The following is a 56017-nucleotide window of genomic DNA, read 5'->3' as shown; positions in this document are numbered from 1 at the left end:
CGCACGCCTGCCGCGGGCGCCGCGCCGGCCAATGCCGGCGTGACGCGCAGGTGTGGGCACGCAGGAAGCGTGCCCACGATCACATTCACGCAGCGAGTTTCGACGCCGCGTCGTTCACCTGATCACGCGAAATCGCGAGTTCCTCGAGGTGTGGATCGGCATAGACGGCACCGGTTTCGCGCTCGAGGCGGGCGATCGTCAGCGCACAGCGCGCGGCGTCTTTCGGCATCGCGATGAAGCGCTTGACCGACTCGCCGGACGTGAACGCGTCGAACAGTGCGCCGCGCACGTCGTCCGGAAGCGTCTTGGTCCACTGGTACGGCTTGCCGTTGAACGTGATCGACGGCGGCAGCGTGCGTTCCTTCTTGGTCGCCGTGATGAGCCCGTAGGTGCGCGCCGCGTCGCCGATCTGCTCGGGCGAGAAGAGTTCGTCAGGCGTGATGTCGAACTGCTCGATGTAGTTCTCGATCGCCTGCATTGCGGCGGCACGATCGTCGCGCTTCTTCTGCGCGCGCGCGACGATATCGCGCAGTTCGTCCGCTTCCTCGGGCGTGATCGTGAAGCTTGCCTGCTTCTGCTGAAGTTCGGAGAAACGCTGGAATTCTTGATCGTTCAGAAGTTTGGCCATGACATCCATCGGACACGACGGCCGCGACAACCGGCCGCCGTAGTTTTTGAGAGGGCCGCTATTCTAGCGTAGCGCCGCGGCTGCCCGATGCGACATCGCGCATCGGGCACCGCGCGGGCGTCGTGCGCAATCGCACCCGGCGCCGCTGCGCGATGCCCGGTGCGCGTTGGCGGCGAACCCGCGCGTCAGCAGGTCTCGGTGCGGCACATCGACAGATGGGCGGCCGTGTCGCGCAGTGCGTCGACGACCACGTCGACGGTCGGCGCCATGTGCGCATCGATCCGTCGCATGTACGGACACGTCAGCACGGCCATCGCATGGCCGGCCGGCCCGAGGATCGGCACGGTCAGGTCGGTCACGCCGTAGGCCTGGCGGCTGTCCTGGCGCAGGTAGCCGGACTGCCGGATCGACTGGCATGCATTCGCGAGCTCCTGCTCGTTCAGCGGCGTTTCGCCCTTGACCTTGCGGTGCTCGGCCAGCATGTGCGCGCGTTGCTCGGGGCCCTGGAACGCCAGCAGCGTGCGTCCCGACGCGGTATCGGCGAGCCCGACGCGCGAGCCGAGCCGGACCGACACGCCCCACGGGCCAGGCCCGTCCACCTGCGCGATCACGAGCAGGTTGCCGCGATCGTAGACGGACAGGTGGCACGATTGCTCGGCGGCATCGGCGAAGCGCTGCATCGGCGGCAGCGCTTCGGCGATCAGCCGGTTCATCGGTGGATGCCGGTGCGCAAGCGCGAACAACTTGAGGCTGAGCGTATAGCGGTCGCCGCCGGTCGAACGCATCACGTAGCGGCGTGCGACGAGGCGTTCGAGCATCCGGTAGATCTCGCTCGCGTTACGGCCGAGTTCCTTCGTGATTTCGGTGCGGGTGAGTCCTTCCTTCTGCTCGGACAGGAGTTCGAGAATATCGAGGCCCTTGTCGAGCGCGGGTGCGCGATAGCGGTCGATAGCGGCCATCGATTCCCGTGCGTCGCTGCCGGGAAGCGGGTCGTTGGTTGTCTGCATTGTCGGTGTGAGGTTGGGGGATTACCGTCGATCGGTTGGCGACGCACGCTGGCCGGTTCTGCACGCGTATAGGGCGGGCCCGCGGATGGCAATGAAAGCCATCCGTATGAGCTTAGCAATAAACATACAGTGTGCAATGCAGCGTCTTTTTACCGATCATTACCGGACAAGAACGGATGGGCAAACGTTTCCGATGACAGGGGCACCCCGAATAGCCAGTATTCATGCACCGATGGCAGGCGCCACTGCGAACGATGGTCGTTCCACCGACGCCGGTGCGGCGCGTGCTGCGCCGCAGCGTCGGCAGGCGCACCAATAGTCGGTATCCGTCGCGCGTCATTTCACGGCGCGCGGCCGATGGTACAAAGGCTTGCGGGCCAGCGACGGCGCGGCCGCGCGTGCAGCCGGCCGGCATGGACCGGCACGCGTCGCGGATGCCGGGCCGTCGTCGCCGATGCGCAGACCGGCGGCCGCCCGTTCGATGCGCGCCGTACTTCCGTACGGCGCCGCGATCGCTGCGCCCGCGCGACCCTCGCGCGTCGACGGCATCCCGCATGCGGCGCCGACGCGTGCAATCGACGATCGACAATCAGTCCGGCGCGCGGCTGCGAAAGGCCGCGTCGGCCGGTATCCTGTCCCATTCGACAACAGAGGTTAAGCACGATGAAACTGCTTCGCTACGGCCCGTCCGGCCAGGAAAAGCCCGGCATCCTCGACGCGGCCGGCCGGATTCGCGACCTGTCCGCGCATGTGCCGGATCTTGCCGGCGAGGTGCTGTCCGACGCGGGTCTCGCGCGGCTGCGCGCGATCGATCCGGCCACGCTGCCGCTCGTGTCGGGCGAGCCGCGCATCGGCGCGTGCGTCGGCCACGTCGGCAAGTTCATCGGCATCGGCCTGAACTATGCCGACCATGCAGCCGAAGCCGGCATGCCGGTGCCGAAGGAGCCGGTCGTATTCGGCAAGTGGACGAGCTCGATCTGCGGCCCGAACGACGGCATCGACATCCCGAAGGGGTCGGTCAAGACCGACTGGGAAGTCGAACTGGGCGTCGTGATCGGCGCGAAGTGCAAGGACGTCGACGAAGCGCGCGCGCTCGATTACGTCGCGGGCTACTGCGTCGTCAACGACGTGTCCGAGCGCGAATGGCAGATCGAGCGCGGCGGCCAATGGGACAAGGGCAAGGGTTTCGATACGTTCGGCCCGATCGGCCCGTGGCTCGTCACGCGCGACGAGGTGCCCGATCCGCAGCGTCTCGACCTGTGGCTCGAAATCGACGGCCACCGTTATCAGAACGGCAACACGCGCACGATGGTGTTCACCGTCGCGCAGCTGATCGCGTATCTGTCGACCTGCATGACGCTGCAGCCGGGCGACGTAATCACGACCGGTACGCCACCGGGCGTCGGCATGGGGATCAAGCCGTCGCCGGTATTCCTGAAGGCCGGCCAGATGGTGCGCCTCGGGATCGACGGGCTCGGCGAGCAGTTGCAGAGCACGCGCCACGCGCAATGAGCGCGTGAGCGACGCGGGCCGGCTGGAGGACGCAGCCACCCGCGCTGGCCATGCTGCCCGCCACGTCGGCATGAATGCCGGCGGCGAGCGGCGCGCCCCGAACGACGAGGCAGCTCGAACCAGGGGCCCGATTCCGCGCGATGCGGAATCGGGCCCTTGTCGTATGTCCGCGGCGGTGCGAAGCGGATCAGACCACGTTGTCCAGTTCGCAATGCGCTTCGAGCCGATATCCGTCGGGGTCGACGACGAACGCCGCGTAGTAGCCCGGGCCGTAGTGCTCGCGCTTGCCGGGGCCGCCGTTGTCCTTGCCGCCGTGCTCGAGCGCGGCGCGGTAGAACGCATCGACCTCGACCGGCGACGCGGCCTTGAACGACAGGTGCAACCCCGAATCGGGATCGGCGGCGACCGGGCGAGCCGCGTGCTGCAACCAGAGCTCGGGCTCGGTCGTGCCGTACCCGATCGCGTTGTCGTCGCTATACAGACGCTTGTAGCCGAGTGCGCCGAGCGTGCTGTCGTAGAAGGTGCGGCTGCGGCCAACGTGTGCAACGCCGAATGAAAGGTGATCGATCATCTGTGGTTCTCCTTGAACTGAGGGGGACGTCAGAACGGCAAACCTGCCTGGAGGCACCATGCCAGCCGCTTGCAGCGAAGCGCGCCGAGCGTACTCGCCTCGTACGTGCGGCCGGCGACGGTGTGGATAACGCTGAACGAAAAGCGATCGATCATCTGTGTCTCCTTGGATTGAAGGGAGCGTCGGTGCAGCAACCTGTTTTTAACCACCATGCCGGTTATGTTAGAAATCGCTCCGGCGCTTGTCAACCGGCATGGTGGTTAGATACGATCGCGTCATGAGAAAAACGCAACCTTCCGTCGCGATCGACTGCCTGATCCCGGCGCCGCCCGAGACGTTGAGCCTCGATTTCGCGAACACGCTGTACTGGCGCGGCAGCGATCCGCCGACGGAAACCTTCGGCGCGCTGGACGACCTGCTCGCGTGGTGCCGCGAGCAGGCCGGCGTACCGGCCGGGCTGGTCGACGCGTGTCGTGAGCAATATCTGAACCCGAAGAAGAATGACGAGCCTCCGATGCTCGCGCAGGCGCTCGCATTGCGCGAGGCGCTCTACCGGCTCTTTCACGCGCAAGCGGAGCAGCGCGAGCCACAGCCCGACGATCTCGCGCTGCTCGGCGGCTTTCTGGCGGAAGCGTCGCCGCGCGTTGCGCTGGCGCGCGTCGACGGCCGCTACGCGTGGCGGATCGATGCGTCAGGTGCGACGCTCGCGGGGCTGCTGAGTCCGGTGCTGTGGTCGGCGATCGACCTGCTCGGCGGCGCGCGGCTCGCGAAGGTCAAGCGCTGCGCGAACGATGCATGCCAGTGGCTGTTCATCGACGACAGCAAGAACGGCAGCCGACGCTGGTGCTCGATGTCGTCGTGCGGCAATCGCGCGAAGGCGTATCGCCACTATCACAAGGCCGAATGACGGGGCGGCCCGAACCTATTTCGCCGACAGCTTGCGCCACAGCGTCGTCTTGCTGATGCCGAGCATCGCGCAGGCGCGATCGCGGTCGCCGCCGCACGCGTCGAGTACCGCGCGGATCTCGTCGGCTTCCGCGCGACGGCGGCGTGCGTGGAGCGTTTGTCCATCGTCGTCGGCGCCCCCACCGACGTCGGGCGGCGCGGCGAACAGCTCGGGCGCGATCACCTGCAGCGCGCCGGGGGCGAGCGCCGCACACGCGGCGTCCGGATCGCTCTCGTCGACGTCCTCGGCCAGCTCCACCGCGATCCGCTCGACCACGTTCTGCAACTCGCGCACGTTGCCCGGCCAGCGGTAGCGCGCGAGCGTCGCTTGCGTCGCGCCGAGCACGCGCAGCGCGTCGTCGGTGTCGCGCACGCGTTCGGCGAGACGCGGCTCGCGCCGCGCGGCCTGCACGAGCAGTGTCGCCGCGAGCGCGGGAATGTCGGCCGCGCGTTCGCGCAGCGGCGGCAGGCCGACGTTCAGGATGTTGAGCCGGTAATAGAGATCCGCGCGGAACGTGCCGGCCTCGACGGCCGCGAGCAACGGCCGGTGCGTCGCGGCGATCACGCGCACGTCGATGCGGATCGGCTCGGTCGAGCCGAGGCGGATCACCTCGCGTTCCTGCAGCACGCGCAGCAGCCGGCTCTGCAGCGACGGCGGCATCTCACCGATTTCGTCGAGAAACAGCGTGCCGCGATGCGCGGCCTCGAACAGGCCGGTCTTGCCACCGCGCCGCGCGCCGGTGAATGCGCCTTCCTCATAGCCGAACAGTTCGCTCTCGAGCAGCGCTTCCGGAAACGCGCCGCAGTTGACCGCGACGAACGGATAGCTGCGCCGCGCGGACAGCGCATGCAGGCTCTGCGCAATCATTTCCTTGCCGGTGCCGCTTTCGCCGAGCACGAGCACGGTCGCGTCGGATTTCGCATAGCGGCGCACGAGCTCGCGTACGCGCGTCATCGGCGCCGAGGCGCCGACCACGTCGTCGAGCGCATAGCGGGCCGCGAACTGCTGCGTGGTCGGTTGCGAACGCAGCGCGCGATCGAGCCGTTCGACCGCGCGCGATTCCTGGAACGTCAGCACGCTGCCCGACGTGACGCCGCGATCGACCAGCGGCCCGCGATGCACGACGTAGCGCACGCCGCGCACGGTCGCGAGCGCGTCGCCGTCCTCGCCGCGCAGTGTGCGCAGTTCGGGCCGCAGGTCGACGAGCGCGCGGCCGACGGCCGCCGCGGGTTCGACCCCGAGCGCCGACGCGAGCCGTTCGTTGATCGCCTCGACGCGGCCGTGCGCGTCCAGCGCGACCACACCGTCACGCAGATGCTGCAGCAGCGTGTCGAGCCGCTGGCGGCGGAATGCCTCGGCGTGCGTCGCATACGCGACTTCGAGCGCCGTCTCGACGGCCTTGCGCACCGACGCGTGCGAATACAGGAACACCGCACCCATGCCGGCGCTGGCCGCGAGATCGGTGACGAGGCCGGGGCCGACGATCGTCTCGATGCCGCGATCGCGCAGGTCGTGCACGCAGGCTTCCGCTTCCTGCGCGGACTGATATGACGCAAACTGCACGTCGAGGCCGTACGCGGCGACGAAGCGACGCACTTCGGGCGGCGTTTCGCCGGCGCTGACGAGCGCGATCCGCGTCGCGTCGCGTCGCGCGCGCGCGAGCGCCTGCATCACGTCGAAGCCGGTCGGCGACACGACCACCACCGGCACCTGCGCACGCGTTTTCAGGAAGCCGCCGTTCGAGCCGGCCGCGACGATCACGTCGGGCCGCGCGGTGCCAGCCTCGGCGATCGCGCCGAGCGCATCCTCATAGGCGCGCGTCACGATGCGCACGTCGGCGCGTTCGTCGAACTCGCCGGCGATCTCGCGAAACAGGTCGCGCAGGCGGCTGATGCCCATTGCCCAGATGCGCGGACGCACCGTGCGGTCGGCCGGGCCGACGGGCTTGGTCGAAGAGAGGTCCATGACCGCCGATTATGCGCGCGCGATTTCATTTTTGAAACACGAAATTGCCGAATTGAAATATTCCGGCGCCGCCTCGCCCGGGGCGGGTGCTTAAGAATCAGTGGGTTAGCGACGTTTCGCAAGCTGGCCCGGTCCTTGCTGTTATCGGGCATTCCATCAGGAGGCCGTTCATGAGCAATACGCATCTTCAGAGCGCCGGCGCGAAGTTCCGCGCGGCAGTCGCGGCCGAGCAGCCGCTGCAGGTGGTCGGCGCGATCACCGCGTACGCGGCCAAGATGGCGCAGGCCGTCGGCTTCAAGGCCGTGTACCTGTCGGGCGGCGGCGTCGCCGCGAACTCGCTCGGCATCCCCGACCTCGGCATCAGCACGATGGAAGACGTGCTGATCGACGCGAACCGGATCACCAACGCGACCGACCTGCCGCTGCTGGTCGACATCGACACGGGCTGGGGCGGTGCATTCAACATCGCGCGCACGGTCCGCTCGTTCATCAACGCCGGCGTCGCGGCCGTGCACCTCGAGGACCAGGTCGGCCAGAAGCGTTGCGGCCACCGTCCTGGCAAGGAAGTCGTGCCGATCGACGAAATGGTCGATCGCGTGAAGGCCGCGGTCGATGCGCGTACCGACGACCAGTTCGTGATCATGGCGCGCACCGACGCGGCCGCCGCGGAAGGGATCGACTCGGCGATCGAGCGCGCGGTCGCGTACGTCGAAGCCGGCGCGGACATGATCTTCCCGGAAGCGATGAAGACGCTCGACGACTACCGCCGCTTCAAGGCCGCCGTGAAGGTGCCGATCCTCGCGAACCTGACCGAATTCGGCTCGACGCCGCTGTTCACCGTCGACGAACTGCGCGAGGCGAACGTCGACATCGCGCTGTACTGCTGCGGCGCGTATCGCGCGATGAACAAGGCCGCGCTGAACTTCTACGAAACGCTGCGCCGCGACGGCACGCAGAAGGCGGCCGTGCCGACGATGCAGACGCGCGCCGAGCTGTACGACTTCCTCGGCTATCACGAATACGAGCGCAAGCTCGACGAACTGTTCGCGCAGGGCAAGAAGTAACGCGGCCCGCATCCCCCGATACCCATTGGAGAAACAAAACATGAGCGAGACGAAAGACGCAGCAGCACCGGCCGCCGCAGGCGCATTCAAGCCGAAGAAGTCGGTGGCGCTGTCGGGCGTGACGGCCGGCAACACCGCGCTGTGCACGGTCGGCAAGACCGGCAACGACCTGCACTATCGCGGCTACGACATTCTCGACGTCGCCGAATCGTGCGAATTCGAGGAAATCGCGCACCTGCTGGTGCACGGCACGCTGCCGAACCTGACCGAACTGGCTGCGTACAAGACCAAGCTGCGCGCGCTGCGCGGCCTGCCGAGCGCGCTGAAGGCCGCGCTCGAGCAGATTCCGGCGTCGGCGCATCCGATGGACGTGATGCGCACCGGCGTGTCGGTGCTCGGCACCGTGCTGCCGGAAAAGGACGACCACAACCTGCCGGGAGCGCGCGACATCGCCGACCGCCTGATGGCGTCGCTCGGCTCGATGCTGCTGTACTGGTATCACTTCTCGCACAACGGCAAGCGCATCGAGACGGAAACCGACGACGACTCGATCGGCGGCCACTTCCTGCACCTGCTGCACGGCAAGACGCCGTCGAAGTCGTGGGTCGAGGCGATGCACACGTCGCTGATCCTGTACGCGGAGCACGAATTCAACGCATCGACGTTCACGGGGCGCGTGATCGCGGGCACGGGCTCGGACATCTACTCGGCGATCACCGGCGCGATCGGCGCGCTGCGCGGGCCGAAGCACGGCGGCGCGAACGAAGTCGCGTACGAAATCCAGAGCCGCTACAGCTCGCCTGACGACGCCGAAGCCGACATCCGCCGCCGCGTCGAGAACAAGGAAGTGGTGATCGGCTTCGGTCACCCGGTCTATACGATCTCCGATCCGCGCAACAAGGTGATCAAGGGCGTCGCGCACAAGCTGTCGAAGGAAGCGGGCGACCTGAAGCTGTACGACATCGCCGAGCGCCTCGAATCGGTGATGTGGGACGCGAAAAAGATGTTCCCGAACCTCGACTGGTTCAGCGCCGTGTCGTATCACATGATGGGCGTGCCGACCGCGATGTTCACGCCGCTGTTCGTGATCTCGCGTACGTCCGGCTGGAGCGCGCACATCATCGAGCAACGCATCGACAACAAGATCATCCGCCCGAGCGCGAACTACACGGGCCCGGAAGACCTGCAGTTCGTGCCGATCGAGAAGCGCTGAAACGCCCGCCGCGCGTGCCGGCGCCCGTGAGGATGCGGGCCGCCGGCGCGCGCGGAACGTCATACCCAGATTTCCGCCCCACATCATGAATACCGCCAACCGCAAACCCCTGCCCGGCACGTCGCTGGACTATTTCGACGCGCGTGCCGCGGTCGACGCGATCGCGCCCGGCGCGTACGACACGCTGCCGTACACGTCGCGCGTGCTTGCCGAAAACCTCGTGCGCCGCTGCGATCCGGCGATCCTCGCCGATTCGCTGAAGCAGATCATCGAGCGCAAGCGTGAACGCGATTTCCCGTGGTTCCCGGCGCGCGTGGTGTGCCACGACATCCTCGGGCAGACGGCGCTCGTCGATCTCGCCGGCCTGCGCGACGCGATCGCGGACGGCGGCGGCGACCCGGCGAAGGTGAACCCGGTCGTGCCGGTGCAGCTGATCGTCGACCACTCGCTCGCCGTCGAATGCGGCGGCTTCGATCCGGACGCGTTCGCGAAGAACCGCGCGATCGAGGATCGCCGCAACGAGGATCGCTTCCACTTCATCGAGTGGACGAAGAAGGCGTTCGAGAACGTCGACGTGATCCCGCCGGGCAACGGCATCATGCACCAGATCAACCTCGAGAAGATGTCGCCGGTGATCCAGGCGCAGGATGGCGTCGCGTTCCCGGACACCTGCGTCGGCACCGACAGCCACACGCCGCACGTCGACGCGCTCGGCGTGATTGCGATCGGCGTCGGCGGGCTCGAAGCCGAGAACGTGATGCTCGGCCGCGCGTCGTGGATGCGCCTGCCCGACATCGTCGGCGTCGAGCTGACCGGCAAGCGTCAGCCCGGCATCACCGCGACCGACGTGGTGCTCGCGCTGACCGAGTTCCTGCGCAAGGAAAAAGTGGTCGGCGCGTACCTGGAATTCCGCGGCGAAGGCGCGGCGAGCCTCACGCTCGGCGATCGCGCGACGATCTCGAACATGGCGCCCGAATATGGAGCTACGGCCGCGATGTTCTTCATCGATGGCCAGACGATCGACTACCTGCGCCTCACCGGCCGCAGCGACGAGCAGGTGAAGCTGGTCGAGACCTACGCGAAGGCAGCGGGCCTGTGGGCCGATACGCTCGCGAACGCGCAGTACGAGCGCACGCTGACGTTCGACCTGTCGAGCGTCGTGCGCAACATGGCCGGCCCGTCGAACCCGCACAAGCGGCTGCCGACGTCGGATCTCGCCGCGCGCGGCATCGCCGGCCAGTGGGAAGAGAAGCCGGGCGAGATGCCCGACGGCGCGGTGATCATCGCCGCGATCACGAGCTGCACGAACACCAGCAACCCGCGCAACGTGATCGCCGCCGCCTTGCTCGCACGCAACGCGAACGCGAAGGGCCTCACGCGCAAGCCGTGGGTGAAGAGCTCGCTCGCGCCCGGCTCGAAGGCGGTCGAGCTGTATCTGGAAGAGGCGAACCTGCTGCCCGAACTCGAGAAGCTCGGCTTCGGCATCGTCGCGTTCGCGTGCACGACCTGCAACGGGATGTCGGGCGCGCTCGATCCGAAGATCCAGCAGGAGATCGTCGATCGCGACCTGTACGCGACGGCCGTGCTGTCCGGCAACCGCAACTTCGACGGCCGCATTCACCCGTATGCGAAGCAGGCGTTCCTCGCATCGCCGCCGCTCGTGGTCGCGTATGCGATCGCCGGTACGATCCGCTTCGACATCGAGCGTGACGTGCTCGGCCACGATCCGGACGGCCAGCCCGTCACGCTGAAGGACATCTGGCCGACCGACGAGGAGATCGACGCGATCGTCGCGTCGAGCGTGAAGCCCGAGCAGTTCCGCAAGGTCTACGAGCCGATGTTCGCGCGCAGCGCCGATGCGGGCGAGCGCGCGGCGCCGCTGTACGACTGGCGCGCGCAGAGCACGTACATCCGCCGTCCGCCGTACTGGGAAGGCGCGCTGGCCGGCGAGCGCACGCTGAAGGGCATGCGCCCGCTGGCGGTGCTCGGCGACAACATCACGACCGACCACCTGTCGCCGTCGAACGCGATCCTGCCGAACAGCGCGGCCGGCGAGTACCTCGCGAAGATGGGCCTGCCGGAAGAAGACTTCAACTCGTACGCGACGCACCGGGGAGACCACCTGACCGCGCAGCGCGCGACCTTCGCGAACCCGACGCTCGTCAACGAGATGGCGGTCGTCGACGGCGCGGTGAAGAAGGGCTCGCTCGCTCGCGTCGAGCCGGAAGGCAAGGTCATGCGGATGTGGGAAGCGATCGAGACGTACATGAATCGCAAGCAGCCGCTGATCGTCGTGGCCGGCGCCGACTACGGCCAGGGCTCGTCGCGCGACTGGGCCGCGAAGGGCGTGCGGCTCGCGGGCGTCGAGGCGATCGCCGCCGAAGGCTTCGAGCGCATCCACCGCACGAACCTGATCGGGATGGGCGTGCTGCCGCTCGAGTTCAAGCCGGGCACCAACCGGACGACGCTCGGCATCGACGGCACCGAGACCTTCGACGTGATCGGCGAGCGCACGCCGCGCGCCGATCTCACGCTCGTGATTCATCGCAGGAACGGCGAACGCGTCGAGGTGCCGATGACGTGCCGGCTCGATACGGCCGAGGAAGTGTCGATCTACGAAGCGGGCGGCGTGCTGCAGCGGTTCGCGCAGGACTTCCTCGAATCGTCGCAGGCAGCCTGACCGGCGCACATTGAGAACACAGACATGGCTCATATTCCTCAAATCAGGATTCCCGCGACCTACATGCGCGGCGGCACCAGCAAGGGCGTGTTCTTCCGGCTGCAAGATCTGCCGGACGCCGCGCAGACGCCGGGCGCCGCGCGCGACGCGCTGCTGCTGCGCGTGATCGGCAGCCCCGATCCGTACGGCAAGCAGATCGACGGGATGGGCGGCGCGACGTCGTCCACCAGCAAGACGGTGATCGTGTCGAAGAGCACGCGGCCGGGGCACGACGTCGACTACCTGTTCGGTCAGGTCGCGATCGACCGCGCGTTCGTCGACTGGACCGGCAACTGCGGCAACCTGTCGGCGGCGGTCGGCCCGTTCGCGATCAGCGGCGGGCTGGTGGATCCGGCGCGCGTGCCGCGCGATGGCGTCGCGACCGTGCGGATCTGGCAGGCGAACATCGGCAAGACGATCATCGCCCATGTGCCGATCACGAACGGCGCGGTGCAGGAGACGGGCGACTTCGAGCTGGACGGCGTCACGTTCCCGGCCGCCGAGGTGCAGCTCGAATTCATGGACCCGGCCGCCGAGGAAGAAGGCGCGGGCGGCGCGATGTTCCCGACCGGCAACCTCGTCGACGATCTCGCGGTGCCGGGCATCGGCACGCTGAAGGCGACGATGATCAACGCAGGCATCCCGACGATCTTCGTCGACGCGGAAGCGATCGGCTACACGGGCACGGAGCTGCAGGACGCGATCAACGGCGACCCGAAGGCTCTCGACAAATTCGAGACGATCCGTGCGCACGGCGCATTGCGGATGGGCCTGATCGACACGCTCGACGAAATCGCGACGCGGCAGCACACGCCGAAGATCGCGTTCGTCGCGAAGCCGGCCGACTACGTCGCGTCGAGCGGCAAGCGCGTGAACGCGGGCGATGTCGACCTGCTGGTGCGCGCGATGTCGATGGGCAAGCTGCACCACGCGATGATGGGCACGGCGGCGGTCGCGATCGGCACGGCCGCGGCGATCCCCGGCACGCTCGTCAATCTCGCGGCGGGCGGCGGCGAACGCCACGCGGTGCGCTTCGGCCATCCGTCGGGCACGCTGCGCGTCGGCGCGGAAGCGCGGCGCGAGAACGGCGAGTGGACCGTCACGAAGGCGATCATGAGCCGCAGCGCGCGCGTGTTGATGGAAGGCTGGGTGCGGGTGCCGGGGGATGCGTTCTGATGCTCGGCGGGTAGCGCGTGCAAACCGGCGCCGCCGACCCTTGAGCGATCCCTGCGCGGCGGACCTGCTGCGCAGGGATTTTTTGTTTCGCGTATGCGTGACGGAGGCAATCCGGCACGCAAGGCGCCGGACCTGAGTCCGTCACGAAGCGCGGACGGCGGCCGATAGCGCAGCATGGAATTGGCGTCAGCGCCAACGCGCCAACGCGCCAACGCGCCAACGCTGGCCGACCGCGAAGCATGGGGTCGGCGTAAGCGCTAAAGCGCTAGCGCTGATCGACAGGAGAATCGCATGTCACTCGCCGCGCCGCTTGCCGGCATCCACATCGTCGAATTCGAAGGGCTCGGCCCCGGCCCGCTCGCGGGCTGGATGCTCGCCGGCATGGGCGCGCGCATCACGCTGATCGCGCGCCCGTCCGGCCGAACCAGCGCGCCGGACGCGCTGCGGGCTCGCGACGGCGATCTGCTGCGCGAAGGCAAGACGATCGTCGAACTCGACCTGAAGGCGCCGGCCGGGCGTGACGCCGCGCTCGATCTGATCGCGCAAGCCGATGCGCTCATCGAGGGCTTGCGGCCCGGCGTGATGGAGCGGCTGGGCCTCGGGCCCGACGTTTGCGCGCGCCGCAATCCGACGCTGGTCTACGGGCGCATGACCGGCTGGGGCCAGGATGGACCGCTGGCAGCCGCGGCCGGGCACGACCTGAACTACGTCGCGCTGACCGGGCTGCTGTCGCTGTCCGCGCCGCGCGACGGTCGGCCCGGCGTGCCGCCGACGGTCGTCGGCGATGCGGGCGGCGCGCTCGGGCTCGCGTTCGGCATCGTCTGCGCATTGCTCGACGTGCGCGGCGGCGGCCCGGGGCGGGTGGTCGACGGCGCGATCGTCGACATCGTGTCGATGCTCGGTTCGCTCGCGCTGTGGGCGCGCGCGAACGGCCAGCTCGACGGCGCGCAGCCGAGCCTGTTCCACGACGCGCCGTTCTACGACGTGTATCGCTGCGCGGACGGCGAATGCGTGACGATCGGCGCGCTCGAACCGCCGTTCTATGCGCTGCTGGTCGAACGGCTCGGGCTGACCGACGTCGATCCCGCGTCGCAGTACGACCGGGCGCGCTGGCCCGCGCTGAAGGCGCGTTTCGCGGACGTGTTCGCGCGGCAGCCGTCCGCGCACTGGCGCGCGCTGCTCGAAGGCACCGATGCGTGTTTCGCGCCGGTGCTGAGCGTGGCCGACGCGGCCGTGCACCCGCACAACGCGGCGCGCGGGATCTATCGGACGGATGAGCACGGGAACGTGCGGGCGCGGGTGGCGCCGCGGTTTTTGCCGCTGGTGGGGGACGACGCGGCCTAGCGGCGCGACTTGGGCGCCAGGCGGCCGCGATATTGGGCGCCGGCCGTTCAGGCCGTTCTCACGCCGTTTCCACCGGCGCATCCGGCATCTTGCCGTCGCCGACGCGGTTGATCGTGCCTTGCGCGATCGCGACGAGCCGCTCGTGATCGCCGTCGATGACGAACACATGGCACTGGCAGGTCGCCTGGTGCCGGCCAGCGTAGACGAGCTTCGCGCGGGCGACGAGCGTGCCGTTCACGGCCGGCCGCAGATAGTTGATCTTGTATTCGGCGGTGATCACGCGCGGGCCGAGCACGAGCGCGCCGGCGAACGTCAGCGCGTTGTCCGCGAGATAGCTGATGACGCCGCCGTGCACGAAACCGTGCTGCTGCCGCAATTCCTCGCGCACGGGCAGGCACAGCGACACTTCGTTGTCGCCGATGTGCATCAGCTCCGTGCCCAGCAGCATGCTGAACGGCTGCGCGCGCAATGCGCCGCGCGCGTGGTCCGTGATGTCGGTCATCGAACTTTCCTTCGAAATGAGTGCCCGCTTGCGCTGAACTCTAGGAAGGGGGCTCCGGATAAGCAAGGAAATTCGTCCGCGTTTCGTGCAAATCCCGGCGCGATGCAACGCGATTATTGCGTCGAATACACAAGATCTCCGCGTTTGCGGGCGATTCGACGCGAATGCGCGAGCGAAGCGCGCACTTGACCTGCGTTGCCGCTGATTCCGCCTAAAGTCCGACGAAGAAATGCCGCTAATGCCGGGGCATCGCCTCATCGTCCGCTCTCCAGGAATCCCCCATGTTCGGAAAAATCAAGCTCGCGTCGGGTCTGCTCGGCGTGTTGACCGTGTTCTGTCTCTTCCTGTTCGCGATCGAAGCGCTCGGCTTCTGGGCGCTCACGTCGACGCGCAGCGGCGTCGACGATCTGTCGAATGTCGCGATCGCGCAGGTCGACGCGGCCAGCCGGGCGACCGAGCAACTGCTCGACGCGCGCATCAACCTGTCGCGTGCCGGCACGCGGATGGTGCGCGGCGGGCCGAAGCCCGAAGACATCATCCGCCACGCGGGCACGTCGCTCGCGCAAGCGGACAAGGCGTTCGCCGTACTGACGGCCGCGCAGGCGGTCGACGACACCAACCGCGCGCGCGTCGCGGCGCTCACCGAGCGCTATCGCGCGCTGCGCGGCGCGCTGGGCGAACTCGTGCAGTTCCTCGACGCCGACAACATCCAGGCGTTCCTCGACCAGCCGACCCAGGGCTTCCAGGACGCGTACATCGCCGAGCTGCATCGCTTCACCGACTATGGCGGCACGTCGAGCCGCGCGGCGCTCGACACCATCGACGGCGGCATGCTGTGGTTCAAGTCGGTCGGCATCGTGCTGCTGGTGGCGATGCTCGCGGCGAGCGCGGCGATCTACGCGGCCGCGCGGCGCGCGGTCGTCGCGCCGCTGGAGCAGGCCGGCCGCCATTTCGAGCGGATCGCGCAAGGCCGTCTCGACGAAGCCGTGCAGGCGGGCGGCGTGTTCGAGATCGACCGGATGCTGCGCGGCCTCGCCGCGATGCAGACGAGCATCGCGGGCACCGTGCGCACGGTGCGCCAGGCGTCCGACGCGATTCACCTCGGCGCGGGCGAGATCGCGGGCGGCAACGCCGACCTGTCGGCGCGCACGGGCACACAGGCCGCGTCGCTCGAGGAAACCGCCGCGAGCATGGAGGAACTGACCGCGACGGTCCGGCAGAACACCGACAGCGCCCGCGCGGCGAGCGCGCTGGCCGACGCGGCGCTCGAAGCGACGAGCCACGGCGGCGGCGTGGTCGACAGCGTGATCGACCGGATGCGCGGCATCGCGCAGAGTTCGGGGCGGATCGCGGAGATCATCTCGGTGATCGACGGCATCGCGTTCCAGACCAACATCCTCGCGCTGAACGCGGCGGTCGAGGCCGCGCGGGCCGGCGAACAGGGGCGCGGCTTCGCGGTGGTCGCGGGCGAAGTGCGTTCGCTCGCGCAGCGCAGCGCGCAATCGGCGAAGGAGATCAAGGCGTTGATCGAGGATTCGGTCGCGCAGATCAACGGCGGTGCGGCGCTCGTCGAGCGCGCCGGCGACGCGATGCGCACGGTGTCGGCGTCGATCACGCGGGTCGTGCAGACGATGTCGGAGATAACCGCGGCGTCGGTCGAGCAGAGCGTCGGGATCGAGCAGGTGAACCAGGCCGTCACGCAGATGGATCAGCTCACGCAGCAGAACGCGGCGCTGGTCGAGGAAGTCGCGGCGGCCGCCGCGTCGCTGAACGACCAGACCGCGCACCTGATGCAGGCGGTGTCGGTGTTCGAACTGGGCGACGGGCGCGCCGCGCATGGCGAGCGCGCGGCGCCGTCGTTCGCCGCGGCGGGTTACGCGCCGGTCGGCAGCGCCGCGTAGGCGGTCGCGAGGTGGTAGGGCGTCGTCGACGGCATGTCGGCGCGCGACACCTGCCCGTCCGCCGTCTTGCACTCGAACCAGCCGCGCGGATGCAGGAAGCGCGCGGCGAACCGCTCGATCTGCCGCGCGAGCGGCGCGGAGGCCGGCGTGCCGCCGTGCGTCGCCAGCGCGCGCAGGTATTCGGTCTGCGCCCAGATCCGCTGCGTGCCGTCGATGCATGCGCCGTGCGCGTCGAGCGCCGCGCACACGCCGCCCGTCCGCGGATCGACGCCGTACTGCTCGGCGAACGCGAACGCGCGCGACAGCGCGGCGGGCAGCCCGGTCCGCGCGAGCCGCGCACCGGCCGCATCCACCAGATAGAACCACTCGAACTGATGGCCGGGCTCGAAACGGTTGTCGGCCGCGCCGAGCGGCAGCTCGGCCACGCAGCCGGTCGCCGCATCGACGAACGTGCGCTCGACGGCCTGCGCGGTGCGCGCGAGCGCATCGTCGAACGCGGTATCGCCGAACGCATCGGCGGCCGCGAGCCACGCTTCGGTCAGATGCATCAGCGGATTCTGCAGCGCGCCGCTGCCGGACGACGAGAAATCGGCGTGGCGCGCGGCATCGAGCAGCGCGTCGCCGGGGCGCGGCGCGAAGCGGTCCTGGATCAGCGCGGCGGTTGCTTCGGCCACCGTGCGCGCGGCGGCGTCGCCCGACGCCGCATGCCACGCGGCGCATGCGAACACGATGAACGCATGCGTATAGAGATCCTTGGTCGTATCGAGCGGCGCGCCCTGCGCGTCGACGCTGTAGATCCAGCCGCCGTGGCGCGGGTCGCGAAAGTGCCGGCACAGCGCGTCGAACAGCGTGGCCGCGTGCGCGGTGTCGCCGGCCTGCGCGAACACGAACAGTTGCCTTGCGCACGCCATTGCGCGATAACGGGTCACGGGCAGCGGCGCATGGGTGGCCGGATCGACGGCCTCGAACGGCAGTTGCAATGCTGGGTCGAACCCTGAACCCCGCCAGATCGGCAAGACGACGTGCGCGAAATGGTGGCGCAGCTGGGCGGCCTGGGCGGAAGCGGAGTCGGAAACGGACATGGCGGGGTTGAGCGCTTGGATCGAAACGTGTCGGCGCGGCCCGGAGAATCGGCGCGGCCGGGGCCAAGGATAAAACATTCCGCGCGGCCGGCACCAAAAAAAGGAGAGAAATAGGATGCTCAGCAACCTGGAACTCGTGATGCGGCTCGTTCTCGCGGCGGCGCTCGGCAGCGTCATCGGCTTCGAGCGCGAGCGCCTGTCGTGGGCGGCCGGCCTGCGCACGCACATGCTGGTGTGCGTCGGCTCGACCCTGATCATGATCGTGTCGGCGTTCGGTTTCGCCGACGTGCTCGGCACCAGCGACCACGTCGTGCTCGATCCGTCGCGGATCGCCGCGCAGGTCGTGTCGGGCATCGGTTTCCTCGGCGCGGGCTCGATCCTGCTGCGCGGCGAGATCGTGCGCGGGCTGACGACGGCCGCGAGCCTGTGGTCGGTCGCCGCGATCGGCCTGGCGGTGGGCGGCGGGCTCTATGTCGCGTCCATTTCGGCGACCATCATCATCCTGATCATCCTGGCCGGCATCAAGCCGCTGGAGCGGCGCTATTTCACGGTGCGCCAGCGGCGCCAGCTCGCGTTGACGGTGGCCGGCGGCACGCTGACGTTCGATTCGCTGCATGCGGCGCTCGGCCCCGACAGTGCGCGCGTGAAGCAGTTCATCGTGCAGCGCGCGGACGACACGGGCGAGCAGGACGAGGTGCGCATCGCGCTGGCGCGCGTGTCGGAACTCGAATACAAGGCGATCTGCGACAAGCTGCGCGCGCTGCCGGGCGTCACGCGTTTCGACGGCGGGAACGGGCTGTCGGGCGACGAATAGCGTGAATCGGTTGCGGGGCGTGCGACAATGGCCGATCACCGATTCCGTTCGACATCCGGGTCCGCGCTTGCGGGCCCCGCCATCCGATTTCCATGACCGAATCCGTTTCCACGCCTCGCTCCCGCTCCCGTTCCACCCGTTCGTCGGCCCGTTCGCGCCAGCGCTCGGCCGCTGCCGCAGGCAGCACGTCCGCCCGGGCGACGGCACGATCCGGCAGCGCGCCGGCCGGCGACGCGCCGCGCGACGAACGGACGCTCGACCTGTTCGGCGATCCGGTGCTCGAGCCGGGCGAGCGCATGCCGGTGGCGGCGCACGATGAAGCGAGCGTGGAGGGCGATGCGGCAGCCGGTGTCGACGACGGTCGACAGGCCATGCTGGACGGGTTCAGTCCGCCAGCGGATGCGGCCGTGGCAACGCGTGCGGAAGCGGAGAGTGCGGCGGCGACGGTTGCGGCGGTCGAGGCCGTTTCGACGCCTGAAGGCGGGACGGCCGCGAACGTCTACAGCGCATCCGCAGAGCGTCTTGCAGCGCAGGCCGCCGATTTGCCCGCGGGCGCTGGCGCCGCCACGAAGATCGATGGTCCCGTGATCGACGGTGCCGCGAAGGCGGCGACGAAGCTGCAAGCCGCCGATGGCGTTGCGGCGCGGACGGTCGAATCGCAAGCAGCAGACGCCGAAGCCGCGCAGCCTGCAGTCGAGGCGGCGGTCGTCAAATCCCGCGAAGGGAAATCTTCCGGTGATGCCGCGAAGGAACGCCGCGCGTCGTCGGGCGGCAAACGCCGGGCGGCTGCCGGTGCCAACGAAGCGGCGGCGACGCCGGCCGTGCCGGTTGCGCCGAGCGTCGATTCGAAGCCGGAAGCGGTCGATTCGAACCCGCCGTCGGTCCCGGCTGCGCCGGCCGAGCCGCAGACGCAGGCACCGTCCGCACAGCCGCCCGAACCGGTCATCGCCACGCCATTCGCGAAGCCTCGCGACGCAGCGGCGCAGCCCGACGCTTCGCCGTCGCCGGTTGCACAGCCGGTGGCATCCGTCGCGTCGTTCGTGACCAGGCCATCGTCCGAGCGTACGCAACCGGCCGCGCCGGCCTTCGATCCGGACACCCACCTGCGCCCGCTGACCGACCGGCTCGCCGCGCTGCAGGCCGACGTCGACGGCCTGACCCGCGCGGCCGATCGCGAGATGCGCCGCGTCAACCGCTTGCTGCTCGCGCTGGCCGTCGTCGTGCTGGCGGGGCTCGTCGCGCTGGTGCTGCAAACGCGGCAGATCGCGCATCTGAAGCAGGACGTCGCCACCAAGCAGCAACGGATCGATCGTCTCGCGGCCGACCTGTCGACGCAGCAGGCCACGCTGATGACGCTCGAGGAGCACCACGAAGCGCTGCTGTCGCAAGTCGACCGGCTGCAACGCAACGCGAACCGCGAGGCGGCCGTCGCAAAGCGGGTCCGCCGCACGCGTTAATCGTTTCGACCCTATCCCGGAAGCCCGGCGCAGCAAGGATCGCCGTTTCGCACCGACGCGCGGCTGTCGCGTGCGTGCGGCAAACCGATGCAGCGCACTGGCAGAGTTAAGGGAAAACCCTTAGAATGGAGGTCATCTAAGGGAAAACCCTAGTCACATCTGTCAGGAGTCTCACATGAGCTTCATCCTCGCCCTGCTGCAAAAGATCGACGACCTGTTCGTGTCCCCGCACCTGCCGCTCGACGCCGAATACTCGTACGCCGCGCGTCGTGCCGAAGCCGAGCGCGTGCGTCGTGCGCACCTCGTGCCGATCGTCCTGTACCGTCGCTGATTCGCTGATTCGCTGATTCGCTGATTCGCTGATTCGCTGATTCGCTGATTCGCTGATTCGGCGCGGCGTCCGCCGCACCTGCCTGCCCGTGTCCACCGCCGCATCGCGCGCCGGTGCGAGTGTCCCGCTACACTGGAAGTCCGATTCCGTTCACGGCGACCGGGCCATGTTGCAGATGCGGCCGATGACGGCCGGCGAATTCCACGCGTACCGCACGCGAGCCATCGACGGCTACGCGCGCGACCTCGTTTCCTCCGGACAAAATGCTGTCGAAGACGCGCCCGACCGTGCGCGCGCCTGTTTCGACACGCTGCTGCCGGACGGCCTGCTGACCGCCGGCCAGACCCTCGTCACACTCATCGATGGCGCCAGCGGCGACACGGTGGGCGACCTCTGGTACGCGATCGTCCCCGAAGGGCCGAACCGCACGCTGTTCATCTACGACCTCGACATCGTCCCGTCCCGGCGCCGCCAGGGCTGGGCCACGCGCGCGCTCGATGCGCTCGATGCCGAGGCGCGCCGGTACGGCGTCACCGAGATCGGGCTGTCGGTCTTCAATCACAACGCGGCGGCGCGTGCGCTGTATCGTGCATGCGGCTTCGCGCCGATCACGACGACGTTGATCAAACCGGTCGTGTCGAACTGAATCCGCCGGCATCGCGATGCATCGTCACGTGCTGTCGGTTCGGCGCACTGCGTAGCCGGCTGTCTTCCCGATCCTTCCTGCCGATCGAACGCCGAACGGCCCGTTCGGCCGTCCGCCATTCACCGCTTGCCGCCTCAACGCGCGCGGCCTTTCCATCTCCGCAGCAGCAGCGCGTTGGTTACGACGCTGACGCTGGAAAACGCCATCGCCGCGCCCGCGATCACCGGGTTCAACAAGCCGAGCGCCGCGAGCGGCACGCCGACGAGGTTGTACACGAACGCCCAGAACAGGTTCTGCTGGATCTTGCGGTACGTGCGCTTCGAGATGTCGATCGCGTCGGCGACGAGCGCCGGGTCGCCGCGCATCAGCGTGATGCCGGCCGTGTGCATCGCGACGTCGGTGCCGGTCGCCATCGCGATGCCGACGTCCGCCGCGGCGAGCGCGGGCGCATCGTTGATCCCGTCGCCGACCATCGCGACGACGCCGCCGTGCGTGCGCTTCAGCTCGGCGACGACGCGTGCCTTGTCGTCGGGCAGCACCTGCGCGTGCACTTCGCCGATGCCGAGCGCCGCCGCGACGGCCGCCGCGCTGCCACGGTTGTCGCCCGTCACGAGTGCGCTCGCGACGCCGCGCGCCGACAGCGCCGCGATCGCGTCGCGGGCGCCCGGCTTCACGGTGTCGCCGAATGCGATCAGCGCGAGCACCGCGCGCGGCGCATCGGCGCGCATCAACCACGAGATCGTGTTGCCGGCGCGTTCGAGTTCCGCCGCGCGCGCGTCGAGCGCCGGCGGTACCGCGATGCCGAGTTCGTCGCGCCAGCGCGTACTGCCGAGCGCAAGTTGTTGCCCGCCGACGTGCGCTTCCACGCCGCGCCCGGCCACCGCGCGCGCATCGGTCGCGACGACCGGCGCGGCTGCGCCGCCCTGTGCGGCCACGTCGGCGTCATGCGCGGCGACCACCGCGCGCGCGAGCGGATGGTCGCTCTGCCGCTGCACGGCCGCCGCGAGCGCGAGCGCTTCGTCGCGCGGCACGCCGACGGCGTCGAACGCCGTCACGGACGGTTTGCCTTCGGTCAGCGTACCGGTCTTGTCGAACGCGATCACGGTCGTGCGCTGCGCGAGTTCGAGCGCCTGCGCGTCCTTGATCAGCACGCCGTGCCGGGCCGCGACGCCGGTGCCGGCCATGATCGCGGCCGGCGTCGCGAGACCGAGCGCGCACGGGCAGGCGATCACGAGCACCGCGACCGCGTTGAGGATCGCGGTTTCCATCCCGGCGCCGGCGATCAGCCAGCCGACCAGCGTCAGCACGGCGATGCCGAGGATCGCCGGCACGAACACCTCGCTGACGCGATCGACGAGCCGCTGGATCGGCGCCTTCTCGGCCTGCGCGGATTCGACGAGGCGGATGATGCGCGCGAGCGTCGTCTCCGCGCCGATCGCGGTGGTTGCGACGACGAGCGCGCCTTCGCCGTTGATCGAGCCGGCCGTGACGGCGTCGCCGTCGTCCTTCGGCACGGGCAGGCTTTCGCCGGTGATCAGCGATTCGTCGATGTGCGAGCGGCCCGACACGATCCGCCCGTCGACCGGCACGCGCTCGCCGGGCCGGATGCTGACGTGCGTGCCGACACGCACCTGCGACAGCGGCACGTCGCGTTCGACGCCGTGCTCGACGACCCGCGCGCGGTCGGGGCGCAGCGCGTTCAGCGCACGGATCGCTTCGGTGGTCTGGCGCTTCGCGCGCGATTCGAGCCACTTGCCGAAGCGCACGAGCGTGACGATGACGGCCGACGCTTCGAAATACAGATGGCCCGGATGCGCGGGATCGCGCAGCAGCATCCACAGGCTCAGCCCGTACGCGGCCGACGTGCCGAGCGCGACGAGCAGGTCCATGTTGCCGGTGCGCGCCTTCACCGCATGCCAGGCCGCGCGATAGAAGCGTGCGCCGAAGCCGAACTGCACGATCGACGCGAGCACGAGCTGGAGCCAGCCGGGCAGCATCAGGTCGAGGCCGAACGGCGCGGCGAGCATCGGCGCGACGAGCGGCGCGCTCAGCACGGCGGCGCCGATCACGAGGTTGCGTTCGCGGATGGCCTCGCGGCGCTTGCGTGCGTCGGCGTCCGGCGCGGGGCCGGCCGGTTGCGCGTCGGCGCCGGCCGTTGCGCCGGCGGGTGACGCGGCGGGAAGCGATGCATGGTAGCCGGCCGCGGTGACTGCGGCGATCAGCGCGGCGGCGTCGAGTGCGCCGGCGCCGTGCACCGACGCGCGCTCGGTCGCGAGATTGACCGTCGCGCGCGCGACGCCCGGCACGGCGGCCAGCGCTTTTTCGACGCGGCCGGCGCAGGACGCGCAGGTCATGCCGCCGATGTCGAGTTCGACGTCGGCGGCCGCGGAAGTGGCGGGGGCCGCAGGCGTGGCGACGGCCGCCGGTGTCGCGCCGTAGCCGGCCTGTTTCACCGCTTCGGCAAGCTGGGCGGCGGATACGTCGGCCGACGCGTCGACCGTCGCGCGTTCAGTTGCCAGGTTGACCGAGGCGCGCGTGACGCCCGGCACTTTCGCGAGCGCCTTCTCGACACGCGACACGCACGACGCGCAGGTCATCCCGTCGATGTCGAGTTCGATGCTCGCGGGCGTAGCGGGGCGGGTCGGGGCGGCGGCCGGGGCATTGGTATCCGACGCTGTCGGCGTCGCGCCATAGCCGGCCTGTTTCACGGCATCTGCCAATTGCGCGGCGGAAACCCCGGCCGACGCGTCGACCGTCGCGCGTTCGGTCGCCAAGTTGACCGAGGCGCGCGTGACGCCCGGCACCTTCGCGAGCGCCTTTTCGACGCGCGACACACATGACGCGCAGGTCATGCCATCGATATCGAGTTCGATCGTCGCGGCGGCGGCCGGCGCAGGCGACGTTGCTTCGCGCGCCGCCGGCGTGGCCACACCGGCTTCGACGGCCGCTTCGCGCACCGCTGCGTGGTAGCCGGCCTCACGGATCGCGTCGACGAGCCGGTCGGGCTCGACCGTGTCCTGAGCGGTGACCGTCGCCGCCTGTGCATCGAGATCGACCGCCGCATCGACGACGCCCGGCACGGCGGCCAGCGCGCGCTGCACGCGGCCCGTGCAGCCGCCGCAATGCATGCCGTCGACGCTCAGCGCGATCGTTTGCCGTGCCGCGGAGGCAAGTGGTTCAGTCATGTCGGATTCCCCAAAAGCGCGGTTTGTGCCGCGAATGGTTCCAGTATCAACATTCCCATGATGGTAAGGTCAAGCGCCGGCGACGATGCGACGCAGGTCGATGCACACAGGTTGTCACAACGCGGAAAAAGCGATCGCCCGGCTTCCGGACGGACGACCGGGCGACCGAGCGTGCCGGGGTGTGTGCGCTCAGGCGCAGAGCTTGGCGCTTGCGAGGCGATTGAGGCTGACGCCTTGCTCGGCGGCCTGGATGACCAGCGCGCGGTGCGCCTGCGGCGGGATGCGGACCTTGAATTCGCCGCTGTAGGTTCGGTCGGCGATCGGTTCGGGCACGGTCTCGCCGTTCGCGGTCATCTCGCTCACGACGTCGGCGACGAGCCGGCGAATGCCGACCAGTGCGCCCTCCGGTGTTGCGTCGAGCCACGAAAGAGACGGGAATTCCGCGCAGAGGCCGACGTGCTCCCCGTCCTCCGGGGACCACGTTACGCGGTACGTAAAGTGGTCTTGGGTCATGATTTCTGTTCCTTCAGTCGATCGATCGCGTCGAGAACCTGCGAGATCTCGAACAGATCGATGAAGCGCACCTTCGCGGGCTTGCGCGTCATTTGGTCGAGGATTCTTCCATTCGCTTGGCGTAGCCTGTGGTGCCAATAGTGACACCATTGGTCGATCATCGTCGACGGCCCTCGTCCAGCCATCATTCCGGCGCGATGGCGCCGTTTCAGATTTTTGTCGAATCCTGTGCAATATTTCAGATTCGTTGATAGTTCGACTACCGTTTTACCCGTTATTCGGCATATTGGGGGATGCCCTTAGGCGCTATGATACCGGCCTGACATCAGCGCCCACCGTTACGAAACGTAGCGAAACGGTCATCCGGGTACGCTGGGGTGCCCTGTTTTAGCCGTTCGCGAGACGAACAGGGCGTTGACTGAAAAGAACGATATTCGGCCAGTAATCGATGATTGAAAACCAGCGAGAATCAGTTTCTCTGCGACGCGCGTGCGCGTCGCTGGCCATTGCGGCGTTGCTTGCAGGATGCGCGTCGCAACCGGACGCGATCCAGCGGAAAACCGGCTGGATGCGGGCGGAAGTTGCCGACTCCTATATCTATGCGTATCCGCTCGTGCTGATGGACGTCGCGAAGGAAGCCGCGACGGGCGGCGACGGCGCGCAACCGGGGCAGGCGCCGCTCAACACGCTGCGCCACGCGCAGGCGCTGCCGCCCGTCGGCGCGGTCAACCCGCCGCTGCCGGGCGTCGACACGCTCGACTCGACCGGCTGGCTCGACGTCGCCGCCGAACCCGTGATCGTCACGCTGCCCGACACGCGCGGCCGCTACTGGGACGCGCGTGCGCTCGACATGTGGACCAACGTGCTGTGGTCGTCGTCGAGCGTCGCCGCACGCGGCCCCCGTGGTGCCGGCCGATCGCAAACGATTGCCTTCGCCGCGAAGGACTGGCAAGGCACGTTGCCGAAGGGCGTGCTGCGTGTCGACGTGCCGTCCGCCAATGCGTGGCTCGAAGTGCGGTTGCAGACGAGCGGCGGGCGCGACCTGACGAACGTGAAGAAGCTGCAGCGCGCGATCCGCGTGGTGCCGCTGTCGGTGTACACCGGCGCCGAGCGTGGTGCGTCGGTCGCGGTCCATGCGGGCAGCGCGCCGTCCGAGGCGGTGGGGGGCGGCACGCCGGCCGAGCAGGTCGCCGCGCTCGATCCGAAGGCGTTCTTCACGCGCTTCGCGCGGGCGCTGCAGGACAATCCGGCGCCGGCCGACGACGCGCACGCGCAGGAATCGCTCGCCGACATCGGCGTGACGGCCGGCTACCCGGTGCTGTGGACGGGCGACCGTCTGACGGCCGCGACGGCCGGCGTCGCCGAGGCGCGCGCGCGGCTCGCGGCGGCGCCGTCGAACCTGCTGAACGCGAACGGCTGGAGCTGGATCGGCGATACGGCTGGCAAGTACGGCCAGGACTACGCACTGCGCGCGTACGCGGCCTACACGCAGTTCGGCACCGCGACGCGCGACGACGAGACGCTCGCGGTCGCCCGCGTCGACAGCGATGGCCATCCGCTGAACGGCGCGAACCGCTACGTATTGCATTTCGCGCCGGGCGCGCTGCCGCCGGTGCGCGCATTCTGGACACTCACGCCGTACACGACCAACGGCGCGCTGCCCGACGTCGGGTCGGCGCGCCGCTCGCTCGGCGATCGCGACCGGCTGCGCCGCAACCATGACGGCTCGATCGACATCGTCGTGTCGGCGTCGCCGGGCGGCACGCATGCGGCCAACTGGCTGCCGGCGCCGCGTACCGATTTCGCGCTCGCGTTGCGCCTGTACGCGCCGAAGCCGCAGGCGAGCGACGGGTCCTGGATGCCGCCCGTCATCGTCCGGAAATGAACGGTTGACCGCCGCCGTTGTCCGACCGGCGGGCGCTGCGGCGGCGCCCGACCTCCGTACCGTCACCTCCTGAGCCTATACTTTCGGGATAGCGTGCGCGGCCGCCCGGTTATCCGGTGCGGCCCGGCATCCATTCCCGAGGCATTCAAGCATGGCAAGCGCAGACAAAGAAACCGTACCCTCGACCCTCCATGCCCTCGGCGGCGTTGCACGCTCGCGCCGCACCCGGCGTATCGGCATCGGCGTGCTGATCTTCATCGTTTTATTCGGACTGCTCGGCTTCTTCGCGGCGCCGCCGCTGATCCGCCATGTCGCCGAACAGCAGTTGAGCAAGCAGCTCGACCGGCCGGCCACGATCCAGCGCATCGCGCTGAACCCGTACACGCTGAACCTCGAAGCCGACGGCATCCACCTCGGCGAGCGCGGCGGCCAGGGCGATTTCATCGACATCGGCAAGCTGGTCGTGCGGCCGTCGTGGTCGTCGCTGTTCCGCGGCGCGCCGATCGTCAACGAGGTCCGACTCGACTCGCCGCGCTTTCACATCGTCCGCTACGATGCGCAGCGCTTCAATTTCACCGACCTGATCGAGAAGTTCTCGTCGCCGACGCCGAAGCCCGACAGCAAGCCGACGCAATTCTCGGTGTCGAACATCCAGGTCAACGACGGCCGGATCGATTTCGACGATCGCCTGCTGAACGAAAAGCACGTGGTCGACAACTGGACGCTCGGCATCCCGTACATCGCGACGCTCGCCTCGAAGACCGACATCTTCGTCGAGCCGAAGCTGCGCGCGCGCTTCGACGGCAGCCCGATCTCGATCGACGGCAAGACCAAGCCGTTCGCGCAGTCGCGCGAATCGGAGATCGCGCTGAAGTTCGACCGCCTCGACGTGCCGAAGCTGATCTCGTACGTGCCGGCGAAGCTGCCGGTGGCCGTGACGAGCGGCCTGCTCAGCAGCAACCTCACGGTCAATTTCGTGATGAGCGGCGAGACGCCGGCGCTGCGCGTGTCGGGCACTGTCGACCTGAACGACGCGAAGGTGACCGACCGCGCGTCGGCGCCGCTGTTCGCCGCGCGCGGCGTGCACGTCGCGGCGGCCGGCCTCGAGCCGCTGCGCAACGCGATGCACTTCGACGAGATCCGGATCGACCGGCCGGTGGTCGACCTGTCGCGCGACAAGCAGGGCGTGCTGAACGTCGAGAAGCTCGTCGCGCAACCGGCCGCCGCGCCGAAGGTCGAGGCCGAGGCTGGCAAGCCGGCCGCGTCGGCCGTCGCCGCCGCAGCCGGTGCGTCCAGTGCGTCCGGCGCCGTCGCCGCCGCCAGCGGCGCGAAGGCCGAACGTAGCGCCGCCGCGAAGGAAGCGCCGCCGCTCGATCTGACGATCCGTCATGTCGCGATCGACGGCGGCACGATCAACGTCGACGACCGCGTGCCGGCGACGCCGACCGCGATGTCGCTGACGAAGCTCGCCGCGACGCTCGACGGTTTCTCGCTGCAGGGCAAGACGCCCGCGAAATACACGCTGTCGACGTCGCTGTCGCGCGGCGGCGACGTGACGGCCGAAGGCGCGTTCAATCTCGCCGCGAAGCAGGCCGACACGAAGCTGACGGTCGCCGCGCTCGCGCTGCCGGCGCTGCAGCCGTACCTCGGCGAGGCGACGCGCGCACGCGTGCTCGACGGCACGCTCGGCGCGACCGTCAACGCGAAGACCGACTGGGGCAAGACGCCGCTCGCCGCGGAAGTCGCCGACAGCACGGTCAGCCTGAAATCGCTGAAGATCGCCGCGCCGGACAACAAGGCGCCCGCGATCGTGCTGCCCGACGCGAGCGCGAAGATCGCGAAGGTCGACGTCGCGGCGCGCACCGCGGAGATCGCGAGCGTCGACGCAAGCGGGCTCGCGCTCGACGTGAAGCGCCTGAAGGACGGCAAGATCGATCTCGCGGCGCTCGCCGAACCCGCGCAGGCGGCGGTGCCGAAGCGCACGGTCGCGCGCAAGGCGCAGGCCGCCGCGCCGTCGTGGCACTACCGGATCGACGCGCTGAACGTGAAGGAGGCGTCCGCGAACTTCACCGACCTGTCGACGCCGCGTCCGGTGAAGCTGGCGATCAAGCCGCTGGAGCTGTCGGTGCAGAAGGTGAGCGACGACCTGACGAAGCCGCTGCCCGTGCAACTGAAAGCGACGCTGAACCGCAAGGGCTCGCTGAACGTGACGGGTGACGTGACCGCGCAGCCGCTGAAGCTCGGCCTGAAGATCAACGGCAACCGCCTCGACGCGGCCGCGTTCGAGCCGTACTTCGGCAGCGCGCTGAACGCGACGATCGCCAGCGCGCTGCTCAACGCGCAGGGCAACCTGACGTTCGCGCAGGTGAAGGACACGCCGCGCGCGACCTATCGCGGCGACGTCGCGCTGGTCGACGTGCGGATGCTCGACAAGGCGACGTCCGACCCGTTCGCCGGCTGGCGCTCGCTCGCGCTGTCGAACCTGAAGGCAAACTACGACGAGAAGGGCACCGACGTCGACGCCGCGCGCGTGACGTTCTCGAACTTCTACGGCCGCGTGCTGCTCGATGCGCAGGGGCGGCTGAACCTGAAGGACGTGGTCGCGAAGGAGACGGGCCCTGCGCAGTCGCTCACGCGCGACGCGAGCAAGGGCGAGCCCGTGCCGCTGTCGCCGGGCGTGACGCCGCCGGCCGCCGCGCAGGCCGCATCGGCCGCGGCCGCGCAGCAGGCGTCCGTGCCGGCCGCCGCGTCGGCGACGGTGGTCGTGAAGGCCGCGCCGCAGCCGCAGAACCCGGTGCGGATGCACTTCGGCGAACTGGTGCTGCAGAACGGCCGCGTCACGTACACGGACAACTTCATCAAGCCGAACTACACGGCGAACCTCGTCGCGATCAAGGGCACGGTCGGCGCGTTCGGCACGGATTCGACGACGTCCGCGCCGGTCGACGTCGCCGCGAACCTCGCGGGCAACGGGCCGATCTCGATCAAGGGCTCGGTGAACCCGCTGATCGAGAAGCCGGCCCTCGACCTCACGGCGACCGCGCACGACATCGAGCTGACCAACCTCACGCCGTATTCGGCGAAGTATGCGGGCTATCCGATCACGAAGGGCAAGCTCAACGTCGACCTGCACTACCAGCTCGCGAACGACCAGCTGTCGGCGAACAACCACATCTTCATCGATCAGCTGACGTTCGGCGATCGGGTCGAGAACGACACGGCGACGAAGCTGCCGGTGAAGCTCGCGATCTCGCTCTTGAAAAACACGCGCGGCCAGATCGACGTGAACCTGCCGGTGTCGGGCTCGCTGTCGAATCCGGAGTTCAGCGTCGGCGGGCTGATCTGGCATGCGGTGCTGAACCTGATCGCGAAGGCCGTCACGTCGCCGTTCACGCTGCTCGCGAATGCGTTCGGCGGAGGCGGCGAGGATCTCGGCTACGTCGAGTTCGCGCCGGGCTCGTATGCGCTGACCGACACGCAGCAGAAGAAGCTCGACACGGTCGTGAAGATGCTGACCGAGAAGCCGTCGATCCGCCTCGACCTGATCGGCCGCGTCGATCCGGCGCAGGACACGCCGGGGCTGCGCGACGCGTACGTCGAGCGGCTGGTGCGCCAGCAGAAGCTGAAGGACGTGGTCGGGCAGGGCGAGAGCGTCGATCCGATGTCGGTGAAGGTCGACAAGGCCGAATACTCGAAGTACCTGACGCGCGCGTACAAGGCCGCCGACTTCAAGAAGCCGCGCAACCTGGTGGGCCTGCAGAAGACGCTGCCCGATGCGGACATGAAGCAGGCGCTCGCCGATCATGCGCCGGCCGACGACAACGCGCTGCGTGCGCTCGCGCAGCAGCGCGCGCAGGCCGTGCGCCAGTACCTCGACGGCAAGATCGATTCGAGCCGCATGTTCGTCGTCGCGCCGAAGCTCGATGCGAAGGGCATCTCGGACAAGGGCGCGACGACCCGCGTCGACTTCGGGCTGCAGTAAGCGTTACCGCCGTCCGTCATCCCGCATCCGCCGCCGCGCCCGTACTCGTCGGGCGCGGCGGCTTTTTTTCAGCGGCCGGCGATCGCCGGTTCGCGCTTGTCCAGTTCCTTCCTCGCGGCCAGCGGCAGACGCGCGTCGTCCCACTGCGTCAGCCATTCAACTTCCTTCGCGGTGAACACCGGTCCGTAGTTGCGCAACGCGTACTGCAGCGCGTCGACGACGTGATGACGGATGATTTCAGGGGTACGTGCATCGTCCAGCACGAACCGGAGAGCTTCCAGGGTCGACATACTCGTGCTCCGGGTCAGGGAAAACCCTTTATCACACGCCAATAGTCGCGGGCCAACCCGAAAAAAAATCCCGCCGCACGGGCCGGCGCACGCGAGGGCCGCGGATTGCGACCGCGTGATGTCATTTGCGATTGGTTACGTTTGACAGAGAACAGAAAGCCCCGCTTCATCCGAGCGCCGCACGATCCGGCGATATTTTGCGCGCCTGAAGGCAGGTCACGTGGTTCAACATCAATCGGTGAGGTGGGGTGATGATTTCCAGGTTCATCAAGCAACGGAAAATGGCGGCGATGGTGGCGGGTGCGCTGGCGCTCGCCAGCGCGGGCGTGCATGCGGCGCAACAGGACGGCAACGCTCAGGGCGGGGACAACGGCCGGGCGAGCCGCGTCGTGAAGCACGTGCTGCTGCTGAGCATCGACGGCCTGCACGAACAGGATCTCGCGCGCTGCATCGGCGCGAATACGTGTCCGAACATCGCGGTGCTCGCGAAGAGCGGTGTGACGTATGCGAATGCGTATACGCCGGGCCTGTCGGATTCGTTCCCGGGCCTCGCCGCGCTCGTGACGGGCGGCTCGCCGAAGACGGCCGGCCTGTTCTACGACGTGTCGTACGACCGCAACCTGTACGCGCCGAGTGACACCACGTGCTCGGGCAAGCAGGGCTGGAACGTCGTGTTCGACGAGACGACCGGCATCGATGCGCAGAACGGCGGCGCGCTCGTGCACCTCGACGGCGGCGGCGCGTTCAATCCGCAGGCGATCCCGCATGCGAAGGTCAACGGTCAGTGCGTGCCGGTCTACCCGCACAACTACGTGAAGACCAACACGGTGTTCGAGGCGGTGAAGGCCGGCGTGCCGAATGCGCGCACCGCGTGGGCCGACAAGCACGCGTGGGGCTACGACTGGCTGAACGGCCCGTCGGGCACCGGCGTCGACGACCTGATGCGCACCGAGATCAATTCGATCGACCCGGCGACCAACACCGCGTACACCGACGTCTATTCGCACACCGCGCGCTTCGACAACCTGCACGTGCAGGCGCTGATCAACCAGATCGGCGGCCGCGATTCGACCGGCACGAAGATCGCACCGGTGCCGACGCTGTTCGGCGCGAACTTCCAGACGCTGAGCGTCGCGCAGAAGGCGCCGGTCGCGAAGGGCGGCGGCTATCTCGACGCCGATTTCACGCCGAACGGGCAGGTCGCGAACGCGATCACGTATGTCGACGACGCGATCGGGCATGTCGTCGCGGCGCTGAAGCAGGCGAACCTGTATTCGTCGACGGCCGTGATCGTCACGTCGAAGCACGGCCAGTCGCCGAGCGATCACACGAGGCTCGTGAAGAACGGCGACACGCTGACGAAGCTGCTCGAAGCGAACAACTTCCTCGACCCGAACGGCAACTTCGGCCAGAACAACACGACGACGGGCAACCTGAACGACGGTTCGGGCCTGGTCGGCACGGGCTTCGTGCAGACTGACGACGTCGGGCTGATCTGGCTGCGCGACCGCAGCCAGCGCACGGCCGTCGTGCAGACGCTGAAGGCGAACCTCGGCTGCAACGCGCCGGGGATCTGCGCGGACGGCCCGCAGGCGTACGTGCTGTACGGCGCGGCGCTCGCCGAGCGCTTCGGCGATCCGGCCAACGGCCGCACGCCGGACATCGTCGTCCAGCCGAATCCGGGCGTGATCTACACGTCGAGCACGAAGAAGGACGAGGAGCACGGCGGCAACGCGCCGGACGACAGCCACCTCGGCCTGCTCGTGTCGTATCCGGGCATTCATCGTGCGCGCACGGTGAACGACCTCGTCGGCACGAAGCAGGTCGCGCCGACGATCCTCGCGCTGCTCGGCGCCGACCCGCGCCTGCTGCAGGCGGTCGTGGCCGAGAACACGCGCGTGCTGCCGGGGCTCGGTATCGGGCGTTGAGCGTGGGGAAGGGCGGTGCGTCCGCGGCATGACGCGGGCGTTTCGGAAGTTGAGTGGGGTGAACGCGGCGCCGGGCGGATCACGGCGCCGCGATGCCGGTGCATGGCTTGAATTCAGGCGCGTGCACCGGCATATTCGTCGCGCATCACCCGTTCAACGACGTACCGAGAGGACCGCTCATGCGCCTGCTGCTTGCCCTGCTGCTTCCGTGGTTCCAGTTCTTCACGATCGGCCGCCCGATCGCCGGGATTATCTGCCTGCTCCTGCAACTCACGGTCATCGGCTGGTTGCCGGCCGCGATCTGGTCGGTGTATGCGCTGAGCCAGTACAAGACCGATCGCAAGATCGACGCGGCGCTGCGCGGGCGGCCGTAGACGCGCAATGCGCGGTGGGGTGATTCAGCCGCGTGGTTCGTATTTCGGTAAAAATCTATATTTCTTATTCACATCGACGATGTGATTTATATAGATTTCTGCCTAAATGGCGGATGCCCGACGCATCTGGCCGAAGCTGCGGCCCAATGACAAAGCGGCCGCCCGGTCCATCGTTCGACCGGGCGGCCGCTTTACCTACTTCACCGCAAACAGCGTCAGGTTCATGAAGATCTTGAACGCATAGCCGAGCGTGACCGCGCCGATCACGCCGCCCGCCCACAGGACGACGAACCACATCCAGCCGCGCATCCGCGGCCGCGGCGCCTCGGGTGGGCGATCGGCGGAATCAGTGGTGGTAGTAATGCTGGTCTTCATGGCGCACCTTGCCTCGGAATACCCAGTAACCCATCGTCGTGTAGGCGATGATGATCGGGAGGATAACCGCTGCGCCGACCAGCGTGAAGGTCTGGCTCGAACGCGGCGCCGCCGCTTCCCAGATCGTCATCGTCTGCGGAATCGCATACGGGAACAGCGTGACGAGCAGGCCGACGTAGCCGAGCAGCACCAGCGCCAGCGCGAGCACGAACGGCGTCATGTCGTGCCGGTCGCGCACCGCGCGACGCATCCACGCCGCGCACGCGGCGACCAGGAACGGCACCGGCAGCAGGCGCCAGAACAACCCCGAATCGAACCAGCGCTGCGCGATGGCCGGGTCCTGCAGCGGCGTCCACAGGCTGACGATCGCGATGAAGCCGAGCAGCACGACGGTCAGCGGCCACACGACGCGATGCAGGCGGCGCTGCAGGTCGCCTTCGGTCTTCGCGACGAGCCAGCAGCAGCCGAGCAGCGCATAGGTCACGATCAGGCCGAGGCCGGTCAGCAGGCTGAACGGCGTGAGCCAGTCGAACGCGCCGCCGGCATACACGCCGTCCTTCACGTCGATGCCCTGCAGGAACGCGCCGAGCGCGATGCCCTGGAACAGCGTCGCGCCGGCCGAGCCGCCGATGAACGCGAGATCCCACAGCTGTTTCGTGCGGCGCGCCTTCGCGCGGATCTCGAACGACACGCCGCGGAAGATCAGGCACACCAGCATGAAGATCAGCGGCAGGTACAGCGCCGACAGCACGGTCGAATAGACGACCGGGAACACCGCGAACAGCCCGGCGCCGCCGAGCACGAGCCACGTTTCGTTGCCGTCCCACACGGGCGCGACCGTGTTCATCATCAGGTCGCGTTCCTTCTCGTCCGGGAAGAACGGGAAGACGATGCCGATGCCGAGGTCGAAGCCGTCGAGCACGACGTACATGAAAAGCCCCAATGCGATGATCGCGGCCCAGATTACGGTGACGTCCATAGGTTTTCTCGTAAGCGAAAGGAATGGGCTCAGACGGTCTCGATCAGCTCGTCGACGGCCGACATCGGGCGGCGCGCGGTGTGATCGGGGCGCGTATCGGGTTCGTCGTCGTGCTTGACGTCGGGCAGCGCGGGGCCGGCCTTCATCAGCTTCAGCATGTAGTACACGCCGGTGCCGAACACGAGGAAGTACACGATCACGAACGTCATCATCGACAGGCTGACCTGCTGCACCGACAGCGGCGACACGGCTTCCGCAGTGCGCTTCACGCCATACACGACCCACGGCTGGCGGCCGGCTTCGGTCGTCACCCAGCCCGCGAGCAGCGACACGAAACCGGTCGGGCCCATCGCGAGCGCGAAGCGCTGGAACCCCTTCGATTCATACAGGCGGCCGCGGCGGCGCAGCAGCCAGGCGAGCGCGGCGAGGCCGATCATCGCGAAGCCGAGGCCGACCATGATCCGGAAGCTCCAGAACACGACCGTCGAATTCGGGCGGTCTTCCGGCGGAAAGTCCTTCAGACCGCGGATCTCGCCGTCCCAGCTGTGCGTGAGGATCAGGCTGCCGAGGTGCGGCACCTTCACCGCGTAGCGGGTCGTTTCCGCCTGCATGTCCGGAATGCCGAACAGGTTCAGCGCGGTACCGCCCTTTTCGGTTTCCCACAGCCCTTCGATCGCGGCGATCTTCGCGGGCTGGTGCTTCAGCGTGTTGATGCCGTGCTGGTCGCCGATCACGGCCTGCAGCGGCGCGAGCACGAGCAGCAGCCACAGCGCCATCGAGAACATCTTTTTCACGCCCTTGTCGCGGCGACCCTTCAGCAGGTGCCACGCACCCGTCGCGGCCACCACCAGCGCGGCGACGATGAACGCGGCGATCGCCATGTGGAACAGGCGGTACGGGAACGACGGGTTGAAGATGATCGCGAACCAGTCGGTCGGCACGACGCGGCCGTCGACGATCTCGAAGCCCTGCGGCGTCTGCATCCAGCTGTTCGATGCGAGGATCCAGAACGTCGAGATTAGCGTGCCGATCGCGACCATCAGCGTCGCGCCGAAGTGCGCGCGCGGGCTCACGCGGTTCCAGCCGAACAGCATGATGCCGAGGAAGCCGGCTTCGAGGAAGAACGCGGTCATGACCTCGTACATCAGCAGCGGGCCGGTGACGGCGCCGGCGAAGCTCGAGAAGCCCGACCAGTTGGTGCCGAACTGATAGCTCATCACGACGCCGGAGACGACGCCCATCCCGAACGCGACCGCGAAGATCTTCGACCAGAACAGGCAGAGCGTTTTGTAGTACTGCTTGCCGGTCTTGAGCCAGCGATATTCGAGCACGGCGATGAAGCTGGCGAGGCCGATGCTCAGCGCCGGAAAGACGATGTGAAAGGAGACGGTGAACGCGAATTGCAGGCGGGCCAGATCGAGGGCCGAAAGTGCGGTGTCCATACCAGATGACCGAGGCTGACGATACCCGCCGGCGGGTGCCGGCGGACCCCGGCGGACAGGCGTCGGGGTTGGCTGGAGTATGTGCCGCGATGTTGCACCGCGAAATGCGCCAACTCGTCGCAGATGTCCAGTCCGTCGCGCGCGATTTCGGGATAAATCGTTGATTCGTATCAAGAACGTCGTTCGCGGCGCGCGCGGTCGCGGCGTGGCGGTCTGACGCACGTGCGTCAATATGGCGCGTCGCGTCATCGGAACGGTTTTGCGCAGACGAAAACCGTGTGCCGGGACGGCGATCGGTTTCGATGCGTTAAACGCGTAACGCGAGCGTTCGAACGGGCGGGGCGTCTGTCACACGGGTAACGTCGCGCAACATTCGCGCGCCGGCCCGTAATGGATCCCCGAGCGCGTGCGGCGTAGCGTTCGGGATGCCTGGTTCGGATCGCCGAACCGGCCTGCCGGAGAACGTGACGTGAATGGATTGAAGCTCGCGCTGGGCGCGGCGGCCGCGCTCGCGGTCGCGACGGGCGGCGTGGCGCATGCCGCCCGGGTCGGGGTCTATATCGGCCCCGGCTACCCGTATTACGCCCCGGTCGTCCCTGCGCCGTACTACTACCCGCCGCCCGTCGTCGCGGTGCCGGTCGCTCCGCCGCCGCCCGAGTATGTCGAGAAGGGGCAGCCGCAGGACGACGGCGACGCGGACCTCTGGTACTACTGCGACGCGTCGAAGCATTACTACCCGCATGTGAAGACCTGCAAGTCGGGCTGGCGCGCGGTGCCGGCGCGGCCGCAATGACGGAGGCGCGACGATGAACACCGTATTTCGACCGCTGCGCGTGCCGGCCGTTCTGGCGCTGGCCGCGCTGCTCGGCGCGTGCGCCTACCTGCCGAGCGGGCCGAGCGTGATGGCGCTGCCGGGCACCGGCAAGTCGTTCGACCAGTTCCGCGCGGATGACGGCAGTTGCCGGCAGTATGCGTTCCAGCAATCGGGCAGCGCGAGCGCCGGGCAGGCGTCGACCGCGAGCGCGGTCGGCAGCGCGGCCGTCGGCACCGCGCTCGGCGCGGCGGCCGGCGCCGCGTTCAACGGCGGCACCGGCGCGGCGGTCGGCGCGGGCGCGGGGCTGCTCGCGGGCAGCGTCGTCGGTGCGGGCGCCGCGCAGGGTTCGGCCTACGACGTTCAGCGCCGCTACGACTATGCGTATCTGCAGTGCATGTATGCGACCGGCAACCGTGTGCCGGTGCCGGGCGGCATGAGCGGGGGGAGCGGCGGCGGGTATGGCGGTAGCGGATACGGCACGGCGCCGCGCGCGGCGCCGCCGATGCCGCCGGCGGGCGTCCAGCCGCCGCCGCCGCGATACTGATCCGCGCGATCGCGTGCCTCCATCGGCACGCGCTGCGTGAATTGCGTACACTCTGAGTCTCGTTTTCGGCAGGGCCGGACGCAGGGATGCCGGCTCGCGTTTTCTCAGGGCACAGCGATGATCGATTTACGCAGCGATACCGTGACACGTCCGAGCCAGGCGATGCTGGCTGCAATGACCGCCGCCGAAACCGGCGACGACGTCTGGGGCGACGACCCGACCGTCCTGCGCCTGCAGGCGGTGACGGCCGAGCGGGCCGGCAAGGAAGCCGGCCTGTTTTTCCCGAGCGGCACGCAGAGCAACCTGGCCGCGCTGATGTCGCATTGCGAGCGCGGCGACGAGTACATCGTCGGCCAACTCGCGCACACCTACAAGTACGAAGGCGGCGGCGCGGCCGTGCTCGGCAGCATCCAGCCGCAACCGATCGAGAACGCGCCGGACGGCACGCTGCCGCTTGCGAAGATCGCTGCGGCGATCAAGCCGCTCGACAATCACTTTGCCCGCACGCGCCTGCTCGCGCTCGAAAACACGATCGGCGGCCAGGTCTTGCCGGAAGGCTATGTGCAGGAAGCCGTCGCGTTCGCGCGCAGCCGCGGGCTGTCCACGCATCTCGACGGCGCGCGCGTCTGCAATGCGGCGGTTGCATCGGGTCGCCCGATCGCCGCGTTGTGCGCGCCGTTCGACACCGTGTCGATCTGCTTCTCGAAAGGGCTCGGTGCGCCGGTCGGCTCGGTGCTGGTCGGCAGCCGTGCGCTGATCGAGCGCGCGCAGCGCTGGCGCAAGGTGCTGGGCGGCGGGATGCGGCAGTCGGGCATTCTCGCGGCGGCGTGCCTGTATGCGCTCGATCACAACGTCGAGCGGCTCGCGGACGATCACGCGAATGCCGCGCATCTCGCCGAAGGGCTCGCGCGCATCGACTCGGTGAAGGTGCTGTCGCATGCGACGAACATGGTGTTCGCGCAATTCCCCGAAGCCGATTGCGCGCCGCTCGAGGCATGGCTCAAGGAACGCGGGATTCTCACGCAGATGCTGTATGCGTCGCGCTTCGTCACCCACTGCGACGTGTCGCGCGCGGACATCGACACGTTCCTCGGCGCGGTCGGCGAGTACTTCTCGCAGCGGCGCGCGTGAAGCGGAGTGCGTCGGCCGGCGACGGGCCGGCGCGACGTGGCATGACGCAGGACGCGGAGGGTTGACGCGGCGCGTCGTCGGTCGATCGTTGCCGTGCCGGCGGATTACGCCTGCCGCGGCGTGTCGGCGGGCGGCGTGCCGTCGTGGAACAGCGATTTCAGCTGCGTGCGCAGTTCGGCGCTGTCGGTGTGCTGGTGGACCGAGACCGCGTGTTGCACGGCGGCCTCCAGCAGTTCGTTGTCGGAGTCGGCGGAAATCGCGACCGAGCAATGCATCGCGCTGGGAAACTCGCGGCAATCGATATAGCGGCGGGACATGATGTTCTCCTCACATGAAAGGGAACGGCCGGACCTGGACGATCGGCCGCGCGGCGCGTTCGCGAGGCCGATGGAAAAAGTATAGGCGGCGCGGCCGACTTTCTCGTCGGAGTGCGTATCGCGCCGGCCGACCGTATCGATCGCCGGCGCGGCTGCCGGCGCGTTACGGCAGCGGCGCGAGCAACCGGCGCGCCGCTTCGACGACCCGCTCCGACAGCGACGCCATCGTCGGCGACTGCACGGTCCACGCGTGCCAGTACAGCGTGACGTCGGTCGGATGCGCGGGCGCGAGATCGACGAGCCCCTGCGTATCGAGCGGTGCGGTGCCGATCAGCGGCTCCGGCACCATCGCGTAGCCGAGCGCGTGCCGCACGGCCGCGAAGTGCGCATGAGTGCCCGGCACGTAATGGCACGGGTAGGCGCCGTCCGGCAGCCCGAACTTCTCCTTCAGAAACGACGATTGCAGCGTGTCGCGCCGCGAATACGCGACGACGGGGGCCTTGCGTGCGCTCGTGCGGTTCAGCCCGCGCGGAAACCAGCGCACCGCGAACGCGGCGGCCGCGAGCAGCCGGTAGCGCATCGTGCCGAGCGGCGTCGCGATGCAGCCGCGCATCGGCTTCGGCTCGGTCGTCACGCAGCCGACCGCCATTCCGCTTTCCAGCAGCGCGAACGTGTGATCCTGATCCTCGACGATCAGCTCGAACAGGATCCGCTCGCCGGCGAGCACGGACGTCAGCGCGGGCAGGAACCAGGTGCCGAGGCTGTCGGCGTTCAGCGCGATCGTCACGGAGATCGGCGATTCGCGTTCGGTCGCGAGCGTGCTCTGCAGGTCGGCCTGCAGCAGCGCGACGCGGCGCAGGTGCTGCAGCACGCGCTGTCCGGCCACCGTCGGGCGGCACGGCCGCGTGCGCAGCACGAGCGGCGTGCCGAGGCTCGCTTCCAGCGCGCGGACCCGCTGCGTGACGGCGGACGCGGTCACGTGCAGGCGCACGGCCGCCTGCTCGAAGCTGCCGGTGTCGGCGACGGCCAGCAGCGCGGCGGCCTGCTTCGGATCGATCGTCATCGACATGTCGGGGGCATTCCTGTGAGCGGAGACGAGAACAGGCCGTAGTGTAAGGCAGCGTGGGCCGCCGTCCCGGCGCGGCGAATCGTCCCGCCGTGGGATTCGTCGTCGGAATCGGTTGCCGCGAATGGGGGCGCGGCGGCGCGGGCATTTTGATCTACGCTGTATGCATGCGCGAAACGCGGCGGCGATGTCGTCATGCCGATGCCGGTGCCCGACGACGACAGGCGGCACACGAGCCCGGCTACACTCCACTGAAGAACAAGCGACGGAGCAACCGAGCCATGATCTTCCGGCAACTTTTCGACCCGCAATCGTCGACGTACACGTATCTGCTCGCCGATAGCGCATCGCGCGAGGCGCTGTTGATCGATCCGGTGTTCGAGCAGGTACGCCGCGACGCGGCGCTGCTCGACGAACTCGGGCTGCGGCTCGTCGCGACCGTCGACACGCACGTGCATGCCGATCACGTGACGGGCGCCTGGCTGCTGAAGCAGCGCACCGGCAGCGCGATCGCGATCTCGGCCGCGAGCGGCGCGCAAGGCGCCGACCGCTACCTGAACGACGGCGACCGCTGTGCGTTCGGTTCACGCTACCTGACCGTGCGCGCGACGCCCGGCCACACGAGCGGCTGCATCAGCCTCGTGCTCGACGACGAATCGATGGCGTTCACCGGCGATTGCCTGCTGATCCGCGGCACCGGCCGCACCGACTTCCAGCAGGGCGACCCGCGCGCGCTGTATCGCGCGGTGCACGGCCGGCTCTTCACGCTGCCGGCCGCGTGCCTGCTGTACCCGGCGCACGACTATCGCGGGCTCACGGTGACGAGCGTCGGCGAGGAGCGGCGCTTCAACCCGCGCCTCGGCGGCGATCTCAGCGAGGACGATTTCGCGGGCTACATGCGCAACCTCGGGCTCGCGCATCCGCGTCAGATCGACGTCGCGGTGCCGGCGAACCTGCAGTGCGGGGTCGCCGCGAACGCGCCCGATGCGCAGGCGGCAGCCGACTGGGCGCCGCTCGTCTATACGTTCGCCGGCTTCTGGGAAATCGATCCGCAATGGCTCGAGGATCATCTGCCGGCCGTGCAGGTCGTCGACGTGCGCGAGCCGGACGAATTCACCGGTCCGCTCGGCCATCTGCCGGGCGCGACGCCGATCCCGCTCGGCGAACTGGCCGCGCGCACCGGCGAGATCGCGCGCGACCGGCCGGTCGTGACCGTATGCCGGGCCGGCGGGCGCTCCGCGCAGGCGACCGTGATCCTCAGGAAGGCCGGCTTCGACGCGGTCGCGAATCTCGGCGGCGGGATGCTGCGCTGGCGCGCGGAAGGGCGTGTCGTGATGGACGGCCGATCGTAGCGGCCCAGGCAGTCCTTCGAAAAAATGTCGGACCGATGTCGAAACGGCCGGGCGCCGTTCGTCGTCAAGGTATCCGATCACGTGGCGCCGCACGACGCGGCGCCGAAACCCAGAGAGACCCCACGATGATGCCGACGCTTTACGCCCATCCCTTTTCGTCCTACTGCCAGAAGGTGCTGACCGCGCTATACGAGAACGGCACGCCGTTCGACTATCGCGTGCTCGCGCAAGACGACCCGAAGCCGATGCAGGAACTGGCCGCGCTGTGGCCGCTGAAGCGCTTCCCGGTGCTCGTCGACGCGGGCCGCACGGTGATCGAGGCGTCGATCATCATCGAATATCTCGGCCTGAACCATCCGGGCCCGGTGCGCCTGCTGCCCGACGATCCGCGCGCCGCGCTCGAGGTGCGGACGATGGACCGCTTCTTCGACAACTACGTGGCGACGCCGCAGCAGAAGGTCGTGTTCGATGCGCTGCGGCCGGAAGCCGAGCGCGATGCGCGCGGGGTGGCCGATGCGCGCGCGATGCTCGAGACGTCGTATGCGTGGCTCGACAGGACGATGGCCGAGCGCGAATGGGCGGCCGGCGACCATTTCAGCCTCGCCGATTGCGGCGCGGCGCCGTTCCTGTTCTACGCGGACTGGACGCACCGGATCGATCCGGCGTTCGCGAACGTGATCGCGTACCGCCAGCGTCTGCTCGCGCGGCCGTCGTTTGCGCGGGCGGTCGACGAGGCGCGGCCGTATCGTTCGTTCTTTCCGCTCGGTGCACCTGATCGCGACTGACGGGTGCGGCCGTCGCACGGCGCGCGGCCGCCGCGCATGGCCGGCAGCGCGCGCCGGGGCGACGGAACGACAGCAGCAGCACCATTGCGCGGCGGCCTGTCACATCGTGCGCGTGGCCGACTGCGCGAGCGTCAGCAGTTCGTCGAACTGCGTGATCAACTCGAAGCACAGCAGGAACGCGAGCGTATAGGCGGGCGCGGGGAAGCGCCGGATCATCTCCAGCACCTGCGGCGCGAAGCGCGAGCGGATTGCGTCGCGCGTCAGCAGCCACGCGATCGCGATGCCGATCGCCGCGCCCGCGATCAGGTCGGTCGGATAGTGAAAGCCGAGATACGCGCGCGGCAGGCAGATGAACACGACCGAATACAGCAGCGCGACGATGCCGACGCGGCGCGCGATGATGAAGATGCCGGTCGCGATCGCCATCCACAGCATCGCGTGATCGCTCGGAAACGAACTCCATGTCTGCAGCGTCGCCGCGCGCAGTCCGGCCGACGGAAAGTGCAGGTGCAGGTCGGGGTTGTAGATCGGCCGTACGCGGAACGGCAGCACCTGGGCGAGCACGCGGCCGACGGCGAGCGCGACGAGCCCGCTCGCGACGGTGGCGACGACCCGTTCGCGTTGCCGTTCGCGGTTAGGGCCGGGCTGGAACCACAGCCAGCACAGCACGGGAATGAGCACGAAGCCCTTGAACGTGTAGAGGCCCGCGATCACGCGGATCGCGTGATTCATCAACGGGCCGAACGTCACGTGGGTGAGGAAGATCTGGATCGTGGTGTCGAAATCGTTCATGTCCTGTGCGACCCGGGCGGACGCGCAGCGCATGACAGGCGGCCGGCTGGATCGGAAAGCGCGCTCGCACGGAGCGCAACGGGGGGCAAGTATGTCACCCGTTATTTCGAAGAAAATGCGAAAAAATACCGGGAATCCCCTGATGCACCGGGCTCGGTGGTGGGGCCGGATGGCAACGCGCCGTACGGTGCGGCAGGGTCGAATCATCCGATGTTTGCGTGCGGACCTGCACGAACGCCGGAAAAATATTTGGGTGAACTGGACAATTCGACCGGCCGGTGCGGACCTTGCGCCGGATGAACGATTGCCGTGCCGGAATGGTGCGAAGCTGCCGGGCGGCGCGGCGTCATGCGCGCGTCGATCAAAAATATAAAAAAAGCGGGCAAGCCTCGTGGGCTTGCCCGCCGGTGCTACGCGACGCCCGATCTCAGTTGCGCCACATCCGCACGACGAGCGCGGCCAGCGACGTCGCGACGGCCAGCGCGGTCACCGCATTCCAGCCCAGTTGCGCGAGCAACGAACTGGCGAGCGCGGCGCCGGCCGCCATCCCGATGAACATGCCGACGAACAGCACCGCGTTGAGGCGGCTGCGCGACGCGGGATCGATCCGGTAGACGATCGACTGGTGCGCGATCAGCGTCGCCTGCACGCCGAGATCGAAGCCGATCGTCGCGACCGCGAGCAGGCCGAGCTGCGCATGCGGCGACATCAGCGGCGCGGCGGCCATCGACGCGAACGACGCCGTCGCGATGCCGATCCCGATGCGCGTGACGCGCTCGGGGCCGTGATGGTCGGCCAGGCGTCCGGCAATCGGCGCGGCCAGCGCGCCGGCGGCGCCCGCAAGGCCGAACGCACCGGCGGCCGCGCTGCCGAGATGGAACGGCGCACCGTGCAGCATCACCGCGAGCGTCGACCAGAACGCGCTGAAGCCGACGGCCAGCAGCCCCTGCGCGAGGGCGGCGCGGCGCAGGGCCGAATGCTCGCGCCACAACGCGCCGAGCGAGCCGATCAGCGCGCGATACGGCAGCTGCGTGGTCGGCGCGAAACGCGGCAACCCGCGTGCGGCCACGGCGCCGATCGCGGCGACGCTGACCGCCGCGAGCGCGAACATCGCGCGCCAGCCGGCCGTCTCGGCGATGAACCCGGCCACGACGCGCGACAGCAGGATGCCGAGCAGCAACCCGGTCATCACCGTGCCGACGATGCGGCCGCGATGCGCGTCGTGCGCGAGCGTCGCGGCGGCCGGCACGACGTCCTGCGCCATCGTCGCGGCGAGGCCGATCGCGAAGCTCGCCGCGAGCAGCAGCCCGAGCGATGGCGCGACGGCCGCCAGCAGCAGCGCGACGACCAGCGCGGCGGCCTTGGTGACGATCACGCGGCGTCGGTCGAAGCGGTCGCCGAGCGGCGCGAGCAGCAGGATGCCGAGTGCATAGCCGAGCTGCGTGAGCGTCGGCACGAAACCGATCGCGCGCGCCGACGCGCCGAGATCGGGTGCGAGCGCGCCGAGCATCGGCTGCGCGTAGTAGAGCGGGGCGACGCCGAGGCCGGCGGCGGCCGCGAGCAGCAGCACGAGCCGGCGATCGGGCATCGAATGGGCGGCCGGATGGGCCGGAGCGTGCGCCACGCGGGGCGCGGTATCGAGACGGGCAGGGGTGGACATCGCGTACATCCTCGGTTGAAGAATGGGATGGACGCGAGTGTGGCGGCACGCGGCCGGCGACGGTAGTGCCGCCTTGCGCAGATTTGTTATACGCTGCACGCATGACCGAAAAATCCTCCTCCTCTCCCGCTGCTGGCGGGTCTCCGCGCATTCAGACGGTGCCGGTGGACGGCGCCGGCTATCGTTTCGAGCTGATGGAAACCTTCGTGCGCATAGTCGAGGCCGGCAGCCTGTCGGCGGCGGCCGTGCAACTGCATACGACGCAGCCGACCATCAGCCGCCGGCTGCAGGCGCTGGAAAGTTCGCTCGGCATGCGGCTGCTGCAACGCACGACCCATGCGATGCGGCTGACCGTCGACGGCGAGCGGTGCTTCAAGCGGGCGAAGGAGCTGCTGGCGAGCTGGGCGGCGTTCGAGGCCGATTTGCGCGGCGCGCAGGAGGAGCCGGACGGGCTGCTGCGGGTCGCGGTGCCGCACGCGTTCGGGCAAGAGCGTTTCGTCGTGCCGCTCGCGCAGTTCCTGCGCGACTATCCGCGCGTGTCGGTCGAGTGGCTGCTGCAGGACGAGGTGCGCGATTTCGTCGGCAGCGGCATCGATTGCGCGATCCAGGTCGGCGAGCCGACCGATCCGGGCGTGGTCGCGATCCGGCTGACCAAGGTGCCGCGCTTCGTGGTCGCCGCGCCGTCCGTGCTGAACGGCGCCGACGTGCCGGCCGACCCGGACGCGCTGGCCGCACTGCCGTGGCTCGCGTTGCGCACGTACTACCGCAACGAACTCCTGCTGACGCATGCGGCCACCGGCGACACGCGGCGCCTCGCGATCCGCCCGCGTATCACGACCGCGAACCTGTATGCACTGCGCAGCGCGGCGCTGCTGGGCGTCGGCGCGTGCGTCGGATCGTCATGGTTGCTGGCCGGCGATCTCGCGCGCGGCGATCTCGTGCACCTCGCGTCCGAGTGGCAGGCCGCGCCGCTGCCCGTCTACCTGACCTATCCGCATGCGCAGTTCTATCCGTCGCGGCTCGTGCGGTTCGTCGCGATGATGCGCGAAGCCGTGCCGGCGCTCGTCGAAGGGCGCGACGGCTGACGCGGGCGGCGCGCCGGTGGCGACTCGCGGTCAGCCGCGCCGGATGCCTTCCGGCAGCGCGCTGATGCGGCGTACCTCGGGCGAGTCGAGCCACGCGCGCGACGTCGCGCAGTCGACGAACATGTCGGTCGCGTCCTCGCCCCAGAACAGGTCGCCGTCGAGTACGAAGGTCGGGACGCCGAACACGCCGTCGGCGATCGCGCGATCCGTGTTCGCACGCAGCGCGTCCTTGACCGGCTGGGCGTCGACGGCCGTCACACCTTCCGGAAAACCGACGGCTTCGCACAGGGCGGCGAAGCCTTCCGGCGTCGATACGTCCTGGCCGTCGCGCCAGATATGCCGGAAGATCCGCCGGTTCGCGTCGGGCGAGCTGCCCATCGCGATCGCGAGGCGCAGCGGCTTGATCGGATTGAACGGGTGCGCGGGCGGCATCCGGAAGGCGATGCCGAGCTTGTCCGCGCGGTATTGCGCGTGGCGATAGGTGAACACGCGCTTGGCCGCGATCTCCGCCGGCGCTTTCTGGCCCCAGTGCGCGAGCAGCGCGCCGAGCACGATCGGCCGCGGCTCGAACGCGGCGGCGGGCGGCAACCGGTCGAACTGTTCCTGTTGCAGGTAGGCAAACGGCGAAACGAAATCGAAATACCAGGTGGCGGTGCGCGCGGCGTTCATCGCGGGTGTCTCCTCGTGCGGGTCCGGTTGACGGTTGCACGCGCGGCGCGGTGCCGGTGAACGACGCGCTGCGTGCATCGGCGGCCAGTGTCGCATGCGGTTGCCTTTCATGCTGCCGCGTCACCTGCCGGGATGCGGACGACGCCCTACGAGCGGACCGTGTCGTCCGCTGACGACGCGAGCCGCGCGAGACTGTCGCGCACGGCGGGTGCGTCGTAGCGCGCGCCCGCGCCGCCGAGCGCGACGGTCGCCTTCTGCGCGAGCGGCAGCAGCATCGCGAGCGCCGCCGTCATCGCCGGCGCGGCGGCGAGCCGCGATTTCGGGCCCGACACCGTCAACGCACCGACGCATTCGCCGGCCGCGTTGAACACGGGCACGGACGCCGATGCCGTCTCCGGGTCGCGCTCGCCGTACGACGCGGCCCACAGCTGTTCGCGCACGTCGTGCCAGCGGGCGTCCTGCGTGTCGGTGAAGGCCAGCAGCACCTTCCCCGAGGCGCCCTGGCCGACCGGAAACTCCTCGCCGACGCGGATCGAAACACGTACCGCCCGCGCGGGCTCGACGCGATAGAGCACGGAGCGCACGTCGCCCTGGCGCACGTAGAACGATGCCGTTTCCCCGAGTTCGCGGCTCAGCGTCTCGAGGAGCGGCTCGACTACCGGGCCGACACGGAACGAACGCTGGTACAGCGCGGCGAGCCGCAACGGCTCGTGCCCGATCGCGTACTGGCCGTCGTCGAGTTTGCGCATGAAGCCGCCATGCTCGAGCGCGGCGAGCAGGCGCAGGATCGTGCTCTTGTACAGCCCGGTGCGGCGCGACAACTCGGCGAGCGACAGCCGGTCGTCGGTCTGGCCGAACGCACGGAGGATCGCGAACGCACGGTCGAGCACGGCGACGCCGCTGGATGCTTCCTCGGTCGCCGGATCGGATGCGTCGCCGGCGTGAACTGCTGGATTCCTCGGCACTGCTGCTTCCTTCGAATGATGGGTCGGTCGACTATATCGTTCTATCTGGCAGAACACAAGTTCCAAAAAAACGCGATTTCACGGGTATACCCCGCTTATCGCCCGTCCGACGTGCGCTTACAGTTCTGTCAAACGGAACTATGTTCTTTCAGATAGAACGATGAGGTGTCGAATGAAGGTTTCCGAAAACACGAAGGTGCTGGTCAGCGAGGTCGGGCCGCGCGACGGGCTGCAGAGCATCGAGGCCGTCATGCCGACGGCCGCCAAACTGCGCTGGATCACCGCGCTGGCCGCGGCCGGCCTGCGCGAGATCGAGGTCGGGTCGTTCGTGCCGGCCAGGCTGCTCCCGCAGATGGCCGACGTCCGCGAAGTCGTGGCGCACGCGCTCGCGATTCCGGGGCTGCACGTCGCCGCGCTCGCGCCGAACCTGCGCGGCGCCGAGGGCGCGTTCGACGCGGGCGTGCACAAGCTGACGCTGCCGGTCTCGGTGACGGAAGCCCATTCGCTGGCGAACATTCGCAAGACGCCCGCGCAGATGATCGACGAGGTGCGCGCGATCGTCGCGTTGCGCGACGCGCGGTTTCCGTCGGTGCAGATCGAGGCGGGCGTGTCGGTGGCGTTCGGCTGCACGATCGCGGGCACGGTCTCCGACGACGAGACGATCGCGATGGCGGTGGCGATGGCCGAATGCGGGGTCGACGAAATCGGCCTGTCCGACACCAGCGGTTATGCGAATCCCGCGCAGGTGCGCCGGCTGTTCACGCGGCTTCAACGCGAAGTCGGCGACAAGGCCGGCGGCGCGCATTTCCACAACACGCGCGGGCAGGGGCTCGCGAACGTCGTCGCGGCGCTCGATGCGGGCGTGACGACGATCGACGCGAGCCAGGGCGGCCTCGGTGGCTGTCCGTATGCGCCGGGCGCGACCGGCAACATCGTCACCGAGGATCTCGTGTTCCTGCTCGAGGCGATGGGCTACGACACGGGCGTCGACGTCGACGCGTTGCTCGCCGCGCGCGCGATCCTGCATGCGGCGCTGCCGTCCGAGGCGCTGTATGGCCACGTGCCCGACGCAGGGTTGCCGAAGGGTTTCCGCTATGCGGATGGTCGCGCTGCGGTGGCTCCACAACCGGAAGGATGCGTAGCGGGAGTCGCACGATGAACGATCGACAACAGGCTGCCGCGCTGCCGTATGCGGGCGTGCGCGTGATCGAGATGACGCACATGGTGATGGGCCCGACGTGCGGGATGCTGCTCGCGGATCTCGGCGCGGAAGTGATCAAGATCGAGCCGATCGCGGGCGACAGCACGCGGGCGCTGCGCGGTTCCGGCGCGGGCTTCTTCGGGATGTTCAACCGCAACAAGAAGAGTCTCGCGGTCGACGTGAAGGACCCGCGCGGGCTGGAGATCGTGCGGCGGCTCGTCGCGACGGCGGATGTCTTCAGCGAGAACTTCAAGAGCGGCACGATGGACCGGCTCGGCCTCGGCTACGCGGCGCTGGACGCGCTGAATCCGCGTCTCGTGTACGTATCGCACAAGGGTTTCCTGCCGGGGCCGTACGAGCATCGCACCGCGCTCGACGAGGTCGTGCAGATGATGGGCGGCCTGGCCTACATGACGGGCCCGGAAGGGCGGCCGCTGCGCGCGGGCGCGAGCGTGAACGACATCATGGGCGGCATGTTCGGCGCGATCGGCGCGATGGCCGCGCTCGCGCAGCGCGAGCGCACGGGCCGCGGCCAGCAGGTGCAGAGTTCGCTGTTCGAGAACAACGTGTTCCTCGTCGCGCAGCACATGATGCAGTTCGCGGTGACGGGGCAGGCCGCGGCGCCGATGCCGAGCCGGATTTCCGCGTGGGCCGTCTACGACGTGTTCTCCGTCAAGGACGACGAACAGATTTTTCTCGCGGTCGTGTCGGACACGCAGTGGGCGCTGTTCTGCGACGCGTTCGGCCTGACCGCGCTGAAGGACGATCCGCGCCTCGCGACCAACAACCTGCGCGTACAGGCGCGCGAATGGCTGCTGCCGGAATTGCGTTCGCGGCTGGCGCCGTATTCGGCCGCGGAGATCGGCGCGATCTTCGAATCGACCGGCCTGCCTTACGCACCGATCACGAAGCCGCAGGACCTGTTCGACGATCCGCATCTGCTGGCCACGGGCGGCCTCGAAGCCGTGACGCTGCCGGCCGACGCGAGCAGCGCCGGGCGGCCGGTCGACACGCGCACCGCGCTGCTGCCGCTGACGCTCGCCGGCGAGCGCTTGCGGCTGCGCTCGGCGCCGCCCGCGCTCGGCCAGGACACGTGCGCGCTGCTCGGCGAGCTCGGCTACACGCCGGACGATGCGCGTGCGCTGATCGATGCCGGCGTCGTGGCGGGGCAGTACGGGGCGGCAGCCGCCGCGCACGGCGACGCGCCGGGCGGCGCGCCTTCGGCGAACGAAGTGGCGAGCGCGTAGCGCAGCCGCGATTCATCGAACGAACAAAGGCGTCCCGGCCGCGCACCGCGCGGGGAGGCTCGCCGCATTCACGGAGACAACCATGACATCCGCTTCCCCGGCGCTGGCCGCCGATCGCGAGACCGACGCGTCGATCGAGCAACGTGCGGTGCGCAAGGCCGCGTGGCGCTTCATCCCGCTGCTCGCGCTCGCGTATTTCTTCAACTATCTGGATCGCACGAGCGTCGGATTCGCGGCGCTCACGATGAACCGCGATCTCGGGCTGACCGCGACGCAGTTCGGCTGGGGCGCGGGGATCATGTTCGCCGGCTATTGCGTGTTCGAAGTGCCGAGCAATCTCGCGCTGTACCGTTTCGGTGCGCGCCGCTGGCTGGCCCGCATCATGATCACGTGGGGGCTGATGGCGGCCGCGACCGCGCTCGCCACCGGGCCGACGAGTTTCTATGCGATCCGGCTGCTGCTCGGCATCGGGGAAGCCGGATTCTTTCCCGGCGTGATCTTCTTTCTTGCGGTGTGGTTTCCCGCGAGCTATCGCACGCGCGTGCTGGCGTGGTTCACCGTGTCGACGCCGCTGTCGTCGCTGATCGGCGGCCCGCTGTCGACGTGGCTGCTGCAGCTCGACGGCGCGCTCGGGCTCGCCGGCTGGAAGTGGATGTTCATCGTCGAAGGGCTGCCGGCGTGCGCGCTCGGTTTCCTCGTACTGAAACTGTTGTCGGACTCGCCGGAGCATGCGACGTGGCTGTCGGACGACGAGCGTGCCGCGCTGCAACGCGCGTTCGAGCGCGATGGCGCGGCGGCCGGCCGCAAGAAGCGCTTCGGCGTCGCGCTGCGCGACGTGCGCGTGTACGTGCTCGCACTGATCTCGTTCGGCTTCACGATGGGCTCGTACGGCATCGGCATCTGGTTGCCGCAAATGCTGAAGGCGCACGGGATGTCGACGATGCAGACCGGCTGGCTGTCCGCGGTGCCGTACTTCTTCGCGACGGTCGCGTTGCTGTGGTGGGCGAAGCGGGTGGACCGACGCGGCGGCCCGGTCGCGAACCTGGCGATCGGCTTGTGCATCGGCGCGGTGGCGCTCGGCGTGTCGACCCATTTCCTGACCCTCGGGCCCGCGCTCGTCGGCATCACGCTCGCGCTGATCGGCACGATCGCCGGCCGCACGATCTTCTACACGCTGCCGTCGCGCTTCCTGTCCGGCCAGGCCGCGGCCGGCGGGCTGGCGCTGATCAATTCGATCGGCGCGCTCGGCGGCTTCGCGGGCCCCTATCTCGTCGGTTACCTGAAGGACAGTTTCGGCACCTTCACCGCCGGGATGCTCGGTCTCGCGATCGTGCTGGCGATCACGACACTGCTCACGCTGTCGCTGTACGCGTTCGACCGGAGCGAATGACATGACCTTTTCGATCAAACGGCGCCGGTTGATCGGCGCGGCCGCCGCCTCGCTCGCGCTGCCCGCGTTCGCCGACACGCCGGCCCCTGATGGAGCCTCCCGCATGACGCAAAGCAACTACCTCGCGGTCCGCCCCGACTGGCTCGCGTCGGCGCTCGAACCCGCGCTCGAGCCCGACCTGCCGATCGTCGACGCGCATCATCACTTCTACGAACGGCCGGGCTGGATCTATATGCTCGACGACTATCTGCAGGACGCGCGCTCGGGCCACAACATCCAGGCGTCCGTCTACATGCAGGCGCAGACGCGCTATCGCGATTCGGGTCCCGCGGAGCTGAAGCCGGTCGGCGAGACGGCCTATGTCGCCGGCGTGACCGAGCCGCTGCAGCACGGCCCCGTGGCGGTCGCGAAAGGCATCGTCGGCCATGCGGACCTGCGGCTCGGCGAACGCGTGCGCGACGTGCTGGAAGCGCATCTCGAAGCGGGGCGCGGGCGGTTTCGCGGCGTGCGGCACCTGAGCACGTGGGATGCCGATCCGACGCTCGCCAATCCGCTGTCGGCGGTGCCGCGCGGGCTGCTGCTCGATCCCGCGTACCGGGCCGGCGTCGCGCAGCTCGCGCCGCTCGGGCTGTCGTACGACGCGTGGCTGTTCTTCCCGCAGTTGCCCGAATTGTTCGAGCTCGCGAAGGCGAACCCGGACACGCGGATCATCGTCAACCACTGCGGCGGCGTCGTGCGGATCGGCAGCTATGCGGACAAGCGGCCGGAGGTGTTCGCGCGCTGGTCGGCGTCGATGCGCACGCTCGCGCAACTGCCGAACGTGTACGTGAAGGTCGGCGGCCTTGGGATGCGCATCAACGGATTCGATTTCGAGAAAGGCGCGAAGCCGCCGTCCTCGGCGCAGCTCGCCGACGCGTGGAAACCGTGGATGATGACCTGCATCGACGCGTTCGGCCCCGGGCGCTGCATGTTCGAGAGCAATTTCCCGGTCGACAAGGGGTCGTATTCGTTCGTGAACGGCTGGAACGCGTTCAAGCGTCTGACCGCGCAGGCCGGCGCGGACGAGCGCGACGCGCTGTTCCGCGGCACGGTCACGCACGCGTACCGGCTCGGCTGACGCGCGTACGCCGCGTCACCCGGCTTCCACCAGCGCCGCGAGCCGCGCCAGCGCCATCTGCCAGCCGGTCTCGTTGTCGGCGGCCGGCACACCGGGCGGGACGCCGTCGTGCACGGCATCCACGCGCGTGCCGCCCGCTTCGTCGGACAGCGTGATCGTGATCGTCATCGCGCCGCGCAGCAGCGGGTCGTCGGTTTCGAATACGTCGATCTCGACGATCTGCTGGTCCGGCACGAGCGTGACGAAGCGGCCGTGATAGGTGTCGGTATGCGCGGTGGTCTTGCCGGTGCCGGCCGCGGGCGCGTCGTAGCTCAGCGACACGCGCAGCGCGCCGCCTTCGCGCGCATCGTACGCATGCACGCGGCACGTCATGCCGTCGGGCACTTTCCACTGTTCGACCGCGTGGGGATCGAGCAGCGCGCGGTAGACGCGCCCGCGCGGGGCGTTCAGGTGCCGGCTGACCCGGGTCGAATGCATGTGCGTGTGCAACATGTGGCCTCCCGCGAAGCGCGCGCGACGGTGCACGCCGGCGCCCGGCGTGTCGTCACGCTTCCTTCAGGAATCCTAGGCGCGGGCGCGGCGGCATGCAATGACCGCACGCGAGACGGCGTTCAGCGCAGGGTCGCGGCGAAGGCGTCGAGCTGCGTGATGCAGGTGTTCCAGCCCTCGAAAAAGCCGAGTGCTTCGTGGCGCTCGCGCGTCGCCGCGTCGGGATGCATCACGCGCGCCTCGTAGCGGCTGCCCGCGTCGTCGTCGGCCATCGTGATGATTGCCGTGAAGCCCATCCACGGCGCCTGCGGCCGCCAGCCGCCCGTGAGCATCGACGTGAACGCGATGCGCGATTCCGGCACGATTTCGAGGAAGCAGCCGGGATTGTCGCTCGTGCCGCCGTCGGGGCCGCGCATGAACGTATGGAAGGCGCCGCCCGGCCGCAGGTCGAACGCGCGCACCTCGGTGGTCCACGGTTTCGGGCACCACCATTCCTTCAGCAGATCGGGGTCGGTCCATGCGCGCCACAGCGCCTGGCGCGGCGCGCGCAACGTACGCGTGATGACGAGGTCGTGGGCTTCAGCGGGTTCGACGTGGCTGGCTGGCATCTTGCTCCTCCTGGTGACGGCGTTCGACGAATTCGACGAGACGATCGGATCGCGCTTCCCACTGCGCGCGTTGCGCGGCGAGCCACGCCTCGGCCTCGGTCAGCCGGCTGCCGACCAGCGCGCAGGTGCGCGAGCGGCCGGTTTTGCGGGTTTCCACGAGGCCGCTGCGCTCGAGCACGGCAACGTGCTTCATGAACGACGGCAGCGCCATGTCGAACGGCGCGGCCAGCGCGGAGACCGTGCGCTCGCCCTGGCCGAGCGCGCTGACGATCGCGCAGCGCGTCGGATCGGCGAGCGCATGAAAGACGTCGCTGATGCCGGGTTGAAAGTTATCCATTTGGCTAAGTGTAGGCGATGCGGGAAACGCTGCAGCGAAAATTTTCGTCACGTACGATGATGGGGCGGTAACGCGCGCCGATCGGGCGCTGCGTCGCCGGACGTCTGCCGTCGTCGCGCGAGCCTCGACGCCCGGCCGGCGTTCGTTCCGATTCCGGCCCATGCCGAACCCGCGCATGCGGCCCACCTGATTACCGGAGATGGCATGACCGAACCTGTTACCGTCCGCCGCGTCGGCGCAAGCGAAGCGATGGCCTGCGTCGATGCGCTGGCCGACGTGCTGATCGATTGCGTCGAAGGCGGCGCGTCCGTCAGCTTCATGTTGCCGATCGCGCGGTCGACCGCGGTCGCGTTCTGGACGCGCGTGGCCGACGGCGTTGCGAACGACGAGCGCATCCTGCTCGTCGCCGAGGATGCATCGGGCCGGATCGTCGGCACCGTGCAGGTCGTGACCGCGCAGCCCGAGAACCAGCCGCATCGCGCGGACATCTCGAAGATGCTCGTGTCGCGGCACGCGCGCCGGCAGGGCATCGCCGCGCGCTTGATGGCGGCGGCCGACGCGGCCGCGCGCGACGCCGGCAAGACCGTGCTCGTGCTCGACACGGTGACGGGCGGCGACGCCGAGCGGCTGTACGAGCGGGCCGGCTGGCAGCGTGTCGGCGTCGTGCCGAACTATGCGCTGATGCCCGACGGCGCGCTCTGCGCGACGACGGTTTTCCACAAGCAGCTCGCGTAACGGCAATCGCCATGTTGAGCGGCATCGTTCCGGGCGTGTCGGGAGCCGCTTCTTGCCCGGCAGCCAACCGTCAGGAATAGCAGGACCGGAGGCCGCCCCGGTCCGATATAGTCGCGTTCTCGCAGAAGGACGCCGACAACACGCCACGCAACCGCCGCCTCGATGAAACGCTCCCATGTCGCTTTCGCCCTCACGGGCCTGCTCGTCGCGCTGCCGATTGCCGCGTATGCGCTCGTCAAGCCGCTGCGCGTCGTCGTGCCCGCGCTGGTTCCCGGCGTGTCGTGCCCGCGTGCCGACATCTGCACGGACGATGCCGCGAAGCTCGGCGCCGCGCAGCAGCTCTATCGCGACGGCGCCGCCCGCGCGGCGGCGGCCGTCGGCGGGTTCCGCGCCGCACCGCGCATCGTGTTCTGCGCGACGCGCGCGTGCGCCGATGCGTTCGGCCTCGGCACGCGCGCGGCGCTGACGCTCGGCGATTTCGGCATCGTGATCGCACCGCGCGGCTGGCAGACCTATTTTCTCGCGCACGAGCTGATCCATCACCGTCAGGCCGAGGTGCTCGGCAACCTGGCCGTCGTGACCAAGCCGCGCTGGCTGATCGAAGGGATGGCGTATTCGCTCAGCGACGATCCGCGCCATCCGCTCGCGCAACCGTTCGAGGCTTGGCGCACGCAGTTTGCCGCGTGGAATGCGGCGCGCGGTGCGCAGCCGCTGTGGGATGCCGCGCGGGCGATCGAATAGCGCGGCAGCGGCGAGCGCGCTGCGTCGAAGGGTGCGCCGTTACGCCGACGTCACCGGATCGCCGCGTCGGCCGGTCAGCGCGTCCCGCCCCGCGTCGAGGATCTCGTCGGCCAGCGCGGGATCGCTGCCGGCGATCGCGCGGGACAGCACGAGCGCACCGACCATCTGGCTGAAGACCGCCAGCGCGTCGCGACGCGTGTGCTCCGGCGTGGCGCCGTCGGTCGCCACCATCCGTTCCAGTCGATCGAGATACGCGGCGAGCCCGTGCGCGTAGCAGGCGCGCGCCGTCTCGGTCAGCCGCGGCGCATCGCCCGCGAAGCCGGACAGCGGGCAGCCGGCCTCGAGGTTGTCGCGATGCGCGGGTGACAGATACGCGGCCACCTGCGCGTCGAGGCTGCCGGCATTCGGCGAATCCGCGCGGTCGTGCATCGCCTTTTCCATCACTTCGGCGACCAGCGCGTCTTTCGACTTGAAGTGGTTGTAGAAGCCGCCCTGCGTGAAGCCGGCTTCCTTCATCAACTCCGTCAGCCCCACGGCGTCGACGCCGCGCACGCGGAACAACCGTTCGGCGGCCGCGACGATCGCGCTTCGGTTCTCGGCGGCCTGTTGTCTGGATACGCCCATCGATCTCTCCCTGATTGTTGCCGATCGCGTCGATTGAAAAACACGATGGTGATCGCCATTGACATGCCGGTGCGGCGCGAACACAATGCACCGCAAAGACAATGGTGATCGACATTGACATCGAGTGTAGCCGACTTGGCGGGCAACACAAAGCCAAGCCGGGCGCGGATGGCAATCGGTCGGCGTCTTTAACGTCGCGGGCACACAACCGGCAGCGAGCGGCTCGGTACGCGATGGCAACCTCGTTTTCCACCGGATCTCATGCGCGCGGCGAGCCGGCGTGCAGGCGATTCATCATGCGAAAGGAACGATCATGAAGATCGAAGGTGCAGTCGTTTTCGTGACGGGCGCGAACCGCGGGCTGGGGCTCGAATTCTCGAAGCAGGCGCTCGCCAGGGGCGCGCGCAAGGTCTATGCGGCGGCGCGCGACCCGGCCACCGTGACGCTGCCGGGCGTCGTGCCCGTGAAGCTCGACGTGACCGATCCGGCGGCGGTCGCGGCGGCGGCCGATGCGGCG

At 68.9% G+C, this 56017-nt stretch carries 53 protein-coding genes (1 of these 53 running past the window's edge); 29 read left to right on the top strand and 24 right to left on the bottom strand.

What is annotated here, in order from left to right:
• Positions 1-85: 85 nt before the first annotated feature.
• The gene (locus tag H0X90_RS16130; protein ID WP_034178622.1) at positions 86-637 is read right to left on the bottom strand and encodes a hypothetical protein; all 552 of its coding nucleotides are present in this window, start codon (positions 635-637) and stop codon (positions 86-88) included.
• A 176-nt stretch (positions 638-813) separates the two neighbouring features.
• Entirely contained in the window at positions 814-1635 is an 822-nt protein-coding gene (locus H0X90_RS16125) for an IclR family transcriptional regulator (RefSeq protein WP_006490143.1), read from the bottom strand.
• Positions 1636-2298: 663 nt separating this feature from the next.
• On the opposite strand from H0X90_RS16125, the gene H0X90_RS16120 reads away from it, so the two are divergent.
• Positions 2299-3147: an ureidoglycolate lyase gene (locus H0X90_RS16120; RefSeq protein ID WP_034203167.1), complete on the top strand. Its 849-nt coding sequence runs from the start codon at positions 2299-2301 to the stop codon at positions 3145-3147.
• Positions 3148-3334: 187 nt separating this feature from the next.
• Here the strand turns inward: H0X90_RS16120 and H0X90_RS16115 are convergent, their stop codons facing one another.
• Positions 3335-3718: a VOC family protein gene (locus H0X90_RS16115; RefSeq protein ID WP_058902418.1), complete on the bottom strand. Its 384-nt coding sequence runs from the start codon at positions 3716-3718 to the stop codon at positions 3335-3337.
• 29 nt (positions 3719-3747) lie between these two features.
• Positions 3748-3873 (bottom strand): hypothetical protein, encoded by a 126-nt coding sequence (locus tag H0X90_RS36035; protein ID WP_006494357.1) that lies wholly within the window; start codon positions 3871-3873, stop codon positions 3748-3750.
• Positions 3874-3995: 122 nt separating this feature from the next.
• Here H0X90_RS36035 and H0X90_RS16110 point away from each other — a divergent pair, with 122 nt between their 5' ends.
• Positions 3996-4625 (top strand): ABATE domain-containing protein, encoded by a 630-nt coding sequence (locus H0X90_RS16110; protein WP_227739730.1) that lies wholly within the window; start codon positions 3996-3998, stop codon positions 4623-4625.
• Between the two features lie 15 nt (positions 4626-4640).
• On the opposite strand, the gene prpR is transcribed toward H0X90_RS16110, so the two are convergent.
• The gene (gene prpR, locus H0X90_RS16105) at positions 4641-6629 is read right to left on the bottom strand and encodes a propionate catabolism operon regulatory protein PrpR (protein WP_077189894.1); all 1989 of its coding nucleotides are present in this window, start codon (positions 6627-6629) and stop codon (positions 4641-4643) included.
• A 170-nt stretch (positions 6630-6799) separates the two neighbouring features.
• On the opposite strand from prpR, the gene prpB reads away from it, so the two are divergent.
• The 5 genes from prpB (at position 6800) to H0X90_RS16080 (ending at position 14145) form a co-directional block, all read left to right on the top strand.
• A complete protein-coding gene (gene prpB, locus H0X90_RS16100; RefSeq protein ID WP_006481649.1) occupies positions 6800-7693 on the top strand; it encodes a methylisocitrate lyase in 894 nt (297 codons plus the stop codon).
• A gap of 40 nt (positions 7694-7733) precedes the next feature.
• Positions 7734-8906, top strand: a complete 1173-nt coding sequence (prpC, locus tag H0X90_RS16095) for a 2-methylcitrate synthase (RefSeq protein WP_006491569.1) — start codon at positions 7734-7736, stop codon at positions 8904-8906.
• Positions 8907-8991: 85 nt separating this feature from the next.
• Positions 8992-11586, top strand: a complete 2595-nt coding sequence (acnD, locus tag H0X90_RS16090) for a Fe/S-dependent 2-methylisocitrate dehydratase AcnD (RefSeq protein WP_006481668.1) — start codon at positions 8992-8994, stop codon at positions 11584-11586.
• A 24-nt stretch (positions 11587-11610) separates the two neighbouring features.
• Positions 11611-12801: a 2-methylaconitate cis-trans isomerase PrpF gene (gene prpF, locus H0X90_RS16085; RefSeq protein ID WP_034203171.1), complete on the top strand. Its 1191-nt coding sequence runs from the start codon at positions 11611-11613 to the stop codon at positions 12799-12801.
• Positions 12802-13092: 291 nt separating this feature from the next.
• Complete coding sequence (locus H0X90_RS16080; protein ID WP_077189895.1) at positions 13093-14145, top strand: CaiB/BaiF CoA-transferase family protein; 1053 nt, start codon at positions 13093-13095, stop codon at positions 14143-14145.
• Between the two features lie 58 nt (positions 14146-14203).
• Here the strand turns inward: H0X90_RS16080 and H0X90_RS16075 are convergent, their stop codons facing one another.
• Positions 14204-14647, bottom strand: a complete 444-nt coding sequence (locus H0X90_RS16075; protein ID WP_006480333.1) for a PaaI family thioesterase — start codon at positions 14645-14647, stop codon at positions 14204-14206.
• Positions 14648-14928: 281 nt separating this feature from the next.
• Between H0X90_RS16075 and H0X90_RS16070 the strand changes: the two genes are divergently transcribed.
• Positions 14929-16548: a methyl-accepting chemotaxis protein gene (locus H0X90_RS16070; RefSeq protein WP_006481657.1), complete on the top strand. Its 1620-nt coding sequence runs from the start codon at positions 14929-14931 to the stop codon at positions 16546-16548.
• Here H0X90_RS16070 and H0X90_RS16065 read toward each other — a convergent pair.
• Complete coding sequence (locus H0X90_RS16065) at positions 16521-17630, bottom strand: AGE family epimerase/isomerase (RefSeq protein ID WP_043204485.1); 1110 nt, start codon at positions 17628-17630, stop codon at positions 16521-16523. The genes H0X90_RS16070 and H0X90_RS16065 overlap by 28 nt on opposite strands.
• Positions 17631-17745: 115 nt before the next feature.
• Between H0X90_RS16065 and H0X90_RS16060 the strand changes: the two genes are divergently transcribed.
• The 4 genes from H0X90_RS16060 to H0X90_RS16045 all read left to right on the top strand — a co-directional run bounded on the left by H0X90_RS16060 (position 17746) and on the right by H0X90_RS16045 (position 20878).
• On the top strand, positions 17746-18444 hold the full coding sequence (locus tag H0X90_RS16060; protein WP_006481660.1) for an MgtC/SapB family protein: 699 nt from the start codon (positions 17746-17748) through the stop codon (positions 18442-18444).
• Between the two features lie 92 nt (positions 18445-18536).
• Positions 18537-19901, top strand: a complete 1365-nt coding sequence (locus tag H0X90_RS16055; protein ID WP_077189896.1) for a flagellar hook-length control protein FliK — start codon at positions 18537-18539, stop codon at positions 19899-19901.
• A gap of 175 nt (positions 19902-20076) precedes the next feature.
• Complete coding sequence (locus H0X90_RS16050) at positions 20077-20232, top strand: hypothetical protein (RefSeq protein ID WP_006481665.1); 156 nt, start codon at positions 20077-20079, stop codon at positions 20230-20232.
• Positions 20233-20398: 166 nt separating this feature from the next.
• Complete coding sequence (locus H0X90_RS16045; protein ID WP_034203175.1) at positions 20399-20878, top strand: GNAT family N-acetyltransferase; 480 nt, start codon at positions 20399-20401, stop codon at positions 20876-20878.
• A 134-nt stretch (positions 20879-21012) separates the two neighbouring features.
• Here H0X90_RS16045 and H0X90_RS16040 read toward each other — a convergent pair whose 3' ends face one another.
• From H0X90_RS16040 to H0X90_RS36325, 3 genes are all read right to left on the bottom strand, one after another.
• A complete protein-coding gene (locus tag H0X90_RS16040; RefSeq protein ID WP_077188711.1) occupies positions 21013-24063 on the bottom strand; it encodes a heavy metal translocating P-type ATPase in 3051 nt (1016 codons plus the stop codon).
• A gap of 189 nt (positions 24064-24252) precedes the next feature.
• A complete protein-coding gene (locus H0X90_RS16035) occupies positions 24253-24576 on the bottom strand; it encodes a type II toxin-antitoxin system HicB family antitoxin (RefSeq protein WP_006494366.1) in 324 nt (107 codons plus the stop codon).
• Positions 24577-24664: 88 nt separating this feature from the next.
• A complete protein-coding gene (locus H0X90_RS36325) occupies positions 24665-24715 on the bottom strand; it encodes a hypothetical protein (RefSeq protein ID WP_353739180.1) in 51 nt (16 codons plus the stop codon).
• A gap of 309 nt (positions 24716-25024) precedes the next feature.
• On the opposite strand from H0X90_RS36325, the gene H0X90_RS16025 reads away from it, so the two are divergent.
• Both H0X90_RS16025 and H0X90_RS16020 read left to right on the top strand, forming a co-directional pair.
• Positions 25025-26461: a DUF1254 domain-containing protein gene (locus H0X90_RS16025; RefSeq protein ID WP_006486342.1), complete on the top strand. Its 1437-nt coding sequence runs from the start codon at positions 25025-25027 to the stop codon at positions 26459-26461.
• Positions 26462-26612: 151 nt separating this feature from the next.
• Positions 26613-30443 carry a DUF748 domain-containing protein gene (locus H0X90_RS16020; protein WP_077188710.1) on the top strand — a complete coding sequence of 1277 codons (3831 nt, stop codon included), beginning with the start codon at positions 26613-26615 and terminating at the stop codon, positions 30441-30443.
• A 68-nt stretch (positions 30444-30511) separates the two neighbouring features.
• On the opposite strand, the gene H0X90_RS16015 is transcribed toward H0X90_RS16020, so the two are convergent.
• A complete protein-coding gene (locus H0X90_RS16015) occupies positions 30512-30733 on the bottom strand; it encodes a hypothetical protein (RefSeq protein WP_034203178.1) in 222 nt (73 codons plus the stop codon).
• A 251-nt stretch (positions 30734-30984) separates the two neighbouring features.
• On the opposite strand from H0X90_RS16015, the gene H0X90_RS16010 reads away from it, so the two are divergent.
• Positions 30985-32661: an alkaline phosphatase family protein gene (locus tag H0X90_RS16010; protein ID WP_077188716.1), complete on the top strand. Its 1677-nt coding sequence runs from the start codon at positions 30985-30987 to the stop codon at positions 32659-32661.
• A gap of 179 nt (positions 32662-32840) precedes the next feature.
• A complete protein-coding gene (locus H0X90_RS16005; RefSeq protein WP_006487958.1) occupies positions 32841-33035 on the top strand; it encodes a YqaE/Pmp3 family membrane protein in 195 nt (64 codons plus the stop codon).
• A 195-nt stretch (positions 33036-33230) separates the two neighbouring features.
• On the opposite strand, the gene H0X90_RS16000 is transcribed toward H0X90_RS16005, so the two are convergent.
• The 3 genes from H0X90_RS16000 to H0X90_RS15990 are packed head-to-tail and all read right to left on the bottom strand — an operon-like array spanning position 33231 to position 35831.
• On the bottom strand, positions 33231-33410 hold the full coding sequence (locus H0X90_RS16000) for a hypothetical protein (protein ID WP_034187692.1): 180 nt from the start codon (positions 33408-33410) through the stop codon (positions 33231-33233).
• Positions 33382-34389, bottom strand: coding sequence for a cytochrome d ubiquinol oxidase subunit II (cydB, locus tag H0X90_RS15995; RefSeq protein WP_006494372.1), 1008 nt, complete (start codon positions 34387-34389; stop codon positions 33382-33384). Before cydB ends, H0X90_RS16000 begins: the two co-directional genes overlap by 29 nt.
• 29 nt (positions 34390-34418) lie before the next feature.
• Positions 34419-35831 (bottom strand): cytochrome ubiquinol oxidase subunit I, encoded by a 1413-nt coding sequence (locus tag H0X90_RS15990; protein WP_006487971.1) that lies wholly within the window; start codon positions 35829-35831, stop codon positions 34419-34421.
• 469 nt (positions 35832-36300) lie between these two features.
• Here H0X90_RS15990 and H0X90_RS15985 point away from each other — a divergent pair, with 469 nt between their 5' ends.
• The 3 genes from H0X90_RS15985 to ltaE all read left to right on the top strand — a co-directional run bounded on the left by H0X90_RS15985 (position 36301) and on the right by ltaE (position 38320).
• Positions 36301-36624 carry a hypothetical protein gene (locus H0X90_RS15985; RefSeq protein WP_006487960.1) on the top strand — a complete coding sequence of 108 codons (324 nt, stop codon included), beginning with the start codon at positions 36301-36303 and terminating at the stop codon, positions 36622-36624.
• 13 nt (positions 36625-36637) lie between these two features.
• Complete coding sequence (locus H0X90_RS15980; protein WP_060211038.1) at positions 36638-37189, top strand: YMGG-like glycine zipper-containing protein; 552 nt, start codon at positions 36638-36640, stop codon at positions 37187-37189.
• A gap of 117 nt (positions 37190-37306) precedes the next feature.
• Positions 37307-38320: a low-specificity L-threonine aldolase gene (gene ltaE / locus H0X90_RS15975; protein ID WP_034203185.1), complete on the top strand. Its 1014-nt coding sequence runs from the start codon at positions 37307-37309 to the stop codon at positions 38318-38320.
• Between the two features lie 104 nt (positions 38321-38424).
• Here the strand turns inward: ltaE and H0X90_RS15970 are convergent, their stop codons facing one another.
• Both H0X90_RS15970 and H0X90_RS15965 read right to left on the bottom strand, forming a co-directional pair.
• Positions 38425-38637 (bottom strand): DUF1059 domain-containing protein, encoded by a 213-nt coding sequence (locus tag H0X90_RS15970; protein ID WP_006480352.1) that lies wholly within the window; start codon positions 38635-38637, stop codon positions 38425-38427.
• Positions 38638-38800: 163 nt separating this feature from the next.
• Positions 38801-39706 (bottom strand): HTH-type transcriptional regulator ArgP, encoded by a 906-nt coding sequence (locus H0X90_RS15965; RefSeq protein ID WP_006490811.1) that lies wholly within the window; start codon positions 39704-39706, stop codon positions 38801-38803.
• A 278-nt stretch (positions 39707-39984) separates the two neighbouring features.
• On the opposite strand from H0X90_RS15965, the gene H0X90_RS15960 reads away from it, so the two are divergent.
• The gene (locus H0X90_RS15960) at positions 39985-41055 is read left to right on the top strand and encodes an MBL fold metallo-hydrolase (protein ID WP_006496188.1); all 1071 of its coding nucleotides are present in this window, start codon (positions 39985-39987) and stop codon (positions 41053-41055) included.
• 125 nt (positions 41056-41180) lie between these two features.
• Complete coding sequence (locus H0X90_RS15955) at positions 41181-41840, top strand: glutathione S-transferase family protein (protein WP_060265523.1); 660 nt, start codon at positions 41181-41183, stop codon at positions 41838-41840.
• Positions 41841-41939: 99 nt separating this feature from the next.
• On the opposite strand, the gene H0X90_RS15950 is transcribed toward H0X90_RS15955, so the two are convergent.
• Together H0X90_RS15950 and H0X90_RS15945 are read right to left on the bottom strand one after the other, a co-directional pair.
• On the bottom strand, positions 41940-42632 hold the full coding sequence (locus H0X90_RS15950) for a phosphatase PAP2 family protein (protein ID WP_048987776.1): 693 nt from the start codon (positions 42630-42632) through the stop codon (positions 41940-41942).
• 427 nt (positions 42633-43059) lie between these two features.
• Positions 43060-44292: an MFS transporter gene (locus H0X90_RS15945; RefSeq protein ID WP_062885625.1), complete on the bottom strand. Its 1233-nt coding sequence runs from the start codon at positions 44290-44292 to the stop codon at positions 43060-43062.
• Between the two features lie 101 nt (positions 44293-44393).
• Here H0X90_RS15945 and H0X90_RS15940 point away from each other — a divergent pair, with 101 nt between their 5' ends.
• Positions 44394-45377, top strand: a complete 984-nt coding sequence (locus tag H0X90_RS15940) for a LysR family transcriptional regulator (RefSeq protein ID WP_077188709.1) — start codon at positions 44394-44396, stop codon at positions 45375-45377.
• 30 nt (positions 45378-45407) lie between these two features.
• On the opposite strand, the gene H0X90_RS15935 is transcribed toward H0X90_RS15940, so the two are convergent.
• Together H0X90_RS15935 and H0X90_RS15930 are read right to left on the bottom strand one after the other, a co-directional pair.
• Positions 45408-46046 carry a 2-hydroxychromene-2-carboxylate isomerase gene (locus H0X90_RS15935; protein ID WP_006490810.1) on the bottom strand — a complete coding sequence of 213 codons (639 nt, stop codon included), beginning with the start codon at positions 46044-46046 and terminating at the stop codon, positions 45408-45410.
• Between the two features lie 146 nt (positions 46047-46192).
• On the bottom strand, positions 46193-47011 hold the full coding sequence (locus H0X90_RS15930) for an IclR family transcriptional regulator (protein ID WP_006490799.1): 819 nt from the start codon (positions 47009-47011) through the stop codon (positions 46193-46195).
• 172 nt (positions 47012-47183) lie between these two features.
• Here H0X90_RS15930 and H0X90_RS15925 point away from each other — a divergent pair, with 172 nt between their 5' ends.
• From H0X90_RS15925 to H0X90_RS15910, 4 genes are all read left to right on the top strand, one after another.
• Positions 47184-48170 (top strand): hydroxymethylglutaryl-CoA lyase, encoded by a 987-nt coding sequence (locus H0X90_RS15925; RefSeq protein WP_006496192.1) that lies wholly within the window; start codon positions 47184-47186, stop codon positions 48168-48170.
• Positions 48167-49459 (top strand): CaiB/BaiF CoA-transferase family protein, encoded by a 1293-nt coding sequence (locus H0X90_RS15920; RefSeq protein WP_006496193.1) that lies wholly within the window; start codon positions 48167-48169, stop codon positions 49457-49459. Before H0X90_RS15925 ends, H0X90_RS15920 begins: the two co-directional genes overlap by 4 nt.
• An 82-nt stretch (positions 49460-49541) precedes the next feature.
• Positions 49542-50849 (top strand): MFS transporter, encoded by a 1308-nt coding sequence (locus H0X90_RS15915; protein ID WP_006496194.1) that lies wholly within the window; start codon positions 49542-49544, stop codon positions 50847-50849.
• A gap of 1 nt (position 50850) precedes the next feature.
• The gene (locus H0X90_RS15910; RefSeq protein ID WP_077188708.1) at positions 50851-51966 is read left to right on the top strand and encodes an amidohydrolase; all 1116 of its coding nucleotides are present in this window, start codon (positions 50851-50853) and stop codon (positions 51964-51966) included.
• A 15-nt stretch (positions 51967-51981) separates the two neighbouring features.
• Here the strand turns inward: H0X90_RS15910 and H0X90_RS15905 are convergent, their stop codons facing one another.
• From H0X90_RS15905 to H0X90_RS15895, 3 genes are all read right to left on the bottom strand, one after another.
• The gene (locus H0X90_RS15905) at positions 51982-52458 is read right to left on the bottom strand and encodes an SRPBCC family protein (RefSeq protein WP_077188715.1); all 477 of its coding nucleotides are present in this window, start codon (positions 52456-52458) and stop codon (positions 51982-51984) included.
• 119 nt (positions 52459-52577) lie between these two features.
• Positions 52578-53063 (bottom strand): SRPBCC family protein, encoded by a 486-nt coding sequence (locus tag H0X90_RS15900; protein ID WP_060265505.1) that lies wholly within the window; start codon positions 53061-53063, stop codon positions 52578-52580.
• Positions 53035-53400, bottom strand: a complete 366-nt coding sequence (locus H0X90_RS15895) for a helix-turn-helix transcriptional regulator (RefSeq protein WP_058902401.1) — start codon at positions 53398-53400, stop codon at positions 53035-53037. Before H0X90_RS15895 ends, H0X90_RS15900 begins: the two co-directional genes overlap by 29 nt.
• A 204-nt stretch (positions 53401-53604) precedes the next feature.
• On the opposite strand from H0X90_RS15895, the gene H0X90_RS15890 reads away from it, so the two are divergent.
• Positions 53605-54135, top strand: a complete 531-nt coding sequence (locus tag H0X90_RS15890; protein ID WP_006488807.1) for a GNAT family N-acetyltransferase — start codon at positions 53605-53607, stop codon at positions 54133-54135.
• 162 nt (positions 54136-54297) lie between these two features.
• Positions 54298-54876, top strand: coding sequence for a membrane protein (locus H0X90_RS15885; protein ID WP_034203192.1), 579 nt, complete (start codon positions 54298-54300; stop codon positions 54874-54876).
• Between the two features lie 39 nt (positions 54877-54915).
• Here H0X90_RS15885 and H0X90_RS15880 read toward each other — a convergent pair whose 3' ends face one another.
• A complete protein-coding gene (locus tag H0X90_RS15880; protein ID WP_062885030.1) occupies positions 54916-55500 on the bottom strand; it encodes a TetR/AcrR family transcriptional regulator in 585 nt (194 codons plus the stop codon).
• A gap of 313 nt (positions 55501-55813) precedes the next feature.
• Between H0X90_RS15880 and H0X90_RS15875 the strand changes: the two genes are divergently transcribed.
• Positions 55814-56017: the 5' portion of an SDR family oxidoreductase gene (locus H0X90_RS15875; RefSeq protein ID WP_060265502.1), read on the top strand. The gene runs 501 nt beyond the window's last position; 204 of the gene's 705 nt are visible here — the first part of the coding sequence; the start codon lies at positions 55814-55816; its stop codon lies off the right edge, out of view.

Source organism: Burkholderia sp. 9775_39, from assembly GCF_015712225.1.
GTDB lineage: Bacteria > Pseudomonadota > Gammaproteobacteria > Burkholderiales > Burkholderiaceae > Burkholderia > Burkholderia cenocepacia.
This window is presented reverse-complemented; position numbering and strand designations above follow the sequence as displayed.

Excerpts from the sequence above, each read along its gene's own strand:
- H0X90_RS15885 (WP_034203192.1), top strand. The coding sequence starts at position 54,298 with ATGAAACGCTCCCATGTCGCTTTCGCCCTCACGGGCCTGCTCGTCGCG.
- H0X90_RS16015 (WP_034203178.1), bottom strand. The coding sequence starts at position 30,733 with ATGTCGACCCTGGAAGCTCTCCGGTTCGTGCTGGACGATGCACGTACC.
- acnD (WP_006481668.1), top strand. The coding sequence starts at position 8,992 with ATGAATACCGCCAACCGCAAACCCCTGCCCGGCACGTCGCTGGACTAT.
- H0X90_RS15920 (WP_006496193.1), top strand. The coding sequence starts at position 48,167 with ATGAACGATCGACAACAGGCTGCCGCGCTGCCGTATGCGGGCGTGCGC.
- prpC (WP_006491569.1), top strand. The coding sequence starts at position 7,734 with ATGAGCGAGACGAAAGACGCAGCAGCACCGGCCGCCGCAGGCGCATTC.
- H0X90_RS16065 (WP_043204485.1), bottom strand. The coding sequence starts at position 17,630 with ATGTCCGTTTCCGACTCCGCTTCCGCCCAGGCCGCCCAGCTGCGCCAC.
- prpR (WP_077189894.1), bottom strand. The coding sequence starts at position 6,629 with ATGGACCTCTCTTCGACCAAGCCCGTCGGCCCGGCCGACCGCACGGTG.
- H0X90_RS15950 (WP_048987776.1), bottom strand. The coding sequence starts at position 42,632 with ATGAACGATTTCGACACCACGATCCAGATCTTCCTCACCCACGTGACG.
- H0X90_RS15890 (WP_006488807.1), top strand. The coding sequence starts at position 53,605 with ATGACCGAACCTGTTACCGTCCGCCGCGTCGGCGCAAGCGAAGCGATG.
- H0X90_RS15910 (WP_077188708.1), top strand. The coding sequence starts at position 50,851 with ATGACCTTTTCGATCAAACGGCGCCGGTTGATCGGCGCGGCCGCCGCC.
- H0X90_RS16035 (WP_006494366.1), bottom strand. The coding sequence starts at position 24,576 with ATGACCCAAGACCACTTTACGTACCGCGTAACGTGGTCCCCGGAGGAC.
- prpF (WP_034203171.1), top strand. The coding sequence starts at position 11,611 with ATGGCTCATATTCCTCAAATCAGGATTCCCGCGACCTACATGCGCGGC.
- H0X90_RS16080 (WP_077189895.1), top strand. The coding sequence starts at position 13,093 with ATGTCACTCGCCGCGCCGCTTGCCGGCATCCACATCGTCGAATTCGAA.
- H0X90_RS16010 (WP_077188716.1), top strand. The coding sequence starts at position 30,985 with ATGATTTCCAGGTTCATCAAGCAACGGAAAATGGCGGCGATGGTGGCG.
- H0X90_RS16130 (WP_034178622.1), bottom strand. The coding sequence starts at position 637 with ATGGATGTCATGGCCAAACTTCTGAACGATCAAGAATTCCAGCGTTTC.
- H0X90_RS16070 (WP_006481657.1), top strand. The coding sequence starts at position 14,929 with ATGTTCGGAAAAATCAAGCTCGCGTCGGGTCTGCTCGGCGTGTTGACC.
- H0X90_RS15905 (WP_077188715.1), bottom strand. The coding sequence starts at position 52,458 with ATGTTGCACACGCACATGCATTCGACCCGGGTCAGCCGGCACCTGAAC.
- H0X90_RS15935 (WP_006490810.1), bottom strand. The coding sequence starts at position 46,046 with ATGAACGCCGCGCGCACCGCCACCTGGTATTTCGATTTCGTTTCGCCG.
- H0X90_RS15970 (WP_006480352.1), bottom strand. The coding sequence starts at position 38,637 with ATGTCCCGCCGCTATATCGATTGCCGCGAGTTTCCCAGCGCGATGCAT.
- H0X90_RS15925 (WP_006496192.1), top strand. The coding sequence starts at position 47,184 with ATGAAGGTTTCCGAAAACACGAAGGTGCTGGTCAGCGAGGTCGGGCCG.
- H0X90_RS16000 (WP_034187692.1), bottom strand. The coding sequence starts at position 33,410 with ATGAAGACCAGCATTACTACCACCACTGATTCCGCCGATCGCCCACCC.
- H0X90_RS15965 (WP_006490811.1), bottom strand. The coding sequence starts at position 39,706 with ATGTCGATGACGATCGATCCGAAGCAGGCCGCCGCGCTGCTGGCCGTC.
- H0X90_RS16060 (WP_006481660.1), top strand. The coding sequence starts at position 17,746 with ATGCTCAGCAACCTGGAACTCGTGATGCGGCTCGTTCTCGCGGCGGCG.
- H0X90_RS16040 (WP_077188711.1), bottom strand. The coding sequence starts at position 24,063 with ATGACTGAACCACTTGCCTCCGCGGCACGGCAAACGATCGCGCTGAGC.
- H0X90_RS16115 (WP_058902418.1), bottom strand. The coding sequence starts at position 3,718 with ATGATCGATCACCTTTCATTCGGCGTTGCACACGTTGGCCGCAGCCGC.
- H0X90_RS15880 (WP_062885030.1), bottom strand. The coding sequence starts at position 55,500 with ATGGGCGTATCCAGACAACAGGCCGCCGAGAACCGAAGCGCGATCGTC.
- H0X90_RS16120 (WP_034203167.1), top strand. The coding sequence starts at position 2,299 with ATGAAACTGCTTCGCTACGGCCCGTCCGGCCAGGAAAAGCCCGGCATC.
- H0X90_RS16055 (WP_077189896.1), top strand. The coding sequence starts at position 18,537 with ATGACCGAATCCGTTTCCACGCCTCGCTCCCGCTCCCGTTCCACCCGT.
- cydB (WP_006494372.1), bottom strand. The coding sequence starts at position 34,389 with ATGGACGTCACCGTAATCTGGGCCGCGATCATCGCATTGGGGCTTTTC.
- H0X90_RS16045 (WP_034203175.1), top strand. The coding sequence starts at position 20,399 with ATGTTGCAGATGCGGCCGATGACGGCCGGCGAATTCCACGCGTACCGC.
- H0X90_RS15955 (WP_060265523.1), top strand. The coding sequence starts at position 41,181 with ATGATGCCGACGCTTTACGCCCATCCCTTTTCGTCCTACTGCCAGAAG.
- ltaE (WP_034203185.1), top strand. The coding sequence starts at position 37,307 with ATGATCGATTTACGCAGCGATACCGTGACACGTCCGAGCCAGGCGATG.
- H0X90_RS36035 (WP_006494357.1), bottom strand. The coding sequence starts at position 3,873 with ATGATCGATCGCTTTTCGTTCAGCGTTATCCACACCGTCGCCGGCCGC.
- H0X90_RS15960 (WP_006496188.1), top strand. The coding sequence starts at position 39,985 with ATGATCTTCCGGCAACTTTTCGACCCGCAATCGTCGACGTACACGTAT.
- prpB (WP_006481649.1), top strand. The coding sequence starts at position 6,800 with ATGAGCAATACGCATCTTCAGAGCGCCGGCGCGAAGTTCCGCGCGGCA.
- H0X90_RS16125 (WP_006490143.1), bottom strand. The coding sequence starts at position 1,635 with ATGCAGACAACCAACGACCCGCTTCCCGGCAGCGACGCACGGGAATCG.
- H0X90_RS16050 (WP_006481665.1), top strand. The coding sequence starts at position 20,077 with ATGAGCTTCATCCTCGCCCTGCTGCAAAAGATCGACGACCTGTTCGTG.
- H0X90_RS15980 (WP_060211038.1), top strand. The coding sequence starts at position 36,638 with ATGAACACCGTATTTCGACCGCTGCGCGTGCCGGCCGTTCTGGCGCTG.
- H0X90_RS16005 (WP_006487958.1), top strand. The coding sequence starts at position 32,841 with ATGCGCCTGCTGCTTGCCCTGCTGCTTCCGTGGTTCCAGTTCTTCACG.
- H0X90_RS15940 (WP_077188709.1), top strand. The coding sequence starts at position 44,394 with ATGACCGAAAAATCCTCCTCCTCTCCCGCTGCTGGCGGGTCTCCGCGC.
- H0X90_RS15915 (WP_006496194.1), top strand. The coding sequence starts at position 49,542 with ATGACATCCGCTTCCCCGGCGCTGGCCGCCGATCGCGAGACCGACGCG.
- H0X90_RS16020 (WP_077188710.1), top strand. The coding sequence starts at position 26,613 with ATGGCAAGCGCAGACAAAGAAACCGTACCCTCGACCCTCCATGCCCTC.
- H0X90_RS15990 (WP_006487971.1), bottom strand. The coding sequence starts at position 35,831 with ATGGACACCGCACTTTCGGCCCTCGATCTGGCCCGCCTGCAATTCGCG.
- H0X90_RS16110 (WP_227739730.1), top strand. The coding sequence starts at position 3,996 with ATGAGAAAAACGCAACCTTCCGTCGCGATCGACTGCCTGATCCCGGCG.
- H0X90_RS15895 (WP_058902401.1), bottom strand. The coding sequence starts at position 53,400 with ATGGATAACTTTCAACCCGGCATCAGCGACGTCTTTCATGCGCTCGCC.
- H0X90_RS15900 (WP_060265505.1), bottom strand. The coding sequence starts at position 53,063 with ATGCCAGCCAGCCACGTCGAACCCGCTGAAGCCCACGACCTCGTCATC.
- H0X90_RS16075 (WP_006480333.1), bottom strand. The coding sequence starts at position 14,647 with ATGACCGACATCACGGACCACGCGCGCGGCGCATTGCGCGCGCAGCCG.
- H0X90_RS15945 (WP_062885625.1), bottom strand. The coding sequence starts at position 44,292 with ATGTCCACCCCTGCCCGTCTCGATACCGCGCCCCGCGTGGCGCACGCT.
- H0X90_RS16025 (WP_006486342.1), top strand. The coding sequence starts at position 25,025 with ATGATTGAAAACCAGCGAGAATCAGTTTCTCTGCGACGCGCGTGCGCG.